Origin of the sequence: Micromonospora sp. M71_S20 (assembly GCF_003664255.1) — a bacterium.
Taxonomy (GTDB): domain Bacteria; phylum Actinomycetota; class Actinomycetes; order Mycobacteriales; family Micromonosporaceae; genus Micromonospora.
Window position 1 is genome coordinate 229,043 of the sequence record NZ_RCCV01000003.1, and the last position, 55,110, is coordinate 284,152.

53 protein-coding genes, 1 tRNA gene, 1 other RNA gene and 3 pseudogenes (2 of these 58 only partly in view) are annotated in these 55,110 nt (G+C 73.7%); 37 read left to right on the plus strand and 21 right to left on the minus strand.

Translation table 11 applies throughout. The features are described 5' to 3' along the window. Positions 1–604: the 3' portion of an NADP-dependent oxidoreductase gene (locus tag DER29_RS26220; RefSeq protein ID WP_121400887.1), read on the plus strand. The gene continues 323 nt to the left of window position 1, outside the view; the window shows 604 of its 927 coding nt (coding positions 324–927); the start codon falls outside the window, past its left edge; its stop codon occupies positions 602–604. 138 nt (positions 605–742) lie between these two features. Here the strand turns inward: DER29_RS26220 and DER29_RS26225 are convergent, their stop codons facing one another. Then, a complete protein-coding gene (locus DER29_RS26225; protein ID WP_121400343.1) occupies positions 743–1,393 on the minus strand; it encodes a hypothetical protein in 651 nt (216 codons plus the stop codon). Between the two features lie 222 nt (positions 1,394–1,615). Between DER29_RS26225 and DER29_RS26230 the strand changes: the two genes are divergently transcribed. Continuing rightward, the gene (locus DER29_RS26230) at positions 1,616–2,284 is read left to right on the plus strand and encodes a copper resistance CopC family protein (RefSeq protein ID WP_121400344.1); all 669 of its coding nucleotides are present in this window, start codon (positions 1,616–1,618) and stop codon (positions 2,282–2,284) included. A gap of 107 nt (positions 2,285–2,391) precedes the next feature. Here the strand turns inward: DER29_RS26230 and gltX are convergent, their stop codons facing one another. From gltX to DER29_RS26245, 3 genes are read right to left on the minus strand one after another with little or no spacing between them, the layout of a single operon-like run. Then, positions 2,392–3,801, minus strand: coding sequence for a glutamate--tRNA ligase (gltX, locus tag DER29_RS26235; RefSeq protein WP_121400345.1), 1,410 nt, complete (start codon positions 3,799–3,801; stop codon positions 2,392–2,394). A gap of 48 nt (positions 3,802–3,849) precedes the next feature. Beyond that, positions 3,850–5,127, minus strand: coding sequence for an MFS transporter (locus tag DER29_RS26240; RefSeq protein ID WP_121400346.1), 1,278 nt, complete (start codon positions 5,125–5,127; stop codon positions 3,850–3,852). After that, positions 5,124–6,455 carry a GH1 family beta-glucosidase gene (locus DER29_RS26245; protein ID WP_233600167.1) on the minus strand — a complete coding sequence of 444 codons (1,332 nt, stop codon included), beginning with the start codon at positions 6,453–6,455 and terminating at the stop codon, positions 5,124–5,126. The genes DER29_RS26240 and DER29_RS26245 overlap by 4 nt, the downstream gene beginning before the upstream one ends. A 186-nt stretch (positions 6,456–6,641) precedes the next feature. Between DER29_RS26245 and DER29_RS26250 the strand changes: the two genes are divergently transcribed. Next, positions 6,642–7,088: an SRPBCC family protein gene (locus tag DER29_RS26250; protein ID WP_121400347.1), complete on the plus strand. Its 447-nt coding sequence runs from the start codon at positions 6,642–6,644 to the stop codon at positions 7,086–7,088. A gap of 135 nt (positions 7,089–7,223) precedes the next feature. Here the strand turns inward: DER29_RS26250 and aceE are convergent, their stop codons facing one another. Next, positions 7,224–9,968, minus strand: coding sequence for a pyruvate dehydrogenase (acetyl-transferring), homodimeric type (aceE, locus tag DER29_RS26255; RefSeq protein ID WP_121400348.1), 2,745 nt, complete (start codon positions 9,966–9,968; stop codon positions 7,224–7,226). Positions 9,969–10,166: 198 nt separating this feature from the next. On the opposite strand from aceE, the gene DER29_RS26260 reads away from it, so the two are divergent. Together DER29_RS26260 and DER29_RS26265 are read left to right on the plus strand one after the other, a co-directional pair. Continuing rightward, positions 10,167–10,535 (plus strand): hypothetical protein, encoded by a 369-nt coding sequence (locus tag DER29_RS26260; protein WP_148710107.1) that lies wholly within the window; start codon positions 10,167–10,169, stop codon positions 10,533–10,535. Between the two features lie 23 nt (positions 10,536–10,558). After that, on the plus strand, positions 10,559–10,963 hold the full coding sequence (locus DER29_RS26265) for a YjbQ family protein (protein ID WP_121400350.1): 405 nt from the start codon (positions 10,559–10,561) through the stop codon (positions 10,961–10,963). Positions 10,964–10,985: 22 nt separating this feature from the next. Here the strand turns inward: DER29_RS26265 and DER29_RS26270 are convergent, their stop codons facing one another. The 4 genes from DER29_RS26270 to DER29_RS26285 all read right to left on the minus strand — a co-directional run bounded on the left by DER29_RS26270 (position 10,986) and on the right by DER29_RS26285 (position 13,838). Then, positions 10,986–11,783, minus strand: a complete 798-nt coding sequence (locus DER29_RS26270; protein ID WP_233600168.1) for an ABC transporter permease subunit — start codon at positions 11,781–11,783, stop codon at positions 10,986–10,988. Then, positions 11,770–12,681, minus strand: coding sequence for an ABC transporter ATP-binding protein (locus DER29_RS26275; RefSeq protein ID WP_121400351.1), 912 nt, complete (start codon positions 12,679–12,681; stop codon positions 11,770–11,772). Before DER29_RS26275 ends, DER29_RS26270 begins: the two co-directional genes overlap by 14 nt. Continuing rightward, a complete protein-coding gene (locus DER29_RS26280; RefSeq protein WP_121400352.1) occupies positions 12,674–13,153 on the minus strand; it encodes a GbsR/MarR family transcriptional regulator in 480 nt (159 codons plus the stop codon). The genes DER29_RS26275 and DER29_RS26280 overlap by 8 nt, the downstream gene beginning before the upstream one ends. Positions 13,154–13,256: 103 nt before the next feature. Beyond that, a complete protein-coding gene (locus tag DER29_RS26285; protein WP_121400353.1) occupies positions 13,257–13,838 on the minus strand; it encodes an NADPH-dependent FMN reductase in 582 nt (193 codons plus the stop codon). 93 nt (positions 13,839–13,931) lie between these two features. Between DER29_RS26285 and DER29_RS26290 the strand changes: the two genes are divergently transcribed. From DER29_RS26290 to DER29_RS26310, 5 genes are all read left to right on the plus strand, one after another. Next, the gene (locus DER29_RS26290) at positions 13,932–14,414 is read left to right on the plus strand and encodes a MarR family winged helix-turn-helix transcriptional regulator (RefSeq protein ID WP_121400354.1); all 483 of its coding nucleotides are present in this window, start codon (positions 13,932–13,934) and stop codon (positions 14,412–14,414) included. A 51-nt stretch (positions 14,415–14,465) separates the two neighbouring features. Beyond that, positions 14,466–16,964 (plus strand): thiamine pyrophosphate-dependent enzyme, encoded by a 2,499-nt coding sequence (locus tag DER29_RS26295; protein ID WP_121400355.1) that lies wholly within the window; start codon positions 14,466–14,468, stop codon positions 16,962–16,964. Between the two features lie 112 nt (positions 16,965–17,076). Next, complete coding sequence (locus DER29_RS26300) at positions 17,077–17,514, plus strand: DUF3052 domain-containing protein (protein ID WP_121400356.1); 438 nt, start codon at positions 17,077–17,079, stop codon at positions 17,512–17,514. An 83-nt stretch (positions 17,515–17,597) separates the two neighbouring features. Then, a complete protein-coding gene (locus DER29_RS26305; protein WP_121400357.1) occupies positions 17,598–18,065 on the plus strand; it encodes a peroxiredoxin in 468 nt (155 codons plus the stop codon). 80 nt (positions 18,066–18,145) lie between these two features. Beyond that, a tRNA-Val gene (locus tag DER29_RS26310) sits at positions 18,146–18,217 on the plus strand. Between the two features lie 176 nt (positions 18,218–18,393). Here the strand turns inward: DER29_RS26310 and DER29_RS26315 are convergent. Both DER29_RS26315 and DER29_RS26320 read right to left on the minus strand, forming a co-directional pair. Continuing rightward, positions 18,394–19,038 (minus strand): annotated as a pseudogene (locus tag DER29_RS26315) (response regulator); the annotation flags it as partial. Next, positions 19,035–20,159, minus strand: a complete 1,125-nt coding sequence (locus DER29_RS26320; protein WP_121400358.1) for a sensor histidine kinase — start codon at positions 20,157–20,159, stop codon at positions 19,035–19,037. The pseudogene DER29_RS26315 and the gene DER29_RS26320, both read right to left, overlap by 4 nt. Before the next feature lie 228 nt (positions 20,160–20,387). Here DER29_RS26320 and DER29_RS26325 point away from each other — a divergent pair, with 228 nt between their 5' ends. Continuing rightward, positions 20,388–20,840 (plus strand): DUF6223 family protein, encoded by a 453-nt coding sequence (locus DER29_RS26325; RefSeq protein WP_121400359.1) that lies wholly within the window; start codon positions 20,388–20,390, stop codon positions 20,838–20,840. A 199-nt stretch (positions 20,841–21,039) separates the two neighbouring features. On the opposite strand, the gene DER29_RS34275 is transcribed toward DER29_RS26325, so the two are convergent. Next, positions 21,040–21,912, minus strand: coding sequence for a hypothetical protein (locus DER29_RS34275; protein ID WP_158619082.1), 873 nt, complete (start codon positions 21,910–21,912; stop codon positions 21,040–21,042). 139 nt (positions 21,913–22,051) lie between these two features. Between DER29_RS34275 and DER29_RS34280 the strand changes: the two genes are divergently transcribed. Both DER29_RS34280 and DER29_RS26340 read left to right on the plus strand, forming a co-directional pair. Beyond that, on the plus strand, positions 22,052–23,950 hold the full coding sequence (locus DER29_RS34280) for a sigma-70 family RNA polymerase sigma factor (protein ID WP_158619083.1): 1,899 nt from the start codon (positions 22,052–22,054) through the stop codon (positions 23,948–23,950). A 246-nt stretch (positions 23,951–24,196) separates the two neighbouring features. Further along, positions 24,197–24,994, plus strand: coding sequence for an alpha/beta fold hydrolase (locus tag DER29_RS26340; protein ID WP_121400361.1), 798 nt, complete (start codon positions 24,197–24,199; stop codon positions 24,992–24,994). A 64-nt stretch (positions 24,995–25,058) separates the two neighbouring features. Here the strand turns inward: DER29_RS26340 and DER29_RS26345 are convergent, their stop codons facing one another. Next, positions 25,059–25,640, minus strand: coding sequence for a dihydrofolate reductase family protein (locus DER29_RS26345; protein WP_121400362.1), 582 nt, complete (start codon positions 25,638–25,640; stop codon positions 25,059–25,061). Between the two features lie 74 nt (positions 25,641–25,714). On the opposite strand from DER29_RS26345, the gene DER29_RS26350 reads away from it, so the two are divergent. The 3 genes from DER29_RS26350 (at position 25,715) to DER29_RS26360 (ending at position 28,004) form a co-directional block, all read left to right on the plus strand. Beyond that, positions 25,715–26,293: a TetR/AcrR family transcriptional regulator gene (locus DER29_RS26350; RefSeq protein ID WP_121400890.1), complete on the plus strand. Its 579-nt coding sequence runs from the start codon at positions 25,715–25,717 to the stop codon at positions 26,291–26,293. 20 nt (positions 26,294–26,313) lie between these two features. Beyond that, a complete protein-coding gene (locus DER29_RS26355) occupies positions 26,314–26,790 on the plus strand; it encodes a GNAT family N-acetyltransferase (RefSeq protein WP_148710108.1) in 477 nt (158 codons plus the stop codon). Positions 26,791–26,858: 68 nt separating this feature from the next. Next, entirely contained in the window at positions 26,859–28,004 is a 1,146-nt protein-coding gene (locus DER29_RS26360; RefSeq protein WP_121400364.1) for a polysaccharide pyruvyl transferase family protein, read from the plus strand. A 9-nt stretch (positions 28,005–28,013) separates the two neighbouring features. Here DER29_RS26360 and DER29_RS26365 read toward each other — a convergent pair whose 3' ends face one another. Next, on the minus strand, positions 28,014–28,220 hold the full coding sequence (locus DER29_RS26365) for a hypothetical protein (protein WP_121400365.1): 207 nt from the start codon (positions 28,218–28,220) through the stop codon (positions 28,014–28,016). 84 nt (positions 28,221–28,304) lie between these two features. Here DER29_RS26365 and DER29_RS26370 point away from each other — a divergent pair, with 84 nt between their 5' ends. After that, positions 28,305–28,826 carry a DinB family protein gene (locus tag DER29_RS26370; protein ID WP_121400366.1) on the plus strand — a complete coding sequence of 174 codons (522 nt, stop codon included), beginning with the start codon at positions 28,305–28,307 and terminating at the stop codon, positions 28,824–28,826. Positions 28,827–28,887: 61 nt separating this feature from the next. Here the strand turns inward: DER29_RS26370 and DER29_RS26375 are convergent, their stop codons facing one another. Next, complete coding sequence (locus DER29_RS26375; protein WP_121400367.1) at positions 28,888–29,760, minus strand: carbohydrate kinase family protein; 873 nt, start codon at positions 29,758–29,760, stop codon at positions 28,888–28,890. Positions 29,761–29,906: 146 nt separating this feature from the next. Here DER29_RS26375 and DER29_RS36375 point away from each other — a divergent pair. From DER29_RS36375 to DER29_RS26385, 3 genes and pseudogenes are all read left to right on the plus strand, one after another. Beyond that, positions 29,907–30,516, plus strand: a pseudogene (locus tag DER29_RS36375) (ATP-dependent helicase); the annotation flags it as partial. Positions 30,517–30,593: 77 nt separating this feature from the next. After that, positions 30,594–33,122: pseudogene (locus tag DER29_RS26380) on the plus strand (DEAD/DEAH box helicase); the annotation flags it as partial. Continuing rightward, on the plus strand, positions 33,119–34,144 hold the full coding sequence (locus DER29_RS26385) for an SWIM zinc finger family protein (RefSeq protein WP_121400369.1): 1,026 nt from the start codon (positions 33,119–33,121) through the stop codon (positions 34,142–34,144). The pseudogene DER29_RS26380 and the gene DER29_RS26385, both read left to right, overlap by 4 nt. 31 nt (positions 34,145–34,175) lie before the next feature. On the opposite strand, the gene DER29_RS26390 is transcribed toward DER29_RS26385, so the two are convergent. After that, the gene (locus DER29_RS26390; RefSeq protein ID WP_121400370.1) at positions 34,176–34,433 is read right to left on the minus strand and encodes a DUF3040 domain-containing protein; all 258 of its coding nucleotides are present in this window, start codon (positions 34,431–34,433) and stop codon (positions 34,176–34,178) included. A 470-nt stretch (positions 34,434–34,903) separates the two neighbouring features. On the opposite strand from DER29_RS26390, the gene DER29_RS26395 reads away from it, so the two are divergent. The 5 genes from DER29_RS26395 to DER29_RS26415 all read left to right on the plus strand — a co-directional run bounded on the left by DER29_RS26395 (position 34,904) and on the right by DER29_RS26415 (position 41,185). Continuing rightward, entirely contained in the window at positions 34,904–36,973 is a 2,070-nt protein-coding gene (locus DER29_RS26395) for a DUF1800 domain-containing protein (protein WP_121400371.1), read from the plus strand. A gap of 20 nt (positions 36,974–36,993) precedes the next feature. Next, positions 36,994–38,361, plus strand: coding sequence for a DUF1501 domain-containing protein (locus DER29_RS35990; protein WP_255421076.1), 1,368 nt, complete (start codon positions 36,994–36,996; stop codon positions 38,359–38,361). Beyond that, entirely contained in the window at positions 38,358–39,779 is a 1,422-nt protein-coding gene (locus DER29_RS26405) for a ferric reductase-like transmembrane domain-containing protein (RefSeq protein ID WP_121400373.1), read from the plus strand. Before DER29_RS35990 ends, DER29_RS26405 begins: the two co-directional genes overlap by 4 nt. Positions 39,780–39,789: 10 nt before the next feature. After that, positions 39,790–40,380 (plus strand): FMN-binding protein, encoded by a 591-nt coding sequence (locus tag DER29_RS26410; RefSeq protein ID WP_121400374.1) that lies wholly within the window; start codon positions 39,790–39,792, stop codon positions 40,378–40,380. 82 nt (positions 40,381–40,462) lie between these two features. Beyond that, on the plus strand, positions 40,463–41,185 hold the full coding sequence (locus DER29_RS26415) for an FAD:protein FMN transferase (protein ID WP_121400891.1): 723 nt from the start codon (positions 40,463–40,465) through the stop codon (positions 41,183–41,185). Positions 41,186–41,188: 3 nt separating this feature from the next. Here DER29_RS26415 and DER29_RS34285 read toward each other — a convergent pair whose 3' ends face one another. Both DER29_RS34285 and DER29_RS26420 read right to left on the minus strand, forming a co-directional pair. After that, positions 41,189–41,347: a hypothetical protein gene (locus tag DER29_RS34285; protein WP_158619084.1), complete on the minus strand. Its 159-nt coding sequence runs from the start codon at positions 41,345–41,347 to the stop codon at positions 41,189–41,191. A gap of 80 nt (positions 41,348–41,427) precedes the next feature. After that, a complete protein-coding gene (locus DER29_RS26420) occupies positions 41,428–42,099 on the minus strand; it encodes a bifunctional DNA primase/polymerase (RefSeq protein WP_121400375.1) in 672 nt (223 codons plus the stop codon). Between the two features lie 250 nt (positions 42,100–42,349). Here DER29_RS26420 and DER29_RS26425 point away from each other — a divergent pair, with 250 nt between their 5' ends. The 11 genes from DER29_RS26425 to DER29_RS26480 all read left to right on the plus strand — a co-directional run bounded on the left by DER29_RS26425 (position 42,350) and on the right by DER29_RS26480 (position 51,970). Continuing rightward, a complete protein-coding gene (locus tag DER29_RS26425; RefSeq protein ID WP_121400376.1) occupies positions 42,350–43,579 on the plus strand; it encodes a helix-turn-helix domain-containing protein in 1,230 nt (409 codons plus the stop codon). A 16-nt stretch (positions 43,580–43,595) separates the two neighbouring features. After that, positions 43,596–44,171 carry a flavoprotein gene (locus DER29_RS26430; protein ID WP_121400377.1) on the plus strand — a complete coding sequence of 192 codons (576 nt, stop codon included), beginning with the start codon at positions 43,596–43,598 and terminating at the stop codon, positions 44,169–44,171. 172 nt (positions 44,172–44,343) lie between these two features. After that, positions 44,344–45,174, plus strand: a complete 831-nt coding sequence (locus DER29_RS26435; protein ID WP_199729584.1) for a Nif3-like dinuclear metal center hexameric protein — start codon at positions 44,344–44,346, stop codon at positions 45,172–45,174. Then, positions 45,171–45,908: a zinc ribbon domain-containing protein gene (locus DER29_RS26440; RefSeq protein WP_121400379.1), complete on the plus strand. Its 738-nt coding sequence runs from the start codon at positions 45,171–45,173 to the stop codon at positions 45,906–45,908. The genes DER29_RS26435 and DER29_RS26440 overlap by 4 nt, the downstream gene beginning before the upstream one ends. A gap of 3 nt (positions 45,909–45,911) precedes the next feature. Further along, positions 45,912–47,132, plus strand: coding sequence for a bifunctional RNase H/acid phosphatase (locus tag DER29_RS26445; protein ID WP_121400380.1), 1,221 nt, complete (start codon positions 45,912–45,914; stop codon positions 47,130–47,132). Between the two features lie 160 nt (positions 47,133–47,292). After that, positions 47,293–47,574: a DUF3311 domain-containing protein gene (locus DER29_RS26450; RefSeq protein WP_121400381.1), complete on the plus strand. Its 282-nt coding sequence runs from the start codon at positions 47,293–47,295 to the stop codon at positions 47,572–47,574. After that, positions 47,574–49,229, plus strand: a complete 1,656-nt coding sequence (mctP, locus tag DER29_RS26455) for a monocarboxylate uptake permease MctP (RefSeq protein WP_121400382.1) — start codon at positions 47,574–47,576, stop codon at positions 49,227–49,229. Before DER29_RS26450 ends, mctP begins: the two co-directional genes overlap by 1 nt. An 85-nt stretch (positions 49,230–49,314) precedes the next feature. Beyond that, positions 49,315–49,863: a hypothetical protein gene (locus tag DER29_RS26460; protein WP_148710109.1), complete on the plus strand. Its 549-nt coding sequence runs from the start codon at positions 49,315–49,317 to the stop codon at positions 49,861–49,863. Positions 49,864–50,082: 219 nt separating this feature from the next. Next, positions 50,083–50,256 (plus strand): hypothetical protein, encoded by a 174-nt coding sequence (locus DER29_RS34715; protein ID WP_199729557.1) that lies wholly within the window; start codon positions 50,083–50,085, stop codon positions 50,254–50,256. An 83-nt stretch (positions 50,257–50,339) separates the two neighbouring features. Next, entirely contained in the window at positions 50,340–51,149 is an 810-nt protein-coding gene (locus DER29_RS26475) for a phytanoyl-CoA dioxygenase family protein (protein WP_121400384.1), read from the plus strand. Between the two features lie 2 nt (positions 51,150–51,151). Continuing rightward, positions 51,152–51,970: a TrmH family RNA methyltransferase gene (locus DER29_RS26480; RefSeq protein WP_233600169.1), complete on the plus strand. Its 819-nt coding sequence runs from the start codon at positions 51,152–51,154 to the stop codon at positions 51,968–51,970. A 60-nt stretch (positions 51,971–52,030) separates the two neighbouring features. Here the strand turns inward: DER29_RS26480 and DER29_RS26485 are convergent, their stop codons facing one another. Beyond that, on the minus strand, positions 52,031–52,792 hold the full coding sequence (locus tag DER29_RS26485; protein WP_121400386.1) for a sulfite exporter TauE/SafE family protein: 762 nt from the start codon (positions 52,790–52,792) through the stop codon (positions 52,031–52,033). Positions 52,793–52,895: 103 nt separating this feature from the next. On the opposite strand from DER29_RS26485, the gene rnpB reads away from it, so the two are divergent. Continuing rightward, an RNA gene (rnpB, locus tag DER29_RS26490) (RNase P RNA component class A) lies at positions 52,896–53,313 on the plus strand. 961 nt (positions 53,314–54,274) lie between these two features. Here rnpB and DER29_RS26495 read toward each other — a convergent pair. Both DER29_RS26495 and DER29_RS26500 read right to left on the minus strand, forming a co-directional pair. After that, a complete protein-coding gene (locus tag DER29_RS26495; RefSeq protein ID WP_121400387.1) occupies positions 54,275–54,715 on the minus strand; it encodes an ankyrin repeat domain-containing protein in 441 nt (146 codons plus the stop codon). A gap of 106 nt (positions 54,716–54,821) precedes the next feature. Continuing rightward, positions 54,822–55,110, minus strand: the 3' end of a protein-coding gene (locus tag DER29_RS26500) for an HAD family hydrolase (protein ID WP_121400388.1). Its footprint extends 407 nt past the window's final position; the window shows 289 of its 696 coding nt (coding positions 408–696); the start codon falls outside the window, past its right edge; the stop codon is at positions 54,822–54,824.

Sequence of the window (55,110 nt, forward strand, 5' to 3'; positions counted from 1 at the left end):
CGAGCGGACGCTGGCGGCCAAGCCGGTACGGGCGTCCTGGGCCGAGGCGGGCGGCCTGCCCCTGGCGGGTCTCACGGCGTACCAGGCGCTCCAGTCGGCCCGCACCGGCGCCGGCGACACGGTGCTGGTGCACGGGGCGTCCGGCGGGGTGGGCCACCTGGCGGTGCAGATCGCCCGCGCGCTCGGCGCCGACCGCGTGATCGGCACGGCCGGCGCGGCCAACCACGACTTCGTCCGGTCGCTGGGCGCCGAGCCGGTCGCGTACGGCGACGGGCTGGCCGACCGGGTCCGCGCGGTCGCGCCCGACGGGGTGGACGTGGTGCTCGACCTGTTCGGCGGCGACGCGCTCGACGTGTCGGCCGAGTTGATCACCCGTCCCGCGCGGCTGATCTCGACGGCCGACCCGGAGCACGTCACCCGGCTGGGCGGCAGCTATCTGTTCGTGAAGCCGTCGACCGTGGACCTGGGCATGCTCGCCGGGCTGGTGGACGCCGGCCGGCTGACCGTCCACGTGGAACGGACGTTCCCGCTGGCGCAGGCGGCGGACGCGCAGCGCCTGGTGGAGGCGGGGCACGTCCGCGGCAAGGTGGTCCTGGAGGTCTGACCCGGCCGGAGGCCGTGCGCGTCGGCCGGGGACGTCGGCCCGCGCCCGGCCCGTGCCGGCCCGGCTCGCGCCGACCCGGCCCCGGGCGGGGCCGGCACGGGCGGAGCGGCGTCGGGTGACGGTCGGGCTGGCGCGGGGTCAGCGGGTGCGGCGGCGGACCAGCAGCGCGATCCCGGCGAGCCCCGACGTGATGACCAGCACCACCGCGACGTTGAGCAGCAGCAGCCGCTGCAACTCGCCGAGCGCCTCGTCGATGTCCTTCGCCGGGTTGAGGGCGTCCTCCGGGATGACCCGCTCGCCGCCGCCGACGCCCCCGCTGACGGTGTCGAACTGCCGCTCCAGCGGCACGCCCGCCGTGCGGAGGGTCTCCGACATGCTGAGCCGGCCCAGGAACCAGCCCGCGACGGTCTTGCGGGCGTCCGGCTGCTTGGCCGGGCGGTAGACGCGCGGCCCGCCGACCGCCTTGGGGTAGAGGTCGTACGTCTGCTTCGGTACGTCACCGGCGAACACCACGACCGTGTACTTCGGACCGAGGTCGGCCGTCTTCGGGCCCTTGGGCTGCCCCGTGCGGCCGAGGAAGTTGACCTGGTCGATGATCGCCACCACGTGCGCCGGTTGGGCCTCGGCGCGCAGCCGCAGCGGCTCCGCCAACCCCTGCCCGGTGATCTCCACTCCGGCCGGTGGGGGCTTCGGTGCCGCCGTCGCCGTCCCGGCCGGACCGAGCGACAGGACCGCCGCCGCGAGCCCGCCCGCCAACACCGCGACCAACCGCCGCATCGTTCGGACCATCGCCGCCTCCTCGCCCCGTTCGATGGCTGGCTTGCTGCAGGTCACGCGTTGGTTGGCTGACGGGGGTGACCGAACCCGTGCAGGGTGCCACCCTCAAGACTGCGCAGAACGTCGATCGGTTGCAGCTCGTGGAACAGTAATTGGAACTATCTGTGATCCCGGCCCGACCAATGAACGGTAGCCGTTGATCAGCGGGCGGATCGTACCTTTACGGAGGGGTTCATGGGGGGCAGGTTCCCACGAGTGGCGCGCACCTGGCCAGTGGTGCTCGGCGTGGCGCTCGGTGTGTCGTTGTTGCTGCCAGCCGCGCCGGCGGCCGCCCACAACTCGCTGACCGGCAGCGATCCGCGCAACGGCGCCCGGGTGGCCGAGGCGCCGTCCCGGATCGAGCTGCGTTTCCTGGCGAAGGTGGATCCGAATACGACGAAGATCACAGTCACCGGTCCGGACAACGTGGCCGCGCTGGGCGGCGCGCCGACCTTCTCCGGCTCGCGGGTGAGCGTGCCGTTCAAGCCGGGCCGGGCGGGGCTCTACATCGTCGACTACCGGGTGGCGTCCAGCGACGGGCACCCGGTCTCCGGCGAGGTGCGGTTCACCCTGACCACCGGCACCCCCGCCGAGTCGCCGACCGGTGCGGGCACCGCAGGCCAGACCGCCCCGGCGTCGGCCGTACCGCCCTCGGCCGATGCCGCGCCGACCTCGCCCGGCGCCGCGCCGAGCTCGGCCGTGCCCGATCCGGCGGGCGCGGGCTCGCCGGGATCCGCGGTACCGGCGGCGAAGGAGAGCGACGACGCGGCCGGGCGCGGCTGGCTGTGGGCCCTCGGCGGCGTGCTTCTCCTCGCCGCCCTCGCGGCCGGCCTGCTGCTGCGCCGCCGCTCCGCCCGTCGCTGAGCGGCGCCCGCCCCGACGCCGGACGGCTCGACGCATCGACGCCCGGACCGGACGGTCCGGGCGCCGAGGGGTACGTCGCGCTGGCGCGGTGTGGCCCGCGCGGCGGCTCAGACCAGGCGGACCCGGGCGGCGCGCAGCCGGCTCAGGACGCGCTCGCGGCCGAGCACCTCCAGCGACTCGAACAGCGGCAGCCCGACGGTGCGGCCGGTGACCGCGACGCGCACCGGGGCCTGGGCCTTGCCGAGCTTGAGCCCGCGCTCGGCGCCGACCGCCTCCAGCGTCGACTTCAGCGTCTCCGCGTCCCACGACTCCAGCGCCTCGAACGCCGCCGTGGCGGCGTCCAGCAGCTCCGCCGAGCCCTCCTTCATCGCCTTGGCCCAGGCGGCCTCGTCGATCAGCGGCGCGTCGAGGAAGAGGAAGTCGACGTTCGGCACGATCTCGCTGAGCAGCGCGATCCGGGTCTGCGCCAGCGGGGCGACGGCCGCGAAGGCGTCCGCGTCGAACTCCTCCGGCTGCCACGGCGGCGGGGCGATGGTGCCGGTGCCCGTCAGCCACGGCCGGCAGGCCTCGACGAACTCCTCGACCGAGAGCGCCCGGATGTACTCGCCGTTGAACGCCCGGAGCTTCTTCTCGTCGAAGAACGCCGGGGAGGGGTTGACCTCCTCCAGCCGGTACTCCTCCTCGATCACCGGCCACGGGACGATCTCCCGGTCGCCCGACGGCGCCCAGCCGAGCAGCATCAGGTAGTTGCGCATCGCCTCGGCCAGGTAGCCCTCGTCCCGGAACGCCTCCAGGGCCACCTTGTCCCGGCGCTTGGAGAGCTTTTGCCGCTTCTCGTTGACCACCACCGGCACGTGCGCCCAGATCGGCGGCTTGACCCCGAGGGCGTCCCAGAGGAGCTGCTGCTTGGGGGTGTTGGGCAGGTGCTCCTCCGCCCGGATCACGTGGGTGATCCCCATGGTCATGTCGTCGACCACGTTGGCGAGCAGGAAGACCGGCGAGCCGTCGCCCCGGGCGATGACGAAGTCCTCGATCAGCTTGTTCTCGAAGGTGGGCTCGCCGCGGATCAGGTCGACCACCACGGTCTCGCCCTCGTCCGGCGTGCGGAAGCGCAGGGCGCGCCCCTCGCCGGCCGTCAGGCCCCGGTCGCGGCAGAAGCCGTCGTAGCCCTGGTACTGCGAGCCGGTGCGGGCCTGCACGGTCTCGCGGGTGCAGTCGCAGTAGTACGCGCGGCCGGACTCGTGCAGCCGCGCGGCGGCGGCCCGGTGCTCGCCGGCGTACTGGGACTGGAAGTGGGGGCCCTCGTAGCTGCCGCGCTCGATGCCGATCCAGTCCAGCGCGGAGAGGATGCCCTCGGTCCACTCCGGCTTGTTGCGGGCCGCGTCGGTGTCCTCGATGCGGAGCACGAACACCCCGCCCTGCTGCTTGGCGTAGATCCAGTTCTGCAGCGCCGAGCGGGCGCCGCCGACGTGGAACATACCGGTCGGGGAGGGGGCGAAGCGTACACGTACCGTCACGTCCCCAGCCTACGGCGGCCCGCGACCGGATTCCGCCAGGGGTGCGGCTCAGGGCACCGAGCGGATCTTCAGCACCAGGACGCTGCCCAGCACGGTGACCGCCGCGGTGACCGCGTAGAGCACCGGATAGCCGCCGAGGTGCACCACGAGCGGGGCGGAGATCGCCGGCCCGAGCACCTGCGGGGCGGAGTTGGCGATGTTGATCACGCCCAGGTCCTTGGCCCGGTCGGCAGCGGCCGGCAGCACCTGGGTGATGAGCGCGGCGTCCACCGACAGGTAGACGCCGTAGCCGGCGCCGAGCAGCAGCGCGGCGACCACGGCCACCGGCCAGACCGGCGCGACGGCCAGCAGCAGCGCGGCGACCGCCATGATCCCGCCGGCGGTGATGACGAAGACCTTGCGCCGGCCGGAGCGGTCCGACAGCCGCCCGGCCACCACGGCGGTGGCCGCCAGGCCGGCCGTGTAGAGCAGGATCAGCACCAGCAGGCCGCCCTCGGGGTCGACGTGGCGCACCTCGTCGGTGAGGAAGTAGAGCAGGTAGAGCGTGCCGAGGGCGTTGCCGAGCTGCACCAGGAACCGGGTGATCCAGGCCCAGCCGAAGTCGGGGTGGCGGCGCGGCGAGATCCACATCGACGCGAGCAGGGCGCGCCACCGCAGCGCCGGGCGGTGCGCCCGGGGCAGCGGGTCGTCGGCGGTGAGCAGCGCGAACGGCAGGGCCAGCAGCAGCACCGCCGCCGCCATCGCCACGTAGCCGGCGGCGGTGCCGCTCACCACGGCGGTGACCAGCACCACCCCGAGCACCAGCCCCAGCGCCTGGGGGATGCCGACCCAGCCGGAGACGCCGCCCCGCTGGGCGACCGGCACCCGGTCCGGCACGGCGGCGGTGAGGCTGGCCAGCATCGCGTTGAAGCAGACCTGCGCGGCTACCCAGCCGAGCGCGACCCCGGCGACGGTGCGTTGCTGCGCCAGCAGCACCAGGGCCGCCGCGCCGAGCAGCGCGCCGCCGGCGGTCCAGACGTGCCGCCGGCCGAACTCCCGCCCGGCCAGCCGCAGGCAGGTCCGGTCCGACAGCGCCCCGGCGAGGGGGTTGGCGAGCACCGCGGCGAGCGCGCCGAGGCCGGTGACCACGGCCAGCGCGGTCTCCTTGTCGGCCGGCGCGATCCGCCCCAGCTGCTGCGGCAGCAGCACCTGGATCGGCGTGAAGAACGCCATCCAGACCCCGAGGTTCGCCGCGAAGATCAGCGCGATCCAGCCCCGCCGCACCGGCACGGTCGGCTCGGCGAGCGCCGCCGGCAGCGACGCGGGCGTCGGATCGACGGTGGTCACGGCCGGGCGATCAGGTCACGGAACCAGGCGTACGAGGACTTGGGCGTACGCGCCCGGGTGTCGAAGTCGACGTGCACGAGGCCGAAGCGCTTGGTGAAGCCCTCCGCCCACTCCCAGTTGTCCAGCAGCGACCAGACGAAGTAGCCGGTCACGTCGACGCCCTCGGCCATCGCCGCGCGTACCGCGCGCAGGTGCCCGTCGAGGTAGGCGATGCGCTCCGGGTCGTGCACCCGGCCGTCGGCGTCGGGCGTGTCGTCGTACGCGCAGCCGCTCTCGGTGACCTGGATCGGCGGCAGGTCGTCGGCGTACGTGCGGTGCAGCCAGCCGAGCAGCTCGCGCAGCCCGTCGGGGGCGACCGGCCAGTCGAAGGCGGTGCGCGGGTATCCGTCGAGCGGCACGAACTCGAACGGCAGCGGCGAGCCCTCCTGCGGGGCGCGTACGCCGGTCGGGTTGTAGTAGTTGACGCCCAGCACGTCGATCGGCGCGGCGATCACGTCGAGGTCCCCGGCGCGCACCACGCCCGTGTCGAAGCCCAGCCCGTCGGGGTAGCCCCGGCCGAGCAGCGGGTCGGTGAAGAGGCGGTTGTGCAGCGCCTCGTACGCGGCGACGGCCGCCCGGTCGGCGTCGGTGTCCCCGGCCGGCCGCACGGGCGAGTAGTTGTTGGCGATGGCGATCGGGCTGGTGGTGCGTGCCCGCAGCGCGGCGACGGCGAGGCCGTGGGCGAGCAGTTGGTGGTGGGCCACCGGGAAGGCGTCGAAGAGCAGCGTCCGGCCGGGGGCGTGCTCGCCCGTGCCGTGGCCGAGGCTCATGTGGATGAACGGCTCGTTGAGGGTGATCCAGAGCTTCACCCGGTCGCCGAGGCGGGCGGCGGTCGCGTCGGCGTACTCGGCGAAGCGGTGGGCGGTGTCCCGGTTCAGCCAGCCGCCCGCGTCCTCGAGGGCCTGCGGCAGGTCCCAGTGGAAGAGCGTGGCGACCGGGTCGACGCCGTGGGCGAGCAGGTCGTCGACCAGCCGGTCGTAGAAGTCCAGGCCGCGCCCGTCGACCGGGCCGTCGCCGGTGGGCCGCACCCGGGGCCAGGCGATCGAGAAGCGGTACGCCGAGACGCCCAGCCCGGCCAGCAGCGCGACGTCCTCGGCGTGCCGGTGGTAGTGGTCGCAGGCCACGTCGCCGGTGCTGCCGTCGGCGATCCGCCCGGGGGTGTGGGCGAAGGTGTCCCAGATGGACGCTCCCCGCCCGTTCTGGTCGACGCCGCCCTCGATCTGGTAGGCGGAGGTGGACACTCCCCAGCGGAATCCGGCGGGGAACTCGGGCATCGCTGCGGTCGACATGCGCCCTCCCGGCGTACGTGAATCGTGTTCGCGACTCTAGAGCGCCGTCGATCGATGCGCCATAGGTCTTCCGGCGTCGCAGCGCAATGGATTTCGGCGTGTCTTTTCCAAACCCGTCCCAGTACGTCCGAATTTGCGCATAGAGTGCCGATATCGTGGGATGTCCTCACTGGAGGAAAGACGGAAATGATCCTCGTGGAACGCAGTGCGCACGTGATGGCGCCAGTGGAAGCGGTCTGGGACGTCGTGCAGCGGGCCGAGCAGTTGCCGGCCTGGCTGGCGGGGGTCCGTGCGGCCGAGGTGCTCTCGGGAGAGGGCTTCGGACGACGACAACTCGTCCAGGCCGGACGTGGCGCCGCGCATGAGGCCGAGGTGATCGCCTATCAGGCGCCGACCCTGATCGGCTGGCGCGAACGCGCCAAGGGCGCCGGTGCCCGGGCGGAGGCGCGCACCGAGATCTACGTCCAGCTCACCGCGGACGAGGAGGAGGGCGGGACGATCGTGCGACTCATCGTCGTGCGCTGGCCGGCCGGTCCGGTCAAGGCCGCCCTGCTCCGCCTCGGCCTGCGCAGGGTCGGCGCCGACCTGGAGGACTCGCTCGCCCGGCTGACCGATCTGGCCGCCGTCGGCTGAGCCGGGCACGTCCTGGCGTCACCCGCGACGGCGGTGGCCCGGTGTCCCCGCCAGGGACTCCGGACCACCGCCGCCTCGCTCGTCGGACGACGAAGGGCCCGGCGCGGGTGCGCCGGGCCCTTCGTCACGTACGTCCTAGCTGTCGCCGCCGGTCTCGCCGACCGGGGCCGCGTTCACGTCCTCGATGGCGTACTTCTTGGCCGCCTCGGCCGGCACGCTCGCCGGCACCGTGCCGCGCAGGGCGAGCTGCCGCAGCGTCGCCACCACCACCGACTCGGCGTCGACGTGGAAGTGCCGGCGCAGGGCGTGCCGGGTGTCGGACATGCCGAACCCGTCCGTGCCGAGCGAGGTGTAGTCGCCGGGCACCCAGCGGGCGATCAGGTCCGGCACCGCGCGCATCCAGTCGCTGACCGCGACCTTCGGGCCGTCGGCGTCGGCCAGCTTCTGCTGGATGTACGGCACCCGCTGCTCCGCGCCCGGGTTGAGGAGGTTGTGCTCCTCGCACTGCACCGCGTCCCGGCGCAGCTCCGTCCAGGAGGTCACCGACCAGACGTCGGCGGCCACGCCCCAGTCCTGGGCCAGCAGCTGCTGCGCCTTGAGCGCCCACTGCATGCCGGTGCCCGAGGCGAGCACGTTGGCCTTCGGCGCGTCGTCGCCCACCGACGGGGCGGGGGAGTAGCGGTAGATGCCCTTGAGCAGCCCCTCGACGTCCACCCCCTCCGGCTCCGCCGGCTGGAGGATCGGCTCGTTGTAGATCGTCAGGTAGTAGAAGACGTTCTCCTGCGCCTCGCCGTACATCCGGTGCAGGCCGTTCTCCACGATGTGCGCGATCTCGAACGCGAACGCCGGGTCGTACGCGACCACCGCCGGGTTGGTCGCGGCGATCAGGTGCGAGTGGCCGTCCTCGTGCTGGAGCCCCTCGCCGTTGAGCGTGGTCCGGCCGGCGGTGGCGCCGAGCAGGAAGCCCCGGGCCATCTGGTCGGCGGCGGCCCACAGCCCGTCGGCGGTGCGCTGGAACCCGAACATCGAGTAGAAGATGTACATCGGGATCATCGGCTCGTCGTGGGTGGCGTACGCCGAGCCCGCCGCCGTGAACGAGGCGACCGAGCCGGCCTCGTTGATCCCCTCGTGCAGGATCTGCCCGCCGATGGACTCCTTGTACGACAGGAACAGCTCCCGGTCGACCGAGGTGTAGCGCTGGCCGTGCGGCGAGTAGATCTTCTGCGTCGGGAAGAGCGAGTCCATGCCGAAGGTGCGGGCCTCGTCCGGGATGATCGGCACCCAGCGCTTGCCGAACTCCTTGTCCTTCATCACGTCCTTGAGCAGACGGACGAAGGCCATCGTGGTGGCCACCTTCTGCTTGCCCGAGCCGCGCTTGACGTCGGCGAAGCGCTCCGGGCCGGGGATGGCGAGCCGCTTCTGGCCGGAGCGCCGCGACGGCAGGTAGCCGCCGAGCTGCTGGCGCCGTTCCTTGAGGTAGGCGATCTCGTCGGACTTCTCGCCCGGCGTGTAGTACGGCGGCAGGTAGGGGTTGTCCTCCAGCGCCTTGTCCGGGATGTCCAGGTAGAGCCGGTCGCGGAAGGTCTTCAGGTCCTCCAGCGTCAGCTTCTTCATCTGGTGGGTGGCGTTGCGGCCCTCGAAGTGCGAGCCCAGCGTCCAGCCCTTGATCGTCTTGGCCAGGATGACGGTCGGCTGGCCGGTGTGCTCCATCGCCGCCTTGTAGGCCGCGTAGAGCTTGCGGTAGTCGTGCCCGCCCCGCTTGAGGTTCCAGATCTCGTCGTCGCTGAGGTCCTCGACCATCTTGCGGGTCCGCTGGTCGCGGCCGAAGAAGTGCTCCCGGACGTACGCCCCGGACTCCGCCTTGTAGGTCTGGTAGTCACCGTCGGGCGTGGTGTTCATCAGGTTGACCAGCGCGCCGTCGGTGTCCGCGGCGAGCAGCGGGTCCCACTCGCGGCCCCAGACCACCTTGATGACGTTCCAGCCGGCGCCCCGGAAGAACGCCTCCAGCTCCTGCATGACCTTGCCGTTGCCGCGCACCGGCCCGTCGAGCCGCTGGAGGTTGCAGTTGATCACGAAGGTGAGGTTGTCCAGCTCCTCGCGGGCGGCCACGCCGATCGCGCCGAGCGTCTCCGGCTCGTCCATCTCGCCGTCGCCCAGGTACGCCCACACGTGCTGGTCCGAGGTGTCCTTGATGCCCCGGTGGTGCAGGTAGCGGTTGAACCGCGCCTGGTAGATCGCGTTCAGCCCGCCCAGGCCCATCGAGACCGTGGGGAACTCCCAGAAGTCCGGCATGAGCCGGGGGTGCGGGTACGACGGCAGGCCGCCGCCCGGGTGCGACAGCTCCTGGCGGAACCCGTCGAGCTGGTGCTCGGTCAGCCGCCCCTCCAGGAACGCCCGCGCGTACATGCCGGGCGAGGCGTGGCCCTGGTAGAAGATGTGGTCGCCGCCGCCCGGGTGGTCCTTGCCCCGGAAGAAGTGGTTGAAGCCCACCTCGTAGAGCGAGGCCGAGCTGGCGAAGGTGGAAATGTGCCCGCCGACGCCGATCTCGGGGCGCTGCGCCCGGTGCACCAGCATGGCCGCGTTCCACCGGACGTACGCCCGGATCCGCCGTTCCACGTGCTCGTCGCCCGGGAACCACGGTTCGCGCTCCGGCGGGATGGTGTTGATGTAGTCGGTGGTGGTCAGCGACGGCACCCCGACCTGGCGCTCGCGGGCCCGCTCCAGCAGGCGCAGCATGACGTAGCGGGCGCGCTTTGTCCCGCGCTCGTCGATGACACCGTCGAGCGACTCGACCCATTCGCTGGTCTCTTCAGGGTCGATGTCCGGAAGCTGGCTCGGCAGACCAGCGGTGATCACCGGGCGCTTGCGTTCCGTAGCCACAGGCGTTCCCTCGGTTCTGTGTGGGATAGGTCTCTAGCGCCATCCTGCCCCCTGGTGGCACCCGCCGTCACGCCCACCGCCCGGAGACGCGACGCGCGACACAGGTACCCGCCGGTAACTTTGCGCAACCGGTGCTGCGTCCCGTCCCGGGCGGGCGGGGCAGCCCGCCCCTTGCCCGGCCTCCCTACCCTGCGCGGCATGGACAGAGGGCTGGCCCGCGTCGGCGCGGTCATGGTGGTGGTCGGAGCGGCCGGGGTGATCGGCGGCGGGATCGCAATGCGCGAGGGACACCGCGCCCTCCTCGCGATCGTCCTGGTCGGGGGTCTGCTGGCGGTGCTCGGCCTGGCGGTGCTGCGTGGCGCCCGGCGTGGCCCGCGTCGCCGCCGCCCGACGGGCGGGCGGCACGCGGGGGTCGGCTTCACACCGGTCGGGCCCGCCGGGGACGCCGGGGTCGGCTACGACAGCCGCGACCACGGCTCCGACGCCGGCGCGGGCTCCGGCTGGTGGGGCGGTGGGGATTCCGGCGGCGGCTGGTCGGGTGGCGGGGACTCCGGCGGCGGTTACTGACCTGCTGGGGCAGAATGCGTCGTATGCGCAGTGAGGTGATCACCGTCCAGACCGGGGCCCGGCCGACCGTCCGGGACATCACGGCGGAGGCCGAGCGGTTCGTCTCCGGGCAGGGCGACGGTCTGCTGCACGTCTTCGTGCCGCACGCCACCGCCGGGCTGGCGATCATCGAGACCGGTTCGGGCTCCGACGACGACCTGCTCGCCGCGCTCGACGACCTGCTGCCCACCGACGACCGCTGGCGGCACCGGCACGGCTCGCCCGGCCACGGGCGCGACCACGTGCTGCCGGCGTTCGTCCCCCCGTACGCGACGCTGCCGGTCGTCGACGGCCAGCTGGCGCTGGGCACCTGGCAGTCGGTCTGCCTGGTCGACCCCAACGGCGACAACCCCACCCGGACCGTCCGCTTCTCGTTCCTCCCCGGCTGACCGCCCGTTCCCGGCCACCCGGTCAGACCGCGACGTCGCGCCGGGCGAAGGTGACCGCGCCGACGGCGCCCAGCGCCACGGTGGCACCGGCGAGCAGCAGCGCCCCGACCGGCTGCACGCCGTCGACCAGCGGCGAGCCGCCCAGGTACCAGTGGAACGGGGACAGCTCCCGCGCCCAGGTCAGCCCCTCCACCCGGGGCAGGACCGAGTTCGCCAGGTAGGCGAGCACGGCGACCGCGGCGCCGGTGCCGAGGGCCGCGGCCCGCCGCCCGGTCGCCGCGCCGACGGCGAAGGCGAGCGCGGCGAAGGCCAGCCCGAACAGGGCCAGGTGCAGGGTCATCGCCGCGAAGCCGCCGACGGTGATGCCGTCGAACCGCGCCGGGCCGCTCAGCGCGACCATCGCCAGGCCGAGCAGGACGGTCACCACCACGATGCCGACCGCCACCGCCGCGAAGCGGAGCAGGACGAGCCGGGTCCGGCCGACCGGATGGGCGAGCACCAGGTCGAGCGTGCCGGCCTCCTCGTCGCCGGCCACCGCGCGGGCGCCCGCGGCGATGGCGAACACGGCGACCAGCAGCGGGACCAGCAGGCCGTACACGGCGCTGCCGAGGTAGCCGGCGGCGCTGGTGAGGTCGCTGTAGTTGAACGCCTCCAGCAGCCCCTCCGGGTACGCCTCCAACGCCTTCGTCATCTCCGGCGTCTGCATCGTCGGCCAGAACGAGGCGTACATCGCCCCGACGGCGACGATCGCCACGGTCCAGCCGAGCAGTGAGCGGCGCGCGTCGTGCAGGGCCTTGGTGAACGGGTCACGCAGCAGCACGGGCGGACTCCTCCCGGGAGTAGTAACCGAAGAACAGCTCCTCCAGGTCGGGCTCCTCGGAGAGCAGCCCGACCACGGTGTGCCCGGCGACCGCCTTGACCAGCGCGTCGGCCCGCCCGTCGAGGCGGCAGCGCAGGGTCGTTCCCGTGACCGTCACCTCGCTCACGCCGGGCAGCGCGGCGAACTGCGCCGCGACGACCGGCTCGGCGAAGGTGACCTCCACCCGGCGTACGGCCCGCTCGCGCAGCTCCTCGACCCGCGCCACGGTGACCAGCCGGCCCTCGCGGATGATGCCCACCCGGTCGGCGGTCTGCTGCACCTCGCTCATGACGTGCGAGGACATGAACACCGTCCGGCCGTCGGCACGTGCCTCCCGCACCATCGACAGGAACTCCTGCTGGAGGAACGGGTCCAGCCCGCTGGTCGGCTCGTCGAGGATCAGCAGCTCCGGTTCGTGCATGAACGCCTGCACCACGCCGACCTTCTGCCGGTTGCCCTTGCTGAGCCCCCTGATCCGCCGGCCGAGGTCCAGGTCGAGCCGGGCGGCCAGCTCGTCGATCCGGGCCCCGGGCACCCCGCCGCGCAGGTTGCCCAGGTAGGTGAGCAGCTCCCGGGCGCTCTGCCGGCCGTCCACGACGAAGTCGCCGGCCAGGTAGCCGATGCGGCGGCGCAGGGCGACCCCGTCGCGGCGGGGGTCCGCGCCGAGGACGCTGACCCGGCCGCTGGTCGGGCGGATCAGGTCGAGCAGCAGCCGGATCGTGGTGGACTTGCCGGCTCCGTTGGGGCCGAGGAACCCGTACACCTCGCCGCGCTCGACCCGCAGGTCCAGCCCGGTCAGGCCACGGTTGCGCCCGTAGGTCTTGACCAGCTTCCCGGTCTCGATGGCGGGGTCAGCCATCCCTGCCTCCCCTCTTCGCGTACTCGGACTCGAAGCGTTCGACGAGCTTCGGCACCTCGCGTTCGACGAACGCGTAGAAGTCGCGCATCACCCGCAGCCGTTCGCTGCCGGGCGCGTCCTCCCCGCCGACGACGGTCAGACCCTGCTCCATCAGCTGGCGGAACACCCGGAACTTGGCGGCGTCGGCGGCGATCCGGATGATCGCGTCCGGCCTGACCTCGTAGGCGTGCCCCCGATGGCCCGGCACCGGCACCCGCCGGGCCAGACCGCTGGTCTCGAGCATCCGCATGCCGGTGCTGACCGAACCCTTGGAGAGCCCGAGTCCCTCGGCGAGCTGGGCGCTGGTCTGCCACGGCGGGTCGCAGACGAGCAGCCAGCCGAGCAGCTTGCCGTACGCCGGTGGCAGGCCGAGCCCGCTCAGCACGACGGCGGCCTCCTCGGCGTAGTGGCGCTGGGCGGACACTTCCGTCATTGGCTCCCCGTTTCAAATGTTCAATACGTTCTGAACAGAAGATACGCGCGAGGGCGGCGCCGAGGCAAGGGGTGCAGGTGACCGCCGTCTCCGGCGGCGGCGGTCAGGCGGCGGCGAGCTGGTTGATGCGGATGCGGGTGGTCAGGGCGTCGAGCAGGCCGCGCAGCAGCGCCCGCGTGGTCTCGTCCGTGACGGTGCCGTCCGGGGCGATCTTCTCGTGCGCGTTGGTCACGATGATCTCCGGCTTGCTGAGCACCGTGGAGTCGGTCCACAGGAACAGCTGCCGGAGCTGGAGCTGGGCCCGTACGGTGCCCATTCCGGTCGGCGCCGCGCCCATGATGGCCACCGGCTTGTGCGCCAGTGGCGACACCCAGGAGGTGACCGGGAAGCTCGGCCGGGACGCCCAGTCGAGCGCGTTCTTCAGCACCCCGGGCACCCCGTAGTTGTACTCCGGGGTGGCGATGAGCAGCGCGTCCGCCGCCGCCACCCGCCGGCGCAGGTCGACCACGGGCGCCGGCGGCGTGGCCTCGACGTCCTCGTCGAAGGGCGGGATGGCGCCCAGTCCCTCGTACCGCTCGATGGTCAGCCGCTCCGGGGCGAGGCGCTGCGCGGCCCGGATCAGCGCGGTGTTGTACGACGCGTGGCGCAGGCTGCCGGAGATGGCGAGGACCGAGAAGTCGGACATGGCGGGGTGCCTCCGTTCGGCGCTCGACGCGATTTGCGTGAGCAGCTAAACAGTAGAGCTACTAAACTATTGACCGCAAGTAGGATGTGGGGCATGGCGCAGCACACCGCCCCCTCCACCCCGCCGCATCCCGCCGACCGCGCGGCGCTGGCCGGCGACGTGGTGCGCCGGATCACGCACGTCGCCGCCGCGCTGCGCCACCACCAGGATCTGGAGATCGCCGAGCTGGGGCTGACCCCCGCGACCGCGCGGGCGCTGCACGAACTGGACCCCGACCGGCCGCTGCCGGCCCGCGACCTCGCCGAAGGGCTGGGCTGCGACCGCTCCAACGTGACCGCCCTGGTCGACAAGCTGGAGCGGGCCGGGCTGGTCGAGCGGCATCCCGACCCCGCCGACCGGCGGCAGAAGACGCTGGTGGTGACCGGGCCGGGGCGGCAGGTGCGGGCCCGGGTGCACCAGGTCATGACGGACTCCCGGCTGCTCGCCGGGCTCACCGTCGACGAGCTGGCGACCCTGCGCGAGCTGGTCTGGAAGGTCTCCGACGGAGGCTGCCCCGAGCGGTGCGACGACGACTGAACCACACCGCGTCATTCGTGTCCGAGTGGGCGCACGGGCCGCTCGTCGGTAATGCTGTCCGACGTGACCACCCCGCAAGATCTCGACGACCGGTTCCGGGAGACGCTGGCCGCGCTTGCCACCCCGCCGCAGCGGCGTGACCCCGCACGGCCGGTCACCGACGACACGACGCTGACCGGCGCGCGGGCGCTGGACCTCTTCGACGCGCAGGCCACCAGCCGCCAGCTCGACCTGGCCGGCCGGTGGCTGCACAGCTTCGGCGAGGGCTTCCACACGATCGGCTCCGCCGGCCACGAGGGCAACGCCGCGCTCGCCGCCGCGCTGCGCGCTACCGACCCGGCGCTGCTGCACTACCGCTCGGGTGCCTTCTACTGCGTCCGCGCCGACCAGGCCGCCCGCTCGACGCCGGGCGAGCGGGCCGGGGCCGAGCAGGAGGGGGTCGACCAGCCGGCTGCGGTCGGCCGGCCCGTCGAGGCCGCGCCGGCCGACCCGGACGGGCCCGGCGACCCCTCCGCGCCCGACGCCCCCGACCCGGAGGAGCCGACCGGCGGCTCCGGGTCCGTCGTGGACCGGCCGCTGCGCCCGGGGTACGCCGAGGCGGCCCGCGACGTGCTGCGGGGCATGGTCGCCTCCAGCCACGAGCCGATCGCCGGCGGGCGGCACAAGGTCTTCGGCCGAGCCGACCTGGCCGTCGTTCCGACCACCCCCACCATCGCCTCGCACCTGCCCCGCGCCGTCGGGATGGGACTGGCGGTGGAGCGGCTGCGCCGGCTGGAGACCTCCGGCCGGCGGGACGGGGTGCGGGTCGGCAGCGGTGGGGACGCCGCGCAGGCGTCCTGGCCGTCGGACGCCATCGTGGTCTGCTCGTTCGGCGACGCCTCGGTCAACCACGCCAGCGCCACCGCCGCGTTCAACACCGCCGGCTGGTACGACCACACCGGCCTGCGCATCCCGGTGCTCTTCGTCTGCGAGGACAACGGCCTCGGCCTCAGCGTCCGCTCCCCGAAGGGGTGGGTGGAGACCACGCTGCGGTCCAAGCCAGGTGTCCGCTACTTCGCCGCGGACGGCGACGACCTGGTGCGGGCGTACGAGGTGGCGGCCGAGGCGGCGGCCTGGGTGCGCCGGCACCGCCGCCCCGCCGTGCTCCACCTGTCGACCGTACGGCTGATGGGGCACGCCGGCGCGGACGCCGAGACCGCCTACCGCAGCGCCGAGGAGATCGCCGCCGACCTCGACCGCGATCCGCTGGCCGGTACCGCGCGGCTGCTGGTGGGGGCGGGGGTCGCCACCGGCGAGGAATTGCTGGCCCGCTACGACGAGATCGGCTGGCAGGTGCGCCGGATCGCCGAGGAGGTGCTGGACGAGCCGAAGCTGACCGCACCCGCGGAGGTGCTGGCCCCGCTGGCCCCGCGCCGGCCGGTCCGCCTCGCCCGGGCGGTGGCCGACGCGGCGGCCCGCGCCGCAGGCCCCGGCGCCGCCGCCCGTACGGAGGCGTTCGGTGGCCGGCCGCCCGAGCTGACCGGTCCGCTGACGCTGGCGCAGAGCATCAACGCCGCGCTCGCCGACGGGATGCTCGACCATCCCCAGATGGCCGTGTTCGGCGAGGACGTCGGCGCCAAGGGCGGCGTCCACGGGGTGACCGAGGGGCTACGCGACCGCTTCGGCGCGGCCCGGGTCTTCGACACGCTGCTCGACGAGACCTCGATCCTCGGGCTGGGGCTCGGCGCCGGGCTGGCCGGGATGCTGCCCGTGCCCGAGATCCAGTCCCTGGCGTACCTGCACAACGCCGAGGACCAGGTGCGTGGCGAGGCCGCCACGATGCAGTTCCTCTCGCAGGGTGCCTTCCGTAACCCGATGGTGGTGCGGGTGGCCGGCCTGGCGTACCAGGAGGGCGGCGGGCACTTCCACAACGACAACTCGGTGGCCGTACTCCGGGACGTGCCGGGCCTGGTGATCGCGGTGCCGGCGCGGCCGGACGACGCCGCGCCCATGCTGCGTACCTGCCTGGCCAGCGCGGCGGTGGACGGCAGCGTCTGCGTCTTCCTGGAGCCGATCGCGCTCTACCACACCCGCGACCTGTACGCCGAGGGTGACGGTGAGTGGCTGGCCAACTATGCCGAGCCCGGCGCGTGGACCGGCGGTCACGTGCCGATCGGAAGGGCCCGCGTCTACGGCGTCGGCTCCGCCGAGGACGTCACGATCATCACTTTCGGTAACGGGGTGCCGATGTCGCTGCGCGCGGCGGCGACCCTCGCCGACGAGGGGATCGGCACCCGGGTGGTGGACCTGCGCTGGCTGTCCCCGCTGCCGGTGGCCGACGTCATCCGGGAGTCGGCGGCGACCGGCAGGGTGCTGGTCGTGGACGAGACCCGCCGCTCCGGCGGGGTCGGCGAGGGGGTCATCGCGGCCCTGGTGGATGCCGGATATGTGGGGGCAGCGCGGCGAGTGGCCGGAGTTGACTCGTTTGTACCATTAGGTCCGGCGGCCCGTCAGGTTCTGGTCTCCGAGGAAGCAATTACCCAGGGTGCCCGCACGCTTCTGGCACGGTAAATTCCGTTCCACCCGGTGCGCCACTTGCGCGGGGAGCCACAACTGTGTGGACTTTGCCTGACGGCGCCGACGCGGCGCCGCGGGCAGGGATGAGATGAGGAGGCACGCGACAGTGAGCGCGACCGCTGGTCAGGCCGCCGACGGGGTACGCAGCCTGGCGGACCGGTTCGGGATCGAACCGGGGATGGTCGTCATGGAGATGGGGTACGACGACGACGTCGACCAGGATCTCCGTGACGCCCTGACCGACCGCTGTGGAGAGCTGGTCGACGAGGACACCGACGAGGTGGTCGACGCGGTGCTGGTCTGGTACCGCGACGGCGACGGTGACCTCTTCGAGCTTCTCGTCGACGCCCTCGGCCCGCTGGCCGACAACGGTGTCGTGTGGCTGCTCACGCCCAAGGCGGGGCGCGAGGGGCACGTCGAGCCGAGCGAGGTCGCCGAGTCCGCGCCCACCGCCGGCCTCCAGCAGACCTCCACCGTCAACGCCGGCCGGGACTGGAGTGGAGCCCGCCTCGTCCTGCGCCGTGGCGCCAAGGGCAAGAAGTAAGCGGACGCCGGCGATCACCCGGCGGCGCCCGCTGCCGGGTGTGGCAGGCTGTTGCCCATCCGACCCCATCCTGAGGAGCTCGCATGCCGATCGAGGTTGGCGCCGAGGCGCCGGACTTCGTGCTCAAGGACCAGAACAACCAGGAGGTCCGGCTCTCGGACTTCCGTGGCAAGCGCACCGTGCTGCTGGTCTTCTACCCGCTCGCCTTCACCGGGATCTGCCAGGGTGAGCTGTGCGAGGTGCGGGACAACCTCAACGACTACGTCAACGACGACGTCCAGGTGCTGACCGTCAGCGTCGACTCGGTCTACGCCCACAAGATCTGGGCCGACAAGGAGGGCTACCAGTTCCCGCTGCTGGCCGACTTCTGGCCGCACGGCGCGGTGGCCCAGTCGTACGGCGTCTTCAACGACGTCGCCGGCATCGCCAATCGGGGCACCTTCGTGATCGACAAGGCGGGCGTGGTCCGCTTCGCCGAGATGAACATGCCGGGCGAGGCGCGCGACCAGCAGGGCTGGCGCAAGGCCCTCGCCGAGGCCGTCGCCGCCTGACCAACCGGGCACGCCGTACGACCGGGCCGGTGGAGGGCAGGGTAAGCTTGCCACCCTCCGGCCCGCCGTACGGGCGTTCCGGGCGCGTAGCTCAGTGGGAGAGCACTCGCCTTACAAGCGAGGGGTCGCAGGTTCGAAACCTGCCGCGCCCACCTGTCACCACCAGAACCGACATCGGCCCGAAGACCATGGCGGCGGGGGTCGGGTCGACAGGAGCATCGGATGGCGGATCGCGCCGTCCGCCGCTCGGCACCGCCGCCGGCGGCCACTCGCGCGGCTCAGCGACCGCTGATCGCCCATGACCGGTGGTGTCAGCGGTTGCGCGGGTGACCAGGCCGGATTCGTAGGCGAGGACCACGAGTTGGGCTCGGTCCCGGGCGTGGAGCTTGATCATGGCCCGATTGATGTGGGTCTTCGCGGTCATCGGGCTGATGACCATGCGTTCGGCGATCTGGTCGTTGGACAGGCCCTGAGCGACCAGGGCGACGGCCTCGCGTTCGCGGGCGGTCACGCCCGCCAGTCCCCTGTCGAGACCGGCGGGGAGCGGCTGGGTGACGTACCGGTCGATCAGCCTGCGGGTGATCGACGGTGCGAGCAGCGCGTCGCCGCGCGCGGCGACGCGTACGGCGTGCAGGAAGTCCTCCGGCACGATGTCCTTGACGAGGAATCCGGCTGCGCCGGCGCGCAGCGCGTTGAAGACGTACTCGTCCATGCCGTAGTTGGTCAGGATGACGACGTGCATCCCGGCCAGGGCCGGGTCCGCGGCGATACGCCTGGTCGCCTCGATGCCGTCGACGACCGGCATCTGGATGTCGATGAGAGCGATGTCAGGCAGGTGTTCCTTGGCCAGGGCGAGGCCCTGTTCCCCATCGGCGGCCTCGGCCACCACCTGGATGTCGTCCTCGAGGTCGAGGAGTGCGCGGAAGCCGCTGCGGATGAGCGGCTGGTCGTCCACCAGCAGGACACGGATCATGAGGTCCGGTCCACGGGGAGTTCAGCCTGGACGGTGAACCCGCCCTTGCCGCGTGGCTCCGCTCGCAGGCTGCCGCCGAGGGCGCTGACCCGTTCGCGCATCCCGAGCAGCCCGACGCCGGACACCGGGGCGGTGCCCGGCGTGGCCTTGCCGTCGTCGTCGATCCGTATGGCGAGGGTGTCCGGACGGTAGTCGATCCGTACCGACGCGGTGGCGGCGTTGGCGTGGCGGACGATGTTGGTGAGCGATTCCTGAACGATCCGGTAGCCGGTCCGGTCCACCGCGGCCGGCACGTCGTGTCGTTGTCCTCCGATAGTCAGTGTCGTGTGCAGGCCGGTGGTGCGGGCCCCTTCCACCGGTTCGAGGACGTCGTCGAGCCCTCGCGGCGGGGCCGTGTCGTCGCCGCGCAGCGCCTCCAGCGTCGCGCGCAGCTCCCGGGTGGCCTCACGTCCGGCCTGCTGGATCGCCAGCAGGGCCTCCGGCACGTGTTCGCCGCGCTTGCGGGCCACGTGGACGGCGACCTCGGCCTGCACCTTGATGATCGAGATCTGGTGGGTGAGCGAATCGTGCAGCTCCCGCGCGATGTGCAGCCGTCCCTCGTCGGCGCGGCGCCGCGCGGTCTCCTCCCGGGTGCGCTCGGCTTCCTCTGCCCGCCGTTCTGCCTGCCGCAACGCTTCACCCGCAGCCCCGGCCGCGATCAGCCAGGCCAACTCGAGGGCGCCTCGGGCCTGCGCGAACGCCTCGCCCGTGTCGTGCAGGCCGGAGGCCAGGGCCGCGAGGGGGAGAGCGGCCAGCATGATCACGCTTGCCGCCACCGTGATGCGCCGGTGCCCCGCCCGTACGGCGGTGTACACCGCGAACAGGTACGCGACGGCGGGTACGTCGAAGCCAGCTGCCTGGTGGCCCACCGCACACAGTCCGGTGACGGCCAGGGTGGCAACTGGCGCCTGACGGCGCGCCGCCAGCGCCAGACCGCCGCCGGTCAGTAGCGCGTAGCCGAGCAGATCGAGGTTCGTGGCGGAGTTCCCCGACAGCCCGGTGACCAGCAGCGCCGCTGCCACACCGACGGCGATCGCCCAGTCTCCGACGCCAGCCCGGATCTCGGACCGCCCTGTGCTCATGCGCGCACCTTAATCGGATGCCGTTGCAGGCGAATCCTGCTCGCGAACGAGCGCTCGCGTACCGCGCCCGCAGTACCTTCCCGGCGCCTGCGGCGTCCGTGGCAGCCGGATGCCCCAGCGACGGCGGCGTGAAGTGCATCCGGCTGCGGGACGACCCGCGGTACGCGCGGCGACATGATCGGGCGACACCGGATCCCGGAACGGGACGCAGGAAAAGAGGAGAGCGACATGAGGTCATCAGGAGCCCTGTCGTCAGTCCGACGTGTGCTTGCCGTGGTCGGGGCGGCCCTGCTCGGGGTGTTCGCGTCTGCCGTACCGGCGGCCGCGGACGGCTCGGCCCAGCCGGTCGCCGCCGGCGTCACCGCCATGAGCTCAGGGCGGCTCGGGGCCACCGTGGCGGTCGTGCTGGGGCTGTCGGGTGTGGTCGTCGGTGGGCTGGCTCTGGCTCGCCCCGCCGGTCGTTTCGGTACCGGCTCCGGGCGACTCGGCGTCATCGTGGCCGTGGCGGCGGGGCTGCTCGGCATGGCCCTCGGTGGGCTGGTCGTGGCCACCTCCGACGGTGCCGTCGGCACCGGCAACGGGCTGGGCGGGGCCATCGTGGCGCTGGTGGTGGGGCTGATCGCCGTGACCCTCGGTGGGCTGGCCCTGGCAAGCTCCCGCCGCCTGCGCCGCACCGGCTGACCGGTCACGGTGACGCGGTGGCCGGCCCCGAGCCTCGGACGGTGGCTGAGGCGAGCGCTTCCGCCTCGCCGATCACGGCTCCCAGCGTCGAGGCCGGGGAGCCGCAGGCCAAGGGCGTGGCTGCCGCGACGAACCACGACCGGTGCGGGGACGGGCCGCCGGATGACCGGCGGTCCGTCCCCGTTCCCCGATCGGTGGGTCAGTTCGCGCAGACGGCGTACGCGCGGACCTTCCAGTTGCCGCTGAAGCCGTCCTCGTCCTCGGCGGCGGAGACGGTGACGACGGTCGAGGTGGTGGCCCGCATCTGGGTCAGGCGCACCTGCCCGTCGCCGCCGAGGATCTCGCCGCCCACCCCGTGCACCCGCGTCCCGGCGGGGCAGGTGGCCGTGACCGACCGGGTGGCGGCGGAGCTGTAGACGCTGTCGTCGATCACGCGCTGCTCGCCGGGCAGCGGGTCGGCGCAGATCGCGACCGCGTCCAGCCACCAGCTGCCGGCGAATCCGGTGCCGTCCTCGGCACCCGCCACCACGACGCTGTTCTGGTGGATGCGCAGGTCCTCCAGGACGACCTCGCTGTTCGCCGCCCCGACGACCGCGCCACCGACCCCGATGGCGTGCTTGCCGGCCGGGCAGGACTTCTCGAACCAGTTCGACGTGCCGAAGCTGGGCGCCGAACTGCCGGACACCATCACCAGGCCGGCGGGCGGCGTGGCGCAGATCGCGTTCGCCGTGACCGCCCAGTTGCCACCGACGCCGTTCTCGTCCTCCCGGCCCGTCACCGAGTACGCGTCCCCGCCGATCAGCGGACGCATGATGTCCATGCCGACCTGCCCGAGGCCGGAACCGGTGATCGCGCCACCGCCGCCGATGACCTTGGTGCCGGCCGGGCAGGTCGTGTTCTGCGTCTTCGCGGAGCTGTTGCTGGGGCCGGTCGTCGTCTTGACGCTCAGCCCGGGCACCGCCGCCACCGGCCCGGCGAGGGCCAGCTGGCCGAGTACGAGCGCGCTCAGCGCGGCTCCCCCCACTGCGGCCGTCCGACGCGTCCACCGGGTGCGGTTCGATCCCTCTCGCATGGTGTCTCTACCTTTCTCGGGGCTGTTCGGTATTGCTGACACCGGTAGGAGCGCGGTCGGGTCGGGATGCCAACAGAAAGACCCGAAGAAAAAAATCCGCGGTTCTACTGGACCCGTCGACGAGCAGCGAGGGAGACGGATGGACACGGCGGCACGGGACGACACCGCACTGGTCGAGGCGGTGCGCCGCGGTGATCGGGCCGGGCTGGAGGGCATGTACCGGCGGTACGCCGACCGGCTCTACACGTACGCCCGGACCATGCTGCGCGAGCCGGAGGCCGCCGCGGACGCCGTCCACGACGCGTTCCTCACCGCCAGCCAGCGCATCGGTCAGCTCCGCGAGCCCGACCGGCTGCGCTCCTGGCTGTACGCGATCGTGCGCAACGAGTGCCTCCGGCAGTTGCGGGAGCGGTCCCGCTCCCTGCCCCTGGAGGAGGCCGACGAACCGGCGGCCGACACCGCCGACCCGGGCACGGGCGTAAACGCCGATCAGGTACGCGACCTGGTGCACACCGCCGTCGCCGCGCTGAACCCGGGCGACCGTGAGGTGGTCCACCTGGCCATCCGCCACGACCTGTCGTCGGCCGACATCGGCGCGGCCCTCGGGGTGCCCGCGAACCACGCGCACGCCCGCCTGTCGCGCGCCCGCTCACAGCTCGAACGGGCGCTGGGGGCGCTGCTGGTGGCCCGCACCGGAGCCCGGGACTGCCCGACCCTCGCCGGCCTGATCGACGGCTGGCAGGGCCGGCTCACCCCGACCCTGCGCAAGCGGGTCTCGCGGCACATCGAGAGCTGCGCCGTGTGCGGGCTGCTCCGGCGGGAACAGCTCAGTCCGGCCGCGCTGCTGTCGGCGTACACGGCCCCGGCCTTCCTGGTCGTCGCCGACACGGTGTGGCCGCGACTGGCCGAGACCAGCGCGACCGGCGTCGGGGCCGACCCGGCGCCGGGCGCGGAGGCCGATCCGGCCGGTGCGGTCACGGCCGATCCGGCGGCCGGCGGTGACGCCGATCCGGCGGGTGCGGTCACGGCCGATCCGGTGCCCGGCGGTGACGCCGATCCGGCGGGTGCGGTCACGGCCGATCCGGCGCCCGGCGGGGACGCCGTTCCGGCGGGCGGGGGCACGGCCGACCCGGCGCCGGCGACCGACGGGAATTCTGGGCCGGCGGTCGCCGGCCCGGTGGACGAGGCGGTCGACGCGCCCACGGCGACGACCGACGTGACCGTGGGTTCGGGCGGCGTGGCGGCGGTTTTGGGCGGTGCGGCCGCGCTCCCGGTAGGTGGGGCGGCGCCGCGGGCTGCGGCACACGCCGTGCGGACGGCCTCCCCGGCGAGCCGCGACCGGCGCCGTCGGAGGCTGGCCGGGGCCGGGGCCGCAGCCCTGCTGGTCCTCCTCGCCGCGCTCGGCACCTGGGCACTGGCACCCGGGCGCCCGACCGCCGCGCAGGACGGCTCCGGCCGACCGGTGTCCGAGGCGTTCGGATCACCGGCCGGTGAACCGGTGCCCCCCGCCCCCGCGCCGCCGTCCGGCACGGCCACGGACACCGGCACCCGGGCTGCCGACCCGCCGTCGGCCGGTGCTGCCGGTCCGGCGTCCGGTTCCGCCGTCGCGCCGACGCGCGGCGGCGGGGCAGCCCGGACCGACGCGCCCGACGTCGCGCCGGGCGGCGGCGTCGCACCGGCACCGACCACGGCACCGAGCAGGCCCCCGGTCGCGCCCCGGCCGACCGGCGCGCCGCAGGTCGCCGCGCCGTTCACGGTCTCCGCCACCGCCCACGTGCGGTGCGGCCCGGAGACGTACGGCCTCGTGGTGCGGGCCGCCGGCAGTGCCACGATCGTCGCCGCCGAGGTGCGCTGGACACCCGCTGGAGGCAGGACGTCGGCGCGGGCCCTGACGGCGGACGGATCGACCGCGCGGGGGACCGTCGGGCAGTTGCGCGCGGCGACGCTGACCTGGTCGGTGCGGGCGACCACAACGGACGGCCGTACGGCGCAAAGCCCCACCTACCCGGTCACCGACCCGTGCGTCCGGCCGGGATAGCCGGCCGGCCGTCGACGGTTCGGGGCTCAGGAAGAGGAGCATCAACGAATGTCGCTGCGGGCGGAGTCAGCTCGGCCTGAGCGTCTTCGGCTTCAACCTTCCCGCGCGGACGCTCTACGAGCAGATGGGCTTCGAGGCGACCGCCGTTCGGATGCGCAAGCGGCTGTAGCTCTCGGGAGCGGCGGCGGGCGCGCCCGGACGGCCAATCGCCCGCGTGCGTCGTACGGCCCGGGGTTGGATGGGGCGATGAGCTACGCGGAGGTCGACGGGCTGCGCCTGTGGCACGAGGAGCACGGCACCGGCCGCCCGCTGCTGTTGTTGCACGGCGGCTTCGGGGCGGCGGAGACGTTCGCGCCGATCCTGCCGGCGCTGGCCGCGCGTCGTCGGGTGATCGCGGTCGACCTCCAGGGCCACGGGCGCACCGCCGACGTCGACCGTCCGCTGCGCTACGAGTCGATGGCCGACGACATCGCGGCGCTGATCGTGCACCTCGGCCTGGCCGAGGCCGACGTGATGGGCTACTCGCTCGGCGGCGGCGTGGCGCTGCGTACCGCGATCCAGCACCCGGCGCTGGTGCGCCGGCTGGTCGTCGTCTCCGCGCCGTGCCGGCGGCAGGGTTGGTATCCGGAGGTGCTGGCGGGCATGCCCGAGCCCGACGAGCAGGCGGGCGAGCGGATGCGGGGCACTCCGCCGTACGAGCTCTACACCCGCGTCGCGCCCCGACCGGGGGACTGGTCGCGACTCTGGGCGAAGACCGGCGAGCTGCTGCGTCGCGACTACGACTGGTCGGCCGAGGTGGCCGCCCTGGCCGTGCCCACCCTGCTGGTCTTCGCCGACGCCGACTCGGTCAGCGCCGCGCACATGGTGGAGTTCTTCGGGCTGCTCGGCGGGGGCCGCCGGGATGCCGGCGGGGAGGGCACCGACCGCCCGGCGTCGCGGCTCGCCGTGCTGCCGGGGCTCACCCACTACGACATCTTCGTCTCGCCGGCGCTGCCCGCCGCCGTCCTGCCGTTCCTCACCCACCCGGTGTCGCCGCCCGGCTGACGCCGGACGGGCGCCCGGACCGGGCGCTGACGGAAGCCCCGGCCGGTGCGTCCGGGCCGTCCGGCTACTCCGCCCCGGCGGGGCGGGCGTAGTGGAGGATGACCACTCCGCTGTCGAACGGACGCGTGTCGACCAGGTCGAAGCGGCGCGGGTCGAACCCCCGGGCGACGAGCGGGACGCCGCTGCCGATCACGCACGGGCTGAGCTTGACGACCAGCTCGTCGACGTCGGGCAGGAGCTGGCCGGCGAGCTGGCCACCGCCGCAGAGCCAGATGTCGCGGCCGGGGCGGCTCTTCAGCTCCCGGACGAACTCCACCGGATCCGTGGAGACGATCTCCACCTCCGGCTCGGCGGCCGGTGGCAGGGTGCGGGAGAAGACGTACTGCTTCAGGTGGGCGTACGGGCTGGTGACGCCCATCCTGAGGCCCGGCTCGTAGGAGGCCCGGCCCATCAGCACCGCGTCGAAGCGGCCCGCCGGCTCCTCGATGCCGAACTGCGGGTGGGCGAACGTGGGGAGCGTCTGCGGCCAGTTCGCCGTCAGGTGGGCCGCCACGTCGGGATCCAACCGCAGGAAGTCGTACGACCCGTCGGGGCCGGCGATGAAGCCGTCGAGGGTGCTGGCGACGTAGTACACGAGCTTGCGCAAACCGATCCCCAATCACTACTGGTGTCGTGGATGAAGCTACTACACCCATAGTGGTTCTTGCTAGGGTGTTCCCCGTGGCGAGAAACGTGGAACGACGGGCGGCCCTGGCCGACGCGGGGCTGCGGGTGCTGGCGGCGACCGGGGCACGGGGCCTGACCCACCGGGCGGTCGACGCCGAGGCGGGCGTGCCGACCGGCACCGCCTCCAACTACTTTCGTTCCCGCGACGCGCTGCTCGGCGCGCTCGGCGAGCGGATCATGGAGCGGTTCGCCCCGGACGAGCGGGTCCTGGCCGAGCTGGGGGCCCGTGAGCCGTCGCTGGAGCTGTTCACGGACTACCTGCGCTACATCGTCGAGCGGACCACCCGGCAGCCCGACCTCACCCGGGCGCTGATCGAGCTGCGGCTGGAGGCGGCCCGCCGCCCCGACCTGGCCCGCATCCTCGGCGACACGCTGCGCCGGGGTTACCGCGACGACGTCGCGTTCCACCTCGCCGCCGGATTACCGGGTGGCGCGTTCGAGGTCGCTCTGCTGCACTACGCCATGGACGGGCTGCTGCTCGACCTGCTCGGCACGTCCATCGAGGCGGGATTCGACCCCGACGACGTGGTCGTGGCGTTCGCGTCCCGGCTGGTCGGCGCCGCCGACCGGTGACCGGCAACAGGGGAGACGCGGTGGAACTGAGACCCATGACGGCCGACGAGTTCGCGCGGGTGCGGGAGCCGCTCGTGCGCTCGTACGCCGAGGCGATGGTCACCGATCGCGGCCTGGCCCCGCCCGAGGCCCTGGAGCGGGCCACCACCCAGCTGCGCGAACAGCTCCCCGACGGCGTCGACAGCGCCGGCGCCCTGCTCCGCACGGCCCGGGTGGGCGACGTCGAGGTGGGCTGGATCTGGGTCGGGCTCCCCGGCGGCCCCGCCGGGGCCCACACCGCATGGCTCAACAACGTCGAGGTGCATCCCGGACACCGGAGACAGGGGCACGGGCGGCGCATGATCCAGCTCGTCGAGGCGGAACTCGCCGCCCTCGGGGTGCCCGAGCTGGGGCTGAACGTCTTCGGCTCCAACACCGGGGCCATCCACCTCTACCACAGCCTCGGCTACCGGGTGGCCGCGCAGCAGATGACGAAGCGGATCTCCCCGGCCGGCTGAGCCCGTCAGGAGTGTTCCCCGGCGCAGCGGGAACCCCGGCCCCGGACGCACCTGGGGAGGAGCGACGGATGAGGCATGGTGGCGGACTGACCATCGGTGTGCTCGGCTCGTACGGCGGTCGCAACCTCGGTGACGAGGCGATCCTGACCGGTCTGCTGGCCGATCTGCGCGAGCAGGAGCCGAACGGGCGGATCATCGTCTTCTCCCGGAACCCGGAACACACCAGGGTCGCCCATCCCGACGTGGAGGCGGTGCCCTGGGAAGGGATCAGCCGGACCGACTCGGCGCTGGTCCTGGCCCAGCTCGACGTGCTGATCCTCGGCGGCGGCGGCATCCTCTACGACCGGGAGGCCCGCCGCTACCTGCGGGTGGTCCGGGTGGCCCAGGAACGGGGCCTGCCGCTGCTGACGTACGCGGTGGGGGTCGGGCCGCTCAGCGAGGGCGTGGACACCGGCATGGTGCGGGAGACCCTGGCCAGCGCCACCCAGGTGACCGTACGGGACCAGGAGTCCCGGATGGTGCTGGAGGAGGCGGGGCTGCTCAACCCGATCACCGTGACCGCCGACCCCGCGTTCCTGATCGAACCCGAGGACTTCCCGGCGGACCTGCTCCGCGAGGAGGGGGTGCCGGCCGGCAAGCGGCTGGTCGGAATGAGCGTACGGGAGCCGGGCCGGGCCGCCGAGCGGCTCGACGTCGACGGCTACCACCGCCTGCTCGCCCAGATCGGCGACTTCCTGGTGCACCGGATCGACGCCTACGTGCTCTTCGTCCCGATGGAGCGCGACGACATCCGGCACTCGCACGGCGTGCTGTCGCACATGGTCGCCGCCGAGCGGGGCCGGATCCTGCACGGCACCTACTCGCCCCAGCAGGTGCTCGGGCTGATGCGCCACTTCGACCTGGCCGTGGGCATGCGGCTGCACTTCCTGATCTTCGCCGCGATGGCGGGCACGCCGTTCCTGCCCCTGCCGTACGCCGGCAAGGTCTTCGACCTCGCCCAGCGGCTCGGGGTGCCGGCCCTGCGCGGCGTGGAGCGGGAGGTCGAGGGCCCGCTGCTGGCCGAGGTCGACCGGCTCTGGGACGAGCGGGAGCAGCGGGCCGAGGCCACCGCCCGGCGCGTGGCCGAGGTGTGCGACGAGGCCCGGGGAACCTCCCAGGTCACCCGCGCCGTGCTGGACAGCCTGCGCGCCCGCAGCCTGGCCCCGGCGGCCTGACCCGCCGGCTTAGACCGCCGGCCCGCGCCAGCGGTAGCACCACCGGTCGGCGTCGGCATCCACGGACTCCAGCTCGTAGATCTCCGCCTCGGCCAGCCCCTTCGCACCGAGGTGGTGATGGGTCAGCGGCGGGCGGCCGTTCGGGTCCAGCTCCACGGTGACGGTCTCGCCGTCGGCCACGCCACCGACCAGGGGGATTTCTGCCGTTGATGCCATGCGCCCCATCCTGCCCCGCCCGGGGAGACCCCGCAGCGGATAGCGGGGCAGCGGGCCGGGGCGGGGCGGCACTAGGGTCGGTGGATGGCGGAGATGGCTATCGATCCCACGCTCGGCCCGGTGCTGGCGCGCACCGGCGACGAGCGGGCCGTGCTCGAATCGTTCCTCGACTTCCACCGGGGCGTGCTGCTGCGCAAGCTGCGCGGGCTCTCCGACGCCGACGCGGCCCGCCGGCTGGTGCCCTCGGCCACCACCGTCGCGGGCCTCGTCAGACACCTGACTCTGGTGGAGCGGAACTGGTTCCCGTGCCTGCTCGCCCCCGGCCCGGGCGACGTCTACCTCACCTCGCAGGAGGACGCGGAGGCGAGCTTCACGCTCACCGACGGGGAGACCGTCGAACGGCTCGCGGCCGCGTACGAGCGGGCCTGCGCCCGCTCCCGGGAGATTGCCGGCCGGTTCGACCTCGACCACGTGGTGCCCCACCCGCAGCTCGGTGAGGTGTCGCTGCGCTGGATCCTCGTGCACATGATCGAGGAGACCGCCCGGCACGTCGGGCACGCCGACATCCTCCGCGAGCTGACCGACGGCGCCACCGGCGTGCTCTGACCGCCGCCCGGGCGGCGCGGCGACGTGACCAGGGCGCGCCGCGCGGCGACGGGCAGCGGGATCAGCGACGGGGCAGCAGGTCGGGCGGATACTCCATGCCGTCGTGGGTGCAGGCCGCCGCGGCGACCCGGGCCGCGTACGCGGCCGCGTCGGTCAGCGCCGCGCCGCGCAGCCGGCCGGCGATCACGCCCGCCGCGAAGGCGTCCCCCGCGCCGTTGGTGTCGACGACCGGTGCGGGCGGCACGGCGGCGGGCACCGCCGTCGGTTCGCCCCCGCCGGTGTGCAGCTCGGCGCCCTCCGACCCCCGGGTCACCAGCACCGTGCGGGGCGCCAGCGCGGCGGCGAGCGCGCCGGCTCCCGCGCCCAGCCGGACCCCGCTGACGAAGACCAGGCCGGCCACCTCGGCGAAGGGCCGGTGGTAGGCGTTCCCGCCGTCCCAGTCGTGCAGGTCGGTGGAGAGGACGGCACCGTCGGCCAGCCCCGCGCGCAGGGCGGGCAGCAGGGGAAGCGTCCAGTCCATGATCGACAGGTGCACGTGGGCCGCCTGCCGGACCAGCGCGGTCACCTCGGCCGCCGGGAACGGGGCCGGCCCGTGCCAGGGGCGCGGGTCGTAGAGCGACATCCGCCGGCCGGCCGGGTCGACCATGTTCACCGACCGCCGGGTGCCGGCCGGGGCGTCGCCCAGCACGGCGTGCACGCCGGTGCGGGCCAGCGCGGCGCGGACCACGTCGCCGGCCGGGTCGGCGCCGATGACGTCGACGACCGCCACCCGGAGCCCGAGCGCGTGCGCGGCGAGCGCCACCCCGGCGCCGGTGTTGCCGATCCGCAGGTCGATCGGGTCGACGGTGACGGAGTCGGCGGCCGGCAGCGGGATCGCGGGCACCCGCACCCGCACGTCGACGCCGAGGCCGCCGATCACGAGGAGGTCGTGCACGCGCCCGACCCTATCCCGCCGTCCGGCGGACACGGGGCCCATGGGCCGCCCGCCGCCCGCTCGTCCGGACGGTCGACGGTGTGCTGGTCGGGGCCGCCGGGCCCGGACCGATATCCTCGCCGGGGTCGTCGCGAGGAGGGGGACGCGTGCTGGTCGTCCACGGGGTCTGGCGGTCCGGCGGCGGGCTCGCCGTCTGGGCCGAGGACAGCGCGCTGCCGGCCCACGCGCCGCGCCGCCCGGGCCGGGCGCCCCGGGAACGGCTGCACCCGTTCGCCGCCGACCAGGCCGCCCTGGCCGCCGCGCTGGCCGCGACGGCCGAGCCGGCCGACCTCGGCACCGCCCTGCTCACCCTCCCCACCCGGGCCGGCGCACCGCTGGACTCCCCGGAACTCGTCCGCGCCGACGTCGCCGGGGCGGTCCGCGGGCCGGTGACCCTCGCCGGCTGGCGGGTGCCCGTCCTCCGGTACGCCCCCGACGCCGCCCTGGCCCTGCTGCGCGGCGTCGACGCGGTGGCCGCCGTGCCGGGCGCGACCCTGCGCCACCTCGCCGAGCTGGCCGACTTCGCGGTCGACCTGGCGGCCCGGGGCCGGGTCCTGCCCGGCCTCGTCGAGGCGCCCCCGACGGCCCGCTCCCGGCCGGACGGGGCACGGGCGGAGGCCGTCGCCCGGGCGGTGTGGCGACCGCTGCTGACCGGCACGGACGCCACCTGGGCCCGGGCGCTGGCGCTGGCCCTGCCCCCGGCCGCCCGCGCCGCCACCGGGCCGGACGGACCGGGCGACCCCGGTGCCGCCGCCGGGGCGGGCACCTTGTCCGGTCGCCGCGCGCGACCAGGCCCGCCCGCCGGGCGCCACCGGCCCGCGCCGGGCGCCGCCGACGCGCCGGGCGCGCTGGTCGCCGACGCGCTCGACGCACTCACCGACGCCGCCGTCCGGGCGGCCCTGGCGGAGACCGTGCTGGCCCGGGGCGTACGCCCGAACGGCGCGGTGCCGGCCTGGCTGGCCGCGCTCACCGGGCCGGTGCGGGAGTTCGCCGCCGACCCGGCCGCGCTGGACACGCTGCGCGCCGAACTGGACGCCTGGCAGCGCGACGCGGCCGGCGGCGCCGTGCGGGCCAGCTTCCGCCTGGTCGAGCCGCCGGCCGACGAGGTCACCGAGCCGGTCGTCGTGGTGCCCGCCGACCCGGCGGCGACGATGCGGCCGGCCGGGCGGTGGCGGGTCGAGTTCGGGCTCCAGGCGGCCGACGAGCCGAGCCTGCACGTCGACGCCGGGCAGGTCTGGCGGGCGCCGGAGAGCGTCGCCGGGCTGGCCGGTCGCGGCGACGACCCGCAGGAGACCCTGCTCGCCGAGCTGGGGCGCGCCAGCCGGCTCTGGCCCGAGCTGGACACCGCCCTGCGTACGGCCACGCCCGAGGCCCTGGAGCTGGACGTCGAGGGGGCGCACCGGTTCCTGCGCGAGGGCGCGCCGGTGCTGCACGCCGCCGGGTTCGCCGTGCTGCTGCCGTCCTGGTGGCGGCGCCCGTCGTCCCGGCTCGGCGCCCGGTTGCAGGCCCGCAGCCGGACCGCCCCGGGCACCGTCGCCGCCACCGTCGGGGGCGTCGGGCTGGACGCCCTCGTCGACTACCGCTGGGAGGTGTCCCTCGGCGACCAGCCGCTCACGGCCGAGGAACTGGCGTCGATGGCCGCGCTGAAGACCCCGCTGGTGCGGCTGCGCGGGCAGTGGGTGGAGCTGGACCCGAAGCGGCTCGCCGCCGGCCTGCGGCTGCTCCGGTCCTCCGGCGAGCTGACCGTCGCCGACCTGCTCCGGCTCGGCCTGGCCGACGCCGAGCAGCCGGACGCGCTGCCGGTGCTGGAGGTCAGCGCCGACGGCGCGCTGGGCGACCTGCTCGCCGGGGCGGTGGAGCGACGGCTCGCCCCGCTGGACCCGCCGCCAGCGTTCCAGGGCACGCTGCGGCCGTACCAGCGCCGGGGGCTGGCCTGGCTGGCGTTCCTCCAGTCCCTCGGACTCGGCGCGGTGCTCGCCGACGACATGGGGCTGGGCAAGACGGTGCAACTGCTCGCCCTGCTCGCCGGGGACCCGCCGGACGCCGGCCCGACCCTGCTGGTCTGCCCGATGTCGCTGGTGGGCAACTGGCAGCGCGAGGCGGCGCGGTTCACGCCGGGGCTGCGCGTACACGTGCACCACGGCGCGGAGCGGGCGCGGGGCGAGGCGTTCGGCGCGGCCGTGCACGGCGCGGACCTGGTCCTCACCACCTACTCGGTCGCGGCCCGCGACGCGCTCGACCTGGCCGGGATCGACTGGCGGCGGGTGGTCATCGACGAGGCCCAGGCCATCAAGAACGCCGCCACCCGGCAGGCCGAGGCGGTCCGCGCGCTGCCCGCGCGGCACCGGATCGCCGTCACCGGCACGCCGGTGGAGAACCGGCTGGCGGACCTCTGGTCGATCATGCAGTTCGCCAACCCCGGGCTGCTGGGCCCGGCGGCGACCTTCCGCAAGCAGTACGCCGAGCCGATCGAGCGGCACGGCGACGCCGAGACGGCCGAACGGCTGCGCCGGATCACCGGCCCGTTCGTGCTGCGCCGACTCAAGACCGACTCCTCGATCATCTCCGACCTGCCGGAGAAGCTGGAGATGGAGGTGCTCTGCAACCTCACCGCCGAGCAGGCCTCGCTCTACCGGGCGATCGTCGACGACATGCTGGCGCGGATCGAGTCCAGCGACGGCATCGAGCGCCGTGGGCTGGTGCTCGCCGCCATGACCCGGCTCAAGCAGGTCTGCAACCACCCCGCGCAACTGCTGCGCGACGGCTCGGCGCTGCCCGGCCGCTCCGGCAAGCTGGCCCGCCTGGAGGAGATCCTGGACGAGGTGCTCGCGGCGGGGGAGCGGGCCCTGCTCTTCACCCAGTACGCCGAGTTCGGCGGCATGCTGCGCGGGCACCTGTCGGCCCGGTTCGGCCGGGAGGTGCTCTTCCTGCACGGCGGGGTCGGCAAGGCCGACCGGGACGCCATGGTGACCCGGTTCCAGTCCCCGCGGGGGCCGGCGATCTTCGTCCTGTCGCTGAAGGCCGGCGGCACCGGCCTCACCCTCACCGAGGCCAACCACGTGGTGCACGTCGACCGGTGGTGGAACCCCGCCGTCGAGGACCAGGCCACCGACCGGGCGTTCCGCATCGGCCAGCGGCGCCGGGTGCAGGTCCGTAAGTTCGTCTGCGCCGGCACGGTGGAGGAGAAGGTGGCGGCGCTGATCGCCGACAAGCGCAGCCTCGCCGCCTCGGTGGTCGGCACCGGCGAGCAGTGGGTCACCGAGCTGTCCACGACGCAGCTGCGCGAGCTGTTCACCCTGGAGGCCGGGGCGGTGGTGGAGTGAGCGGGCAGCCGGAGAGCGACGGCGACGCCAACGGCCGGTTCGCCGACTACGGCCGGCCGCGCCGGGTCGACGGCGGGCTGAGGGCCCGCAGCACCCGGGGGGCCATCGGCCGGTCCTGGTGGTCCCGGCGCTTCCTCGAGGTGCTGGAGTCGTTCGCCCTCGGCACCCGGCTGACCCGCGGCCGGTCGTACGCGCGGGCCGGCCAGGTGGTCCGCCTGGACGTCGCCCCCGGCACCGTCGACGCCGTGGTGCAGGGCTCCCGCGCGCAGCCGTACGAGGTGAGCATCGCCCTGCCGCCGTTCCCGGAGGCGCTCTGGGCCCGCGTCGAGGCGGAGTTGGCCGCCCAGGCGTTCTTCAGCGCCCGGCTGCTCGCCGGCGACCTGCCCCCGGAGCTGGAGGAGCTGTTCGCGGGCGCCGGCGCCCCACTCTTCCCCGCCGGCGTCGCGGAGCTGCGGCAGCGGTGCAGCTGCCCCGACTTCGCCGTGCCCTGCAAGCACCTCGCGGCCACGTTCTACCTGCTCGCCGAGGCGTTCGACGCCGACCCGTTCCAGTTGCTGCACTGGCGGGGCCGGAGCCGGACGCAGCTGCTCGACCGGCTGCGCGTCCTGCGGGCCGGCGCCGCCGGCGTCGACGACCAGCCGGACGCGACCGAGGGCGTGCCGCCGGCCGCGTCGTCCACGACGAACGGTGTGGTGCCGGCGTCACCACCGTCCACCACGGACGGTGCCGAGCCGACGCCGACACCGTCCACACGGGACGACGGTGCTGCGGGAGCCGGGCGGGACACCGTGGACGTCCCGCCGGTCGGCGCGTCCCGGGCGCTCGCCGGCCTGCCGACGGCGCCGTTGGCCGAGGCGGTCGACCGGTTCTGGCTGCCACCGGTTCCGTTGCCCGACCGGCCGCCCAGCCTGTCGACCGGACCGGACCTGCTGCTGCGGCAGCTGGGCGCGCCGGCCCCCGCCATCGGCGGGCCCGGCCTCCTCGAGCGGCTGCGGCGGGCGTACCGGCTCCTCGGCCGGTGAGACCGCCGGCGGAACGGTACGGGGCCCCGGGTCACAGCCAACGGCGGCGGAACCGCCACATGAGCGCGGCGTTGGCCACCAGGACCACCGCGCAGACGGCCCCGGCCAGTCGCCCGGCCAGCACGGTCATCGCCGGCAGCGAGGCCCACAGCACGATCGTCAACAGCATCAGCCATCGGCCGCGCCGGGCCCGGGCCCGGTTGTCGAGCCGGGCGAAGAACGCCGGATCACTCTCCCGGAGCTGACGGGTGATCTGCTCGAACCTGCGCTGATCCTCTTTGCTGAGCATGTGCCTTCCCCTCACGTGTTCAGCGGTTCGGCGGCATACCCGCTGCGGCGGCGGCTCACGCTCCCGTCCTGCTGCTACTTTGCCGCCCCGCCCGGGCGGCGCCCTCCGGCCGCGCCCCCAGCCCTGCGGCGAGCGGGGGAGCGCCTCAGCGCAGGCTTAGCCGAACCTTAAATTTGCCTGTGGCGATGAAAGTGCCGTCCCGCGTCGGCTCGGCCCAGATGGCCGGATCCGGCCCGTGCCGTGCCGCGTACGCCCTGCTCGCGAGGTCCGTGCCGGGCCGCCCCGAGTTCCGGCGCCGCCGACCCGCGCTGAGCGGCGCCTTAAGTGCCCTCCCGGGGCCTTCCGGTGCTGCTTGAAGGCCCCTGAACGCTTGATTACCTTCCGGTGACAACCCCCTCAGGCACCAGTCGCCGCACCTGCACCCGTGCCCCGGTGCCAGTCGTCGCGGCGCAGCAGAAACGGATTGGTACATGGCCGACCAGAATGTGCCACCACGGCGACCGCGGGACGATCGCGGTTGGGACGGGCGTCAGTACCCCGCCGCCGACGGTCACCGCGACACCCACCCCTCCACCCCGTACGGCCACGACCCGCGCACGCAGCACCAGGGTGGACACCCCGCCGACCCGCGGGAGCAGTACGCGCACGCCGGGCACCCGGCCGCGCGCGGGCCGCAGTGGGTCGGCCCGGACGGCTTCGCGCGGCAGGCGGGCGCGCCGTCGGCCGGCCCCGGACTGCCCAACCTGGACGACGACGAGCCGGGCCGCAAGGTCGGCCGCCGCAAGGCCCTCGCGGCCCTCGGTGGCACCGCGGCCGTGGTCGCCGGTGGTGCCGCCCTGGCGATGACCCCGCAGATCCGCAGCCTCTTCGGCGACGAGGCCGTGGCCGGCGACGCCACCGGCACCACGGTCACCGACGGCACCCCGACCCGCCCGAGCGGCCAGCAGCCGAGCACGGTGCGCACCTACACCGAGCAGAACGAGAGCTACATGGGCTCCCGGGCCGGCGAGGCGCTGAAGAAGAACGCCCCGGCCGGCGGCCGCACCTTCTCCGGGCCGGCCGCCGCCGCCGCGGAGACCAAGGTGACCGTCAAGACGGTGCTCGCCAAGGACCCGGTCCTGCACCTGGCCCGGCGGGCCACCTTCGGCGCCACCCCGCAGGTCGTCGCCGACATCAAGGAGCGGGGCATCGACGGCTGGCTGCGTTGGCAGCTCGACCCCGACAAGATCGCCCCGACGAGGGCCGAGCTGAAGCTCGCGGACCTGCCGACGCTGAAGCTGGGCACCGCGCAGCTGCGCGAGCAGCGCGACCAGCTCAACGAGCGGGGCGCGCAGCCGGAGAAGGAGATGGTGGACGCCACCATCGCCCGGCAGATCTGGTCGAAGCGGCAGCTGTTCGAGGTGATGGTCGACTTCTGGAACGACTTCCTGCACGTCGCCGCGGACTTCGACGGGGGCGAGGTGTACCGCGCGTCCTTCGACCGGGACGTCGTCCGGGCGCACGCCCTCGGCAGCTACCCCGAGATGCTGCTCGCCGCGAACCGGCACCCCGCGCTGCTGCTCTACCTCAACCAGAACGACTCCCGCGCCGACGCGGTCAACGAGAACCTGGCCCGGGAGAACCTGGAGCTGTACTCGGTCGGCGTCGACGGCGGCTACACCGAGAAGGACGTCCGGCAGGCGGCCCTGCTCCAGACCGGCCGGGGCGTCAACGACGGGAAGTACGTGTTCCGCCCCGAGCGGCACTACGTCGGCAAGGTGAAGGTCCTCGGCTTCACCCACGCGAACAACTCGAAGGACCCGAAGAAGGCCGAGGCGGCCATCGACGCGTACATCACCTACATCGCGCTGCACCCGTCCACCGCCAAGTACGTGGCGCAGAGCCTGGCCACCCGATTCGTCTCGGACACCCCGCCGAAGTCCCTCGTGGAGCGGCTGGCCAAGTCGTACACCCTGAACAAGGGCATGATCAAGCCGGTGCTGATGACGCTGTTCAGCTCCTCGGAGTTCTGGGCGGCGGTGGGGCAGAAGGTGCGCCGGCCGATGGAGTACCTGGTCGCCACGTACCGGGCCCTGGGGGTGTCCCCGGAGGCGTCGCCGAAGCACGACAACGGCGACAACAAGCGCACCCCGTACGCCCGAGGGCTGCGGCAGATCCACGACAGGATGCGCGAGCTGGGCCAGTACCCGATGGGCCAGCCCACCCCCGACGGCTACCCGGACGTCTACGTGGCCTGGACCTCCGCCGGCACCATGGTCCACGGCTGGAACGAGGCGGGCGAGCTGCTCGCCGGCCGACGCACCGTCTTCACCTACACCCCGCCCGAGAAGCTGGTGGCCAGGCCCCCGGCCACCGCCGGGGCGTACGTGGACGCGCTGGCCCTGCGCCTGGTGGGTCAGAAGCTGAGCGCCAGGGAGCGGTCCCTGATCCTCGGCGTGGCCGGCGTGTCGGCCGGCGACAAGGTCGACGCCACGTTCGACGGGGCCGTCACCGCCGTAGCGCGGGCGATCCTCGCTTCCCCCCAGCACCACCTCCGGTGAGGCACCCGATGGAGAAGACTGTGCACACGTTCCCCCTGCACCCCGAATGCCCCGACCTGCGGCGGCTGGCCGACGACCCGGCCGAGGCGCTGCTGCGGGCGGAGGCCGACATCGTCGCCGCCGAGAACGCCGCCGAGGCCGACCGCTACCGGCGGCTGGAGGACCTGGAGGAGGCCCAGCAGGACGGTCGCGGCGTCACCCGGCGGACGTTCGTGGCCGGCGCCGCCGCGACCGCCACCGCCCTCGCCACCGCCCAGTTCGTCACCACCTCGGCCTCGTTCGCCGCCACCAAGACCGGCACCCTGATCCACGTCTTCCTCTACGGCGGGCTGGACGGGCTGAGCCTGGTCGCCCCGGCGGACGACCCGGTGCTCGCCAAGGCCCGCCCCGACCTGCTGCTCGGCAACGACTCCCTGGCGCTGGGCCGCGGCTTCAAGCTGACCAGCGCGTTCAAGCCGCTGGAGCCGTGGCTGAAGAGCGGCAACCTCGGCTTCGTTCCGGCGGTCTCCGACGAGCGGCTGTCCCGCAGCCACTTCCAGGCCGCGGACGCCTGCAACCTCGGCGGCCTGCCCAGCGAGACCGGCGGCCGGGGCTGGCTGGACAGCCTGGTCGACGCGCTCGGCACGGGCACCGCGTTCCGCAGCGTCGGCATCGGCAGCACGCTGCCCCGGTCGCTGGTCGGCAACAACGGCGCGCTCTCCCTCAACAGCGTCGGCTCGCTGCGGCTCAACGGCGACGACCGGTACCGGGCCGCGACCGAGAAGGCGATCAAGGGGCTCTTCACCGGGATCAACCACCCGGTGCAGGAGGCCGTGCAGGACGGCCTGGGTGCGCTGGCCACCGCGCAGCGCCTCGCCGCGAAGCCGTACCAGCCGGCCGAGGGCGTCGAGTACAAGGGCGTCGGCTACGCGTTCCAGCAGCTCGCGCAGCTCATCAAGGGCGGGGCGAACGTCCGGGTCGCCACCGTCGGGATGGGCGGCTACGACACCCACGAGAACCAGGGCACCCGCGACGGCGGTCAGCTGCACCGGCGGCTCAACGAGCTGGCCGGGGCCATGGCGGCGTTCTTCACCGACCTGGGGGAGAAGTCCGCCGACGTGACCATCATGGTCTCCAGCGAGTTCGGCCGGCGGGTCGCCTCGAACGGCGGCGGCACCGACCACGGCCACGGCGGCGTGGTCACCGTGCTCTCCGGCCGCAAGCTCGCCGGCTCGCTGCTGGGCACCTGGAACGGGCTGGACGACCTGGACTCCGGCGACGTGCCCGAGTACAACAACATGTTCAACGTCTACGGAGCCGTCGCGCAGGGCCGCTTCGGGCTCACCAACGCGGAGGTGGACAAGATCTTCCCCCGGCAGAAGTACCGCCCGATGAAGCTGTACGCGTGACGTACCCGCGCACCCACGCCGCCGGCCGCCGCGCCGGGACGAACCCGTCCCGGCGCGGCGGCCGGCCGGCTGCGGACGTACGCCCCCTGGTGCCGCCGCGACGTGGACCCGGCGGCCGGCGGCTGCTGGCCGCGCTGCTCGTCGTCGGCCTGCTCGTCAGCGTGCTGCCCTGGTGGCTGGACACCCCGGCCGGATCGCTGCGGTCGACGGCCGCCACGCTCACCGCCGCCGGCCGGATCACCGGGCTGGTCGCCGGCTACCTGCTGCTCGTGCAGGTGCTGATGATGAGCCGCCTGCCGATCCTGGAGCGGTGGGCCGGCGGCGAGCGGATCGCCCGCTGGCACCGCGACGTCGGGGCCACCCTGCTGGTCGCCGTGCTCGCGCACGCGTCGCTGATCCTGGTCGGCTACGCCGACCTGGAGGACAACCCGGTGCTCACCGAGGCCGGCGTGCTGCTGCGCGACTACGAGGACATGGTCTCCGCGTTCGCCGCCGCCGGCATCCTGGTGCTGGTCGGCCTCACCAGCGTCCGGGCGATCCGCACCGCGCTGCCCTACGAGCTGTGGCACGCCCTGCACCTGTCGAGCTACGCGGTGCTGCTGCTCGGCTTCGCCCACCAGTTCAGCAACGGCGCGCAGCTGTTCCGGCCCGGCCCGGTGCGCACCGGTTGGATCGCGATGTACGCGCTGGTGCTCGCCGCCCTGCTCTGGGGCCGGGTGATCGCGCCGCTGGCGTTCAACCTGCGGCACCGGCTGCGGGTCGCCGACGTGGTGGCGGAGAGCCCGGACACGATCTCGATCTACCTGACCGGGGACCGGCTGGAGCGGCTGGAACTGCTGGGCGGGCAGTTCTTCCGCTGGCGCTTCCTCGCCCGGGGCTGCTGGTGGCAGGCGCACCCGTTCTCGGTCTCCGCCGCCGCCAACGGCCGCTGGCTGCGGCTCACCGTCAAGGTGGTCGGCGCGCACACCGCCGACCTGCGCGACCTCGAACCGGGCACCAGGGTCTGGGCGGAGGGGCCGTCGGGCACCTTCACCGCCGCCCACCGGACCCGCGAACGGGCCCTGCTGATCGCCGGCGGCAGCGGGATCACCCCGATCCGGGCGATGCTGGAGGAACTGCCGCCCGGCGCCGCGCTGATCTACCGCGCCCGCACCCCGGGCGACGTGCTGCTGCACCGCGAGCTGGACTGGCTCGCCGAGGCCCGGGACACCGCGATCTGGTACGTCGTCGGCTCCCGCCATGATCCCGGCCCCCGCCAGGTGATGAGCCCGGACGGGCTGCGCCGGCTGGTGCCCGACCTCGCCCGGCGCGACGTCTACCTCTGCGGGCCGCCCGGCCTGGTCGAGCAGTCGCTGCGGGTGCTCCGCGAGGCCGGCGTGCCCCGCCGGCAGATCCACCTGGCCACGTTCGAGCTGTAGGAAGGCTTCCATGCGTCGCGCCCTGCTCGCGATCACCGGCCTGGCGGCCGGCACCACCGCGATGGTGGTGCTGAAGGGCTCGCCGGGCACCAGCCCGGTCGCCCAGGACCTGCCGGCGGCGCCTCCGCCGGTGGTCCCCGCGCCGGCCGGCCCGACCCCGGGCGGCGGGAAGGTCTCCGCCCCGCCGTCGCCGGCCCGCACCAGCGCGTCCCCCCGGCCCGGTCGCACCGCCACCCGGGCGCCGGCGAGCCGGCCCAGCGCCACCACCCGCGCGCCGTCCGCGCCGCGCACCACCACCAAACCGCCGCCCGCGCCGACCACCCGCACCGTCACCGGGCCGGTGGTGGAGAACGAGTACGGCAACGTGCAGGTGCAGATCACCCTCTCCGGGACGCGGATCGTCGACGTGGTGGCCCTGGAGCTGCCCGAGGAGACCGCCCAGTCCGACCAGCGCAGCGAGCAGGTCGACGGCCGCTACAGCGGCAGTTCCGGGCTGGTGGTGCAGCGGCAGAGCGCCGACGTGGACACCGTCTCCGGGGCGACCGCCACCAGCACCTCGTACAAGAGGTCGTTGCAGGCAGCGATCGACCGGGCGAACTGACGTGCCGGTGTCGGCGGCGGGGCGGCGGCCGGGCGGGGGTCCGCCGGCGACCAGGCCGGGACTGCGCCGCGTGGAGCAGGTCATGGGCACCGCGATCAGCCTCGACCTCGCCGACGACCTGCCCGCCGCCGAGCTGGACGCGCTGGCCGGGGAGGTGTTCGCCTGGCTGCGCGAGGTGGACGCCCGGTTCAGCACGTACCGGGCCGACAGCGAGGTGTGCCGCGTCGACCGGGGCGAGCTGCCGCTCTCCGGGGCCGGCGCCGACCTGCGGGCCGTGCTGGCGTGCTGCGCCGACCTGTGGAAGGCCACCGACGGCTTCTTCGACGCGTACGCCACCGGGCGGCTCGACCCGTCCGGCTACGTCAAGGGCTGGGCGGTGCAGATCGCCTCGGACCGGCTGCTCGCGGCCGGGGCGGCGAACCACTGCCTGAACGCCGGCGGCGACGTGCGGGTACGCGGCCACTCCCCGACCGGGCAACCGTGGCGGATCGGCGTCCGCCACCCGTGGGACGCGATGTCCACCTGCCTCGTGCTCACCGGCACCGACCTGGCCGTGGCCACGTCCGGCGTCTACGAGCGCGGCCACCACGTGCGCGATCCGCGCCGGGGCGTGCCGGCCCGGGGGCTGCGCTCGGTCACCGTGGTCGGGCCGGACCTGGGGCTGGCCGACGCGTACGCCACCGCGGCCGTCGCGATGGGCCCGGCCGGCATCGGCTGGCTGGACGGCCTGCCCGGGCACCAGCACGCGGTCGTCACCGACGACGCCCGCCTCCTGCACTCCACCGCCCTGCCCTTGGCCGGCTGAGTGTCAGCGGAAGGGGCGGGTGGTGGCGGGGCGGGAGCCGAGGGGGCGGGGGCGGCCCGGGCGGGAGCCGACGGGACGGGTGACCGGCCAGCGGCGGCGCGGCCGGTGCCGGGGCGGCGGCTCCGCGCCGTCCGGCTGGCGCGCGGTGTCGTCGGTGGACATGTAACCCCCGCTCCCGGCGCGGGTGCGCCGTCGCCGTGCTCAACGAGCGCCGGCCCTCCGGCGTCGCTGTCGAGCCGCCGTCACATGCCCCGGCGCGGCAGCGGCAGGTGACCGGGGAGCAGGTCGGAGGTGACCGTGACCCCGGTGGCCCGCAGGGCCTCGATCAGCGCGTTCTGCACCAGATAGGAGTCGGGCAGTTGCCAGCGGGCCTGTTCGGGCGCGACCGCCCACCGGACGGTGCCCTCCGGCAGCCGGGTCGGTGGGGCCGGGATCCAGGAGCCGGGACCGTGCCGGACCACGTGGAAGCAGTGGTCCAGCTCGGGGCGGAGCGGGTCGCCGGGGCGGACCAGGAACATCCAGCGGCCGGTCGGGGTCACCAGCACCGGCCCGCGTACGCCGACGCCGGCCGGGTGCGTCCGGACCGCGTCCAGCACGTGCCGGCCGAGGTGCGTGGGGACCTCCAGCACGTCGAACGCCCGCCCGGTGGGCAGCAGCACCCCGTGCGGCCGGGTGCGCCACCAGGTCGCGACCCGGGCCGGGTCGGCGCTCGCCGCGTGCTCCCAGTTCTCCAGGGCCGGGTGGCAGCCGACCGTCGGGCAGCCGGCCCGCCCGCAGACGAAGCGGCTGCGGGCGAGGCAGGCGCCGGGGGTGACGTCCCAGCCGTGCAGGGCGTACCGCACGGCCACCCGGCGCAGCCGCACCCGTTCCAACGGGGACAGTTGAACGACGCGCGGCGCGACATTCCCCCACATGTGCCATCTCCCCTCGCCGGACCCGGCCGGTGCCCAGGTCGCATGTCGAGCACCGTCACTGCCGTAACCCGCGATCGTTGAGCTGACGAACGGCTGATGCAACTTGCACGAAAACTACGAGAACTGGCTGTACGGCTGACGCACACGCTGTGCGACCAGCGAAAACCTGAAGACGTACGGATCGATCGCCGTATCCGGCAGGACCGGCCGGCACGCCCGCTCGAGCAGGCACAGGGGAAGGAACGGGTGGATGGACGAGTTACCCATCGGGCGGCGGGTGGCCTACTGGCGGGGGCGGCGCAAGATGTCGCAGCAGGTCTTCGCGGACCGGCTGGGCAAGTCGAAGAGCTGGGTCGACAAGGTCGAGCGCGGAGTGCGCCGGCTGGACAAGTTCTCCGTCCTCTACGAGATCGCCGACATCCTCCAGGTCGACGTGCAGCTGCTGCTCGGCAAGGACCCGGAGCGGCGTACGGACGCGTTGAACTGCATCGACCAGGTGGAGGTGCAGGAGATCCGGGCGGCCCTGGAGCGGTACGACTCGATGAGCGCGTACTTCGACGCCGCGCCGTGCCCGCCGCCCCTGGCCGACATGCGCAAGGCCGTCAACCACGCCTGGCTCACCTACCAGTACGGCCGCTACGGGATGCTCACCCGGGCGCTGCCGAAGCTGCTGCGCGACGCCCAGGCCGCCGACGCCGGCCACGGCGGTGACCAGGCGGTCGAGGCGGCACACCTGCTCGGGCAGGTCTACCAGATCGCCTCGTCGGTGCTGCGCAAACTGGGCGAGTGCGACCTGGCCTGGCTGGCCGCCGACCGCTCGATGGCGGTTGCCCAGCGTGCCAACGACCCGCTGCTGGCCGGCATCGCCACCACCCGGGTCTGCAACGCGCTGGTGGCGATGGGCCGGCCCCGCCCCGCCCTCGAACTCAACGTCACCATCGCCAACCGGCTGGCCCCGGGCGGCGGCACCGAGGCGACCCCGGCGCTGCTCTCCGTCTACGGGATGCTGCTGCTCCAGGGCGCGATGGCCGCCGCCCGGATCGGCGACTCCGCCACGGTGGACGACCTGATCAACGGCGCGCACGAGGCGGCCACCCTGCTGGGCGGCGACCACAACCACTACTGGACCTCGTTCGGGCCGACCAACGTGGAGCTGCACCGGGCGGCGGCGGCGGTCGAGCTGGGCGACGGCGGCCGGGCGGTGGAGGTGCACCGGCAGCGCATCCAGGAGCCGGCGTTCAACGCGCTGCTGCCCGAGCGCCGGGCCCACCACCTGCTCGACATCGCCCGGGGCTTCGCCCACGTCGGCGACGTGGCCAACGCCGGCGAGATGTTGCTGCGCGGTGACCGCCTCGCCCCGTCGGAGATCCGCTGCCGGCCGATCGCGCACGAGGTGATGTCGGACATCCTGCGTCGCACACGTGGTGCGCCGCCTTCTCCGATTGCGGAGTTGGCTGAGCACATGGGAGTAGGGGTATGAGCGCGGAGGCGGCCTGATGACCGGTCCGCGCCCGAGCAGCAGCGAGCGCCGCGAGGTGCTCTACGTCATCGCCTGCGGTTCACCGCTGGCCCGCCACGTCGGCCGGCTCGTCGAGCTGGCCCAGCAGGACGGCTGGGACGTCTGCGTCGTCACCACGCCGGACGGCGCCAAGTTCGTCGACCGGGCCGCGCTGGCCCGGCAGACCGGCCATCCGGTCCGCACCCACTACAAGAATCCGGGCGACCTCGACGTGCTGCCGCAGGCCGACGCGATGATCGTCTGTCCGGCGACGGTCAACACCGTCAACAAGTGGGCGGCCGGGATCACCGACACACTGGCCCTCGGGCTGCTGGTGGAGGCGCAGGGCCTGGGGGTGCCGGTGGTGGCGGTGCCGTACACGAACGCGGCGATGGCGGCCCACCCGGCCTTCCGGGCCGGCATCGCCCGGCTCGCCGAGTGGGGGGTCACGGTGCTCTTCGGCGATCACGTCTTCCCGTTGCATCCGCCCGGCACCGGTGAGCGGCACGTGCACGCCTTCCCGTGGGCCCTGGGCCTGGCCGCCGTACGGGACCGGCTCTGCCCCGTCGCCTGACGCGCGCCGCAGGGTCCCCGGCCGGCGTACGACGTCAGCCCGGGACCCTCCGGCGCACCGGGACCACGGCGGGACACGCCGTCGTCCCGGTGGGCGACACCCCCGGCCACGGCCCGCGCCGGTAAGCTGGCCCGCCGTGAGCACCAACGCAGTCCCGCCGACCGTCGCCGACGTGGTCGCCGAGCTGGAACGGCGCTATCCGCCGGCCTGGGCCGAGGACTGGGACCGGGTCGGGCTGGTGCTCGGCGAGCCGTGCGCCCCGGTGCGCCGGGTCCTCTGCGTGGTCGACGTGGTGCCGGAGACGGTCGCCGAGGCTCTCGACGCCGGCGTGGACATGATCGTCGCCCACCATCCGCTGCTGCTGCGCGGCGTCTCCTCGGTGGCCCCCACGACCTACAAGGGCCGGATCGTGCACCGGCTCATCAGATCCGACGTGGCCCTGTACGTCGCGCACACCAACGCCGACGTGGCCGCCCCGGGGGTCTCCGACGCCCTCGCCGCCCGATTCGGGCTGACCGGGCTGCGCCCGCTGCACCGGCCCGCACCCGGCTCGTCCGCGCACGGTGACGGCCGGGGGATCGGCCGGATCGGCGAGCTGCCGGAGCCGATGACGCTGGCGGAGCTGACCCGGCACGCCGCCGCCGTGCTGCCCGCCACGGCCTGGGGAGTTCGCGCCGCCGGGGATCCCGGGCGTATGGTTCGTACCCTCGCGGTCAGCGGCGGCGCGGGGGACGGCTTCCTCGCCGACGCGACCGCGGCCGGGGTGGACGCGTTCCTCACCGCCGACCTGCGCCACCACCCGGCCGGCGAGCACCTGGCCGCCGACGGTCCGGCCCTGCTCGACGCCGCCCACTGGGCGACGGAACGACCGTGGCTGGACGACCTGGCCGTCCTCCTGCGGGAGGCGACGGGTGTCGAGACGCTGGTGTCCGACCTGGCCACCGACCCGTGGACCATACACGCCGCCCCACCCGCGGTGGACGACAAGGAGCCCCGACCGTGAAGGCTGACCCCCAGGTCCAGCGCCGCCTGCTCGACCTCCAGGCGATCGACACCGCCCTCGCCCAGCTCGCCCACCGGCGCCGTTCGCTGCCCGAGCGGGCCGAGCTGGACGCGCTGGCCCGGGAGCTGTCCGCGCTGGAGGACGAGCGGGTCCGCGCCCAGGTGGCGGTCGACGACCTGGACCGGGACATCGCCCGCATGGAGAAGGACGTCGACCAGGTGCGGGCCCGTAAGTCCAAGAACGAGGCCCGGCTCGCCGCCGGCACCGGCCCGGCCCGGGAGCTGGAGGCCCTCCAGCACGAGCTGGTCTCGCTCAACCGCCGCCAGGGCGACCTGGAGGACGCCGAGCTGGAGCTGATGGAGCAGCGGGAGACGGCCCAGGGCGTGCTGGACGGCATCGAGAAGCGGCTCGCGGAGGTGCGGGAGAAGCGCGACGCCGCCGAGCGGCGCCGCGACGAGAGCCTGGCCGAGATCGCCAAGGAGGAGGAGTTCAAGCGCGGCGCCCGCCAGCCGCTGGCGGGCGACCTCCCCGCCGACCTGGTGCAGCTGTACGACAAGATCCGCGAGGACACCGGGCTCGGCGCGGCGCTGCTGACCGCCGGCCGGTGCGGCGGCTGCCGCCTGGAGCTCTCCGGCGCCGACGTGTCCCGCATCCGCAAGGCGGCCCCGGACGAGGTCGTCCGCTGCGAGGACTGCCGGCGGATCATGGTCCGCACCAACGAGTCCGGCCTGTAGCCCGTGGCGCCGCGCGTGGTCGTCGTCGAGGCCGACGGCGGATCCCGGGGCAACCCTGGCCCGGCCGGCTACGGGGCGGTGGTCCGCGACGCGGACACCGGTGAGGTGCTGGCCGAGCGGAGCGAGTCGATCGGCGTCGCCACCAACAACGTCGCCGAGTACCGGGGGCTGATCGCCGGGCTGGAGGCCGCCGCCGAGCTGGGCGCCGCCGAGGTCGAGGCCAGGATGGACTCGAAGCTCGTGGTCGAGCAGATGTGCGGCCGCTGGCAGATCAAGCACCCCGGGCTGCGCCCGCTCGCCGCGCAGGCCGCCGGGCTGGTGAACCGCTTCGCCGCCGTACGGTTCCACTGGATTCCCCGGGAACGCAACCGGCACGCCGACGCCCTCGCCAACGCCGCCATGGACGCCGCCGCCGGCAAGGCGCCGGCCCGGGCCGCCGTCGCGCCGCCGCGCGTCGTGGAGCCGCCGCGCGAGGTCGCCGGCCCCGACTCGCCGGCCCGCGCGAGAGCCCGCGAGGTGGCCGCCCGCGCCGCGTCGGCGACCACCACCGGCACCGACCCGGCCACCGCGCCCGCCTCCTGGGAGCCGCGGCCGAGCTTCACCGCCACCCGGCTCATCCTGGTCCGGCACGGCGAGACGGCCTTCACCGAGCAGCGCCGCTACTCCGGCCGCGGCGACGTGCCGCTGTCCGAGCGCGGCCGGGCCCAGGTCCGGGCCACGGCCGCCCGGGTGGCCGGGCTGGCCCCGACGGTCGCGGCCGTGGTCAGCTCCCCCCTGTCCCGGTGTACGGCGACCGCCGAGGCGATCGCCGGGGCGGTCGGCGGCGTGCCGGTGCGCCGCGAGGACGACCTGATCGAGTGCGACTTCGGGGCCTGGGAGGGGCGCACCTTCGCCGAGGTACGCCAGGAGTGGCCGGGCGAGATGGACGCGTGGCTCGCCTCGACCCGGGTGGCCCCGCCGGGCGGCGAGTCGTTCGTCGACGTCGCCGAGCGCTGCCGTCGCGCGGTCGACGGGCTCTGCCGGGCGTACCCGGGGGAGACCGTGGTGGTGGTCTCGCACGTCTCGCCGATCAAGCTGGTGCTGCGCGACGCCCTCGCGGCCAGTGACGGCTTCCTGCACCGGCTGTTCCTGGACGCGGCCGGCATCTCGGTGCTCGACACGTGGCCCGACGGCGGCGTCGCCGTCCGTACGGTCAACGACACCGCGCACCTCGCCGCGATCTGAGCCGGGCGGCCGGCCGTCCGGCCGCCCGGGGTCGCCGTTCGGCGCACGCCGCCCGCCGTTCGGCGCAGCAACTTCCTCCCGTCGAACGTGACCCGGCTCACAGGGTCGTAGCCTCCGGCCGTCATCAGTGCCGATCTACGACACGCGGAGGTTTGTCGCAATGGCCGCACCCGAACCGGAGGCGCCGACAGCGGTGCGCTCCAGGGCGAAGGACCACAGCCCCTGGAACTGGTTGCTCTTCATCCCCATCGTGGTGCCCCTGATCCCGGTCTTCTTCAACGCCGACTCGCCCCGGTTCCTCGGCTTCCCGCGCTTCTACTGGCTCCAGCTCGTCTACATCCTGCTCGGCGTGGCCACCACCACGCTGGTCTACCAGATGACGAAGAAGCGGGCCGGCACGCCCGCGGCCGGGCCGGGCGACACGGCTGCGGGTGATCGCTGATGTGGCGCGACCACCTCACCGAGATCATCGTCTTCTCGGCGCTCTTCCTGCTGGTCAGCGGGATGGGATTCGTGGCGGCCCGGTGGCGGGCCCCGAAGGACATGGCCCACCTCGACGAGTGGGGGCTGGGCGGGCGCAACTTCGGCGGCTGGATCACCTGGTTCCTGGTCGGCGGTGACCTGTACACCGCGTACACCTTCGTGGCGGTGCCGGCGCTGATGTTCGGTGCCGGCGCGGCCGGCTTCTTCGCCGTCCCGTACACCATCGTCATCTACCCGCTGGTGTTCCTGGTGCTGTGCCGGCTCTGGTCGGTCTCGCACCGGCACGGCTTCGTCACCCCCGCGGACTTCGTCCGCAAGCGGTTCGACTCGCCGGTGCTGGCGCTGCTGATCGCGATCACCGGGATCGTGGCGACGATGCCGTACATCGCGCTGCAACTGGTCGGCATCGAGGCGGTGCTGAAGACCATGGGGGTGACCGGCGAGAGCACGCTGGCCCGGCACCTGCCGATCATCGTCGCCTTCGCGATCCTGGCCGCATACACGTACCAGTCGGGGCTGCGCGCGCCCGCGCTGATCGCGTTCGTCAAGGACACGCTGATCTACATCGTGATCCTGGTGGCGGTGCTGTACCTGCCGTACAAGCTGGGCGGCTGGGGCGAGATCTTCGACGCCGCGGACGCGAAGTTCGACGCGTCGCCGAACCCCAACGACGGAGTGCTGCTCAACGCCAACAACCAGCTCCAGTACGTCACGCTGGCATTTGGCTCGGCGCTGGCGCTGTTTCTCTACCCGCACAGCATCACCGGCGTGCTGGCCAGCCGGAACCGCGACGTGATCAAGCGGAACATGTCGGCGTTGCCCGCGTACAGCCTGCTGCTCGGCCTGATCGCGCTGCTCGGCTTCATGGCCATCGCGGCCGGGGTGAAGCCGCTGCCCGGGTCGAAGGAGGGCACCGTGGACAGCAACACGGTGGTGCCGGTCCTGTTCGACCAGCAGTTCCCCGACTGGTTCGCCGGGGTCGCGTACGCGGCCATCGGCATCGGCGCGCTGGTGCCGGCGGCGATCATGTCGATCGCGGCGGCGAACCTGTTCACCCGCAACATCTACAAGGAGTACCTGAAGCGGGATGCCAGCCCCGCGCAGGAGGCGAACGTCTCCAAGATCACCTCGCTGGTGGTGAAGGTCGGCGCGGTCGCCTGCATCGTCTTCCTCGACCCGCAGTTCTCCATCGACCTCCAGCTCATCGGCGGCGTGATCATCCTCCAGACGCTGCCGGCGGTGGCGCTCGGCCTCTACACCCGCTGGTTCCACCGCGGCGCGCTGATCGGCGGCTGGATCGCGGGCATGGGGCTGGGCATGTGGATGCTCTACCAGATCCCGAACGCCGCCACCGGCCGCAAGCACTTCGGCGGCTCGGCGTTCCCGCTGGCCGACTTCGGCTTCGACACCCCGAAGACGATCTACGTCGGGATCGTGGCCGTGCTGGTCAACCTCGCGGTCGCGGCGCTGCTCACGGTGGTGCTGCGGGCGGCGAAGGTGCGCGACGGCGGCGACGGCACCACGTCGGACGACTACTTCGCCGACGAGGGCGACCCGCGCGTCGTGCCCGGCCCGCACCGCGACGCCGACGCGGCCCCGGAACCGGTCGCCTGAGCGTCTCTCGGGATCGCGTCGCCCCCGGCCCGTACCGGCCGGGGGCGACGCGGCGGGAGTGGACGCCCTTCGTACGCTGACGACCATGACGAGACGCGCGCTGGTGGCCGTCCTCGGCGGCTCCGCCGCGCTGCTGCTGCTGGCGGTCGTCGGGTGCGTGGGGGCCGCGGTCCTGACCGTCAGCGACGACCCGGACGAGACGCCCGAGTGCCGGGAGACGGTGCGCGCCGAGGAGGCGAAGGTGCGCACCGACCGGTGGGACCCGCCCCAGGAGCTGCCGGACCTCGGCGACTATCCGGAGATCCACTGGCAACTGCGCGCGTCGGGCGACCCGTGCAGCCGCGCCCCGGGCCCGACGGACTGGGCGTACCAGGGCGTGGTCCGGCTGCGTCCGGAGGACGCGCGGACGCTGGCGCAGCGGTACGGCTTCGTGCCGTACGCGCCCGCCGAGCCGGATCAGGCGCCCCTCACCAGCCCGGCGGACGCGTGGCCCGCTCTCGCGCCGTTCCTGCCGACCGCGCCCCGCTGGCTGCACAGCCGGTCGTACGACGAGGGAAATCCGTCCACGCGGTGGCGGGCCGCATTCCTGGACGTCGAGCACCGGACGCTCTTCTTCACGCTCCACGACCACTAGGCCGTATTCCAGAGGCGGGTAGCCACTCGTTGATCGCTGCGGCGTGCCTTGATACCGCGGCGGCGCAGGTACTCACGGTTGGCCCGCGAGCTGTAGGCCATGCCCGCCAGGACCGGATCCGGACGGGCACGCGGCCTGCCACCGTCGGGCCTGGGCACCCGGATATTCCACCCCGTCGCTACGCCGGCTCGACGGGCAGCCAGAGCTCGCGGGTCGCATGTGCTGCTGGATGTGCGGGTTGATGCCTCGGTGGATCAGTGGAACCCGGGCAGCGTGCCCCACGAGCCGGAACGCGGGATGGTCGACGATGCGGGTTTCCATGCGTTCGCTCCCTTCGGCAGTTGGGCGGAACCTGAAGCTGTGGTGCTGTGCGACAGTGCCTCCGTATCGTGACCGGCGCTGTTGCGGCACGCCCCGACAGAAGCGGAGCGGAATGTGTCGGGTGATCGGGGTCGGTGCCGCCACACGATGGGGGCATGGACGACACGACACTGGTATCCCGGTTCCTTCGCGACGGCTTCGTGAAGTTGGCGGGCGCCGTCGCACCGCGCGTGGCCGCGGACTGTGCGCGGCTGCTGTGGCGGGAGACGGGCTGCGACCCGGACGACCCAGCCACCTGGACGCAGCCCGTGCACTGGGTGCCCGGCATGGCGCAGGGGCCGTTCGCCGCCGCACCCAATTCACCGTTCCTCCATCACGCGTACGACCTGCTCGTCGGCGCGGGACGCTGGGAGCCGCGTTACTCGCTGGGCACGTTCCCGTTGCGTTTCCCGCACAAGGACGAGCCGAACGACGCGGGCTGGCACATCGAGGGCAGCTATCTGCCGGAGGGTGCGAGCTGGTACTTCACGAACGTTCGCTCCCGGGGCCGGGCGCTGCTGATGCTGTTCCTGTTCAGCGAGATCGGTGCGGAGGACGCCCCGACACGGATCCGGGTCGGCTCACACCTCGACGTGCCGAAGGTGCTGGAGAAGTACGGGGAGGACGGGGCGAGCGGGCTGGACCTCGCGCCCGAGCTGGTGGCGGCGTCCGACCACCGGCCACTCGCCCTGGCCACCGGGTCCCCGGGCGACGTCTTCCTGTGCCATCCGTTCCTGGTGCACGCGGCGCAACCGCACCACGGGACGCGGCCGCGCTTCATGGCCCAGCCGCCGCTGGTGCCGGCCGCGCCGTACGAACTGGAACGGGCCGACGGTGCGTACTCGCCCGTGGAGATCGCGATTCGCCGAGGACTCGGGCAGGACACCCCCGATCCTGAGGTACGGGCGAGGCGGGGACAACAGTGAGGGTGCGGGTGAGTGGCCGCAATGCCCGATTCCAGCAGTGGGAGGCACTGCTCCGCAATCGGACCAAGCGGCAGCGTCGCGGCGAGTTCCTCGTGCAGGGCGTGCGCCCGATCACCATGGCCATCGAACACGGCTGGCAGGTTCGAGAGCTGCTCTACGACGCCGACGTCCAGCTCTCCGGCTGGGCACGCGAGGCCCTGGACACCGTCCGGGCCGAGAGGTTCGCCGTCTCCCGTGAACTGATGCACATGCTGGGCGGCAAGGCGGACACGGTTCCGGAGCTGCTGGCCGTGGTCGCGCTGCCGCAGGACGACCTGTGCCGCATCCCGGCCGGGCCGACCATGCTCACCGTCGTGTTCGACCGGCCCACCAGCCCTGGCAACATCGGGACGCTCATCCGGTCCGCAGACGCCTTCGGCGCGTCCGGCGTCATCGTCACCGGCCATGCCGCCGATGTGTACGACCCGAAGGCGGTGCGGGCGAGCACCGGCTCGCTGTTCGCGCTGCCCGTGGTCCGGGCGCCCTCACACCAGGCCGTGCTGTCCTGGGTCGCCGACGTGCGCGCCGACGGCGTCGGCATCGGCATCGTGGGTGCCGATGAGCACGGCGCACTGGAGGCCGCCGAGTACGACTTCACGCAACCCACGCTGACCCTGATCGGCAACGAGACCACCGGTCTCAGCGTCGGCTGGCGTGAGGCTTGCGACCAGCTCGTCCGGGTCCCGATGTCCGGGGCCGCCAGCTCCCTGAACGCGGCGGCCGCCGCGACCGTCGTGCTCTACGAATCGGCACGCCAGCGCAGCGCTGCCGCCCGCCGGTAGCGCGCTGATCACATGGCCTACAGCTCGCGGGCCAACCGTGAGTACCTGCGCCGCCGAGGCTCAGCGCAGCGCGCGCCAGAGCAGGTAGAGCCCGATCGACGTGCCGAAGACCACGATCAGCACCTTGAGCACCACCGGCGGCAGCCGGCGCACCAGCCGCGCGCCGGCGTACCCGCCGACCAGCGTCGCCGGCGCGACGACCGCGACGGCCGCCCAGTTCACCGGCCCGAACAGCGCGAACACCACGAGTGTGGTCAACCCGACCAGGGCGGAGAGCAGGTTCTTGATCGCGCTCACCCGGGCCAGCGTCGCGTCCAGCACCAGGGCCAGGCCCGCGACCAGCATCACCCCGAGCGCCGCGCCGAAGTAACCGCCGTACACCGCGCCGACCGCGACCATGGCCTGCACGGTGACCGTACGGCGGCGCGGCGCCAGGTCGCGCGGATGCCCGACCAGCCGGCGCAGCGGATCCTGGAACGCCAGCACCGCCGTGGCCCCGAGCACCAGGAACGGCACCACCAGCTCGAACGCCCGGGCCGGGGTGGCCAGCAGCAGCAGGGCGCCGGCGATCGTGCCAGCGATCGTGGTGGGCACCAGCGTGGCCAGCGTCCGCCGGGGCGGCAGATCCTGCCGGCTGCCCGCCACACTCGCCACGTACCCGGGAAAGACCGCGACCGAATTGCTCACGTTCGCCGGCACCGGCGGCAAACCCACCGCGATCATCGCCGGGAAGGTGATGAGCGAGCCCCCGCCGGCCACCGCGTTGACCGTGCCCGCGGCGAGCCCGGCGGCGAGCAGCAGCGCGGCGTCGGAGACATCCATGGTCACCAGAGGCTAGTACCCGGCCCCCGGCAGGACGGGGGCCGGTCGTCCCGGGGCGGCAATAGACGCGGCCGTGGCGTCGTTAGGATGGGTGCGCGACGGACGAGTCGACCGGGCGGTCGCGTCGGCGGGCTCCGGCCCGCCGCCGAGGAACGTCCGGACTCCACAGGGCAGGGTGGTTGCTAACGGCAACCCGGGGTGACCCGCGGGACAGTGCCACAGAAAACAGACCGCCGACCCCATCGGGGACGGTAAGGGTGAAACGGTGGGGTAAGAGCCCACCAGCACCCCGGGTGACCGGGGTGGCTCGGTAAACCCCACCCGGAGCAAGGCCAAGCAAGGGTCGTCATCAGACATGATGACGACCCGGCGCAGACGCTTGAGGGCTGCCCGCCCGATGTCTGCGGGTAGGCCGCTCGAGCCTGCCGGCGACGGCAGGCCTAGATGGATGGCCGCCGCCGGCGCGAGCCCCTCGGGGCGCGCGCCGGTCACAGAATCCGGCGTACAGGTCGACTCGTCCGTCGCCCACCAGCTCAGAGCCCCGACCAAGGCCCTGAGCTGGTTCTATGTCCGGGCGTCGATGGTCGTCGTTGGTCAACTTTGGCCGACGTTTGACGGCCTGGCGACGGCCTGACGGCCTGGAGACGGCCTGATCTTGGACGGGCCTTCATCGCTTTGCATCTATCTACGTCGGGGTTGTGGTCGGTTTCTGGCTCGGCGGCGCCGCACTTGCCCCCGGGCTGCCATCCCGTCACCGTCGTCCCACACCTCGTGGAGCGGGCCTGCCCCGGGGTGACAAGGTGGAGCGCCCTGCCGGACGAACGACCTTGGCGCCCCGGGGCAGGTCTGCTCGGCTTGCCTGGGACGGCGGTGACGGGATGGCAGCCACCTCAACCACCGCGGACCGTGAGCCGCTGACGGTCCCCAGCCATCCCGGAGCCTGAGGCCCCCGCCGGAGGCGCTTTGACCTGGCTCGCCGGGAGCCTTGCCCTGTTCGGCCGGCGGCGGCCTCTGTGGCTCTCTCGTTGCTGCGCCGTGCGCCGGGGCGTGACCGGCCGCCAGGCCGCACGCGCGCCCCGGCGCGACACGGCGGCGGGCCGCAGGCCCGCCCTTGACCAAGTAAAGAAAGTCTGAACACACTACGCTCCGGCCAACGGCCAAGTCACTGGCGACCAGCTCATAAGATTGGTTCATGCCGACCTACGGATGGATGGTCCTCGCGATCGCAACCGTCGTTGCGTTGGTCTCAATGGCGTGGCTCCGGCGCTCCCGGCGCGGCAGACCGCGTACCAAGGAACAGCAGCGCCAGGACGCGGTGCGGGCGGCGCGGTCAATACGCAGGAATTCACTCCGACCGAACCGGGACACCTTCGAGCGAGGCCACGGTGTGCCGGATCGGCACTCTCACGCCATCTTCGAGAACGGCGCCTTGGGTGACGGGGCCGGCGGTGGTGGTGGAGGCGGTGGGCACCAGGCCGTGTTTCAGATGTCAGCGTCGGTATGAGCAGCGCGCTTCGCGCCTGCGGCCAGGAGCAGGCCGGCCGCCTGTGAATGATCGCCGCGTAGCGCCCAATCCAGTGGTGAGTAGCCGGTTCCTTGGTCTTCGCGCAGATTCGGGTCTGCACCGTGGACGAGGAGTAGGTGAACGACGGTGTTGTATCCCCAGGCCGCGGCAGCGCATAGGGGCGTTCCCTCCATGTCCCCTCCGCTCTCGGTGTCGGGTACCGCGCCGGCTGCCAGAAGTACCTGCACGAGTTCAGCCGAGCCGTTGACGGATGCCTGATACAGCGGAGTGGTGCGGTCACGGTCGGGAACGTTGGGGTCCGCACCGGCGCGAAGGAGAGCGCTCACGGCTGCGGCGTCTTCGCGTCGCACTGCCTCCATCAGTCGCTTCGTGCGCTTCTTCCTCTGTCGCAGGTTCACGTGCCCAGCGTAGGTAGTGCGCCCAGGCACCGCGATCAACGAGTGGCCCTGAAACGGCTTATGAAACGCACGCTAACGAGGGCGAAGGTTGCAGTCCTCCCCAGCCTTAGGAGTTCATCCGCGCGACCAACACGTCAGCGATCTCCCGCATGCTAGTGACCACTACGTCGGCTCCGGCTTCCTGAAACTTTCCGACCTTGGCCGGGCGGTTCGCGTACCCGATCACAAGTGTCCCGGCTGCTCGCGCGCCGTCGATGTCCGAGAGTGAGTCGCCAATCAGTACGCACCGGGCCGGCGGCTCACCTACCGCGTGCGCAGCCTGCCGGATCGGTTCCGGGTTGGGCTTCATCCGCTCCGGGGCGGCGTAGGCCCGGCCAACGATCGGCGAGACATGG

Excerpts from the sequence above, each read along its gene's own strand:
- DER29_RS26485 (WP_121400386.1), bottom strand. The coding sequence starts at position 52,792 with ATGGATGTCTCCGACGCCGCGCTGCTGCTCGCCGCCGGGCTCGCCGCG.
- DER29_RS26395 (WP_121400371.1), top strand. The coding sequence starts at position 34,904 with ATGGCCGACCAGAATGTGCCACCACGGCGACCGCGGGACGATCGCGGT.
- DER29_RS26340 (WP_121400361.1), top strand. The coding sequence starts at position 24,197 with ATGAGCTACGCGGAGGTCGACGGGCTGCGCCTGTGGCACGAGGAGCAC.
- DER29_RS26295 (WP_121400355.1), top strand. The coding sequence starts at position 14,466 with ATGCTGTCCGACGTGACCACCCCGCAAGATCTCGACGACCGGTTCCGG.
- DER29_RS26250 (WP_121400347.1), top strand. The coding sequence starts at position 6,642 with ATGATCCTCGTGGAACGCAGTGCGCACGTGATGGCGCCAGTGGAAGCG.
- DER29_RS26230 (WP_121400344.1), top strand. The coding sequence starts at position 1,616 with ATGGGGGGCAGGTTCCCACGAGTGGCGCGCACCTGGCCAGTGGTGCTC.
- DER29_RS26275 (WP_121400351.1), bottom strand. The coding sequence starts at position 12,681 with ATGGCTGACCCCGCCATCGAGACCGGGAAGCTGGTCAAGACCTACGGG.
- DER29_RS26370 (WP_121400366.1), top strand. The coding sequence starts at position 28,305 with ATGGCGGAGATGGCTATCGATCCCACGCTCGGCCCGGTGCTGGCGCGC.
- DER29_RS26285 (WP_121400353.1), bottom strand. The coding sequence starts at position 13,838 with ATGTCCGACTTCTCGGTCCTCGCCATCTCCGGCAGCCTGCGCCACGCG.
- DER29_RS26280 (WP_121400352.1), bottom strand. The coding sequence starts at position 13,153 with ATGACGGAAGTGTCCGCCCAGCGCCACTACGCCGAGGAGGCCGCCGTC.
- DER29_RS26460 (WP_148710109.1), top strand. The coding sequence starts at position 49,315 with ATGACGAGACGCGCGCTGGTGGCCGTCCTCGGCGGCTCCGCCGCGCTG.
- DER29_RS26420 (WP_121400375.1), bottom strand. The coding sequence starts at position 42,099 with ATGTGGGGGAATGTCGCGCCGCGCGTCGTTCAACTGTCCCCGTTGGAA.
- DER29_RS26290 (WP_121400354.1), top strand. The coding sequence starts at position 13,932 with ATGGCGCAGCACACCGCCCCCTCCACCCCGCCGCATCCCGCCGACCGC.
- DER29_RS26260 (WP_148710107.1), top strand. The coding sequence starts at position 10,167 with ATGGACAGAGGGCTGGCCCGCGTCGGCGCGGTCATGGTGGTGGTCGGA.
- DER29_RS26265 (WP_121400350.1), top strand. The coding sequence starts at position 10,559 with ATGCGCAGTGAGGTGATCACCGTCCAGACCGGGGCCCGGCCGACCGTC.
- DER29_RS26325 (WP_121400359.1), top strand. The coding sequence starts at position 20,388 with ATGAGGTCATCAGGAGCCCTGTCGTCAGTCCGACGTGTGCTTGCCGTG.
- DER29_RS26390 (WP_121400370.1), bottom strand. The coding sequence starts at position 34,433 with ATGCTCAGCAAAGAGGATCAGCGCAGGTTCGAGCAGATCACCCGTCAG.
- DER29_RS26225 (WP_121400343.1), bottom strand. The coding sequence starts at position 1,393 with ATGGTCCGAACGATGCGGCGGTTGGTCGCGGTGTTGGCGGGCGGGCTC.
- DER29_RS26450 (WP_121400381.1), top strand. The coding sequence starts at position 47,293 with ATGGCCGCACCCGAACCGGAGGCGCCGACAGCGGTGCGCTCCAGGGCG.
- DER29_RS26320 (WP_121400358.1), bottom strand. The coding sequence starts at position 20,159 with ATGAGCACAGGGCGGTCCGAGATCCGGGCTGGCGTCGGAGACTGGGCG.
- DER29_RS26365 (WP_121400365.1), bottom strand. The coding sequence starts at position 28,220 with ATGGCATCAACGGCAGAAATCCCCCTGGTCGGTGGCGTGGCCGACGGC.
- DER29_RS26305 (WP_121400357.1), top strand. The coding sequence starts at position 17,598 with ATGCCGATCGAGGTTGGCGCCGAGGCGCCGGACTTCGTGCTCAAGGAC.
- DER29_RS26475 (WP_121400384.1), top strand. The coding sequence starts at position 50,340 with ATGGACGACACGACACTGGTATCCCGGTTCCTTCGCGACGGCTTCGTG.
- DER29_RS26410 (WP_121400374.1), top strand. The coding sequence starts at position 39,790 with ATGCGTCGCGCCCTGCTCGCGATCACCGGCCTGGCGGCCGGCACCACC.
- DER29_RS26430 (WP_121400377.1), top strand. The coding sequence starts at position 43,596 with ATGACCGGTCCGCGCCCGAGCAGCAGCGAGCGCCGCGAGGTGCTCTAC.
- DER29_RS26245 (WP_233600167.1), bottom strand. The coding sequence starts at position 6,455 with ATGTCGACCGCAGCGATGCCCGAGTTCCCCGCCGGATTCCGCTGGGGA.
- DER29_RS34275 (WP_158619082.1), bottom strand. The coding sequence starts at position 21,912 with ATGCGAGAGGGATCGAACCGCACCCGGTGGACGCGTCGGACGGCCGCA.
- DER29_RS34280 (WP_158619083.1), top strand. The coding sequence starts at position 22,052 with ATGGACACGGCGGCACGGGACGACACCGCACTGGTCGAGGCGGTGCGC.
- DER29_RS26415 (WP_121400891.1), top strand. The coding sequence starts at position 40,463 with ATGGGCACCGCGATCAGCCTCGACCTCGCCGACGACCTGCCCGCCGCC.
- DER29_RS34285 (WP_158619084.1), bottom strand. The coding sequence starts at position 41,347 with ATGTCCACCGACGACACCGCGCGCCAGCCGGACGGCGCGGAGCCGCCG.
- DER29_RS26360 (WP_121400364.1), top strand. The coding sequence starts at position 26,859 with ATGAGGCATGGTGGCGGACTGACCATCGGTGTGCTCGGCTCGTACGGC.
- DER29_RS26425 (WP_121400376.1), top strand. The coding sequence starts at position 42,350 with ATGGACGAGTTACCCATCGGGCGGCGGGTGGCCTACTGGCGGGGGCGG.
- mctP (WP_121400382.1), top strand. The coding sequence starts at position 47,574 with ATGTGGCGCGACCACCTCACCGAGATCATCGTCTTCTCGGCGCTCTTC.